We start from the raw sequence: 53453 nt of genomic DNA on the forward strand, positions 1-53453 counted from the left end.
ATTTAATAATCAAAAAGCTTAAACAAAAATGCATGCAGTGCTTTAGCACAATTGCATGCCACCTCTAACGTGCGAGGGGATTGGGGGATTTAAAAAGGGGGATAAGGGGACGGCTTCGTAATTCAAGTCCCCTTGTATCCCTTTAGAATAATTTGAATAAAAAAGAAATTTACAAATTTAATCAAGCTATTTTACAAATTTTAAAATTTCATGAGCGAGTAATTTCGGCTCTAAAATTTGAGCTAAGCGATAAGTGAAGTCAAATTTTAATAGTCAATTCTTAGAGGTAAATCGGATTTTAAAATTTACAAAACAACGCATGCAACAGCGCCAACACGCCACATATCTAAATTTTCTAGCAAAATTTAAGAGCCCATCAACTTTTCAGCCATACTTTTGAGCTTAAATTCATACAAAAGGTTTGAAATTTTATCTGCTGAGCTTAAATTTAGTCCAAGATCACTTGCTAGCATTTTGTAGTAAATTTGAGGATTTTGGCTTAGATCTATTGGCGGTGATTTCGAGCTTTTAGAAAGCTTTTTAGCTCCGTATAAAAGTAGCTTGTGATGGATAAATTTAGCATTTAAAAAGCTAAAATTTAGCCTTTTTGCAAGGTATCTTTGAGCTAGCGTGCAAGGCAGCAAGTCCTCACCTCTAACGACCAAATTTACCCCCATATCCTCATCGTCAATGACGCTTGCAAAGTTGTAAGCTGGGGTAAAGTCCTTTTTATAAATGACAAAATCGCCCATCTGCACTGCCACGATCCTGCCAAGTTCGTCGTTTTCATCCACGCTTAGTCTGATAGCGGTTTTATCTTTTATAAATTTTAGCTTTTTATCTTTGCAAATTTTAGTGTAAATGCCGTTTTCATAGGCATCTTTGGTAGCTCTTGTGCATTCACATATGTAAATTTTATCTAGCTTTTCAAGTGCGTTTTCATATCTTTTAGTTCTTGTTTTAAAGCTAAAATTACGCTCAAAGTCGCCAACACTTGTAGCACCTTTGTCATAGCAAAGCCCCAGAAATTCTAAAACGTCAAAGATATTTTGAACAAATTCGCGCCGGTATCTGCCAAGGTCATAATCATCAATCCTTAAGTGCAAAACGCCACCCAATGAGCGCGTCAAAAGATAAGTCAAGATGAAGTTGTAGGCGTTGCCAGCGTGTAGATAGCCGCTTGGCGTCGGAGCTATGCGAGAGACTATGCCACCAGATGGTGGCAAATAGTCATCAATCTCTTGGTCTAGCCTCATTTACTCTTAAAGTGCGTCCGCCGAGTTCTTTTTCATTTAGTGCGTCGATCGCCTTTTGGCCCTCGTTCGCGTCGTCCATTTCAACAAAGCCAAAGCCCTTTGAGCGGTCTGTCTCTCTATCTTTTACGATTTTTGCGCGCCTTACTTCACCAAATTGTGCAAAAGCTTCCTTCAACTCTGCCTCTGTCGTTCTATACGACAAATTTCCTACATAAATGTTCACAGGAGTGTTCCTTAAAAAAATTACCGATTTATTCGGTTAGTGTGATAATAGCTAATTTTCGTCAAAATAACGTTAAAAACCAAAAAATTATTACAAATTTTAAAAAAATATCCTTAAAAGCCACAAATCACAATACCACGGCATTTTAATATCTATCACCAAACAAAATTTATCCTTAAGTTTAAGTAGAATAATTAAATAAAAAATTACAATTTTTTTATAAACTATTTATAAAGTAAATTATTTTTTACTTTAAGGTAAGCCTCATCACCAAGTAAATTTTTCACTATAAAAAGTGCAAATTCCATAGAAAAAGCAGGTCCCTTGCCAGTAATGATATTTTGATCTTTTAGCACGTTTTTATCGCTCACATAGCCTATTTTGTCGCTTCTTACATTCTCTTCAAAGCCAGGATAGCAAACAAAATGCTCTTTTAGCACACGAGCTCGCTCAAGCACCATAGGAGCGGCACAAATGGCACAAATTAGCTTACCTTTTTTGTCAAATTCTTGCAAAATTTCTCTTAGCTTGGTGTCATTTGCGAGATTTTCTGCACCAGGCAGACCCCCTGGAAGCACGATCGCATCATAGCCTAGCTCCTCCACCTCACGAAGTGTGACATCAGCTTTTACATTTATATTGTGAGCACCCCTGATCTGCGCGTCCTTCAAGCTAGCGATAGATGCTATAGCTCCAGCTCTACGCAAAACATCGACGGAGGTTAGCGCCTCGATCTCCTCAAAACCATCAGCTAGGATTACGGCTACTTTTTTCATAAAATCGTCCTTTCTCGTGTTATCTGTTTGTTAGGATAAATTTTATATAATCAAAGCTTATTTCACAAGAAAGGACAGAGCATGCAAGTAAAAATTATTTACTGCAACTCTTGAAACTATCGTCCGGTAGCTTCTCGTGTAGAAGATGAAATAAAAGCGAACTTTAGTGATGCAAGAGTCGAGTTGGTTGTAGGAGATGGTGGAAATTTCATCGTCGAGGTTGATGGAAACGTTATCTTTTCTAAAAAGGATCGCATCGGAAACGATGAGTCAAGGTTCCCACACGGCGAAGAGATCACAACTCTTATAAACAAATATCTCAAAGAAAAGTCGGCTTAATGCTAACTAGCGGGGCAGGCAACTGCCTCGTTTTGCTCCAAATTTACTCTTTAAATTTTATCTCATCTTTTTTATATTTTTTAAGTAGCTCATTTATCTGGTTTTGAAATTTCCCCCATCTTGCTTCACTGCCATGCTTTGCGAAGAGCCTTTTAGCATGAGAGATCAAAATTTCACTTTTGTCTTTTATTAAAAGATATTCATAGAGCTGATTTATCGCTGCAAGGCCGTTTTCTTCAAGCATTAGCTCTATTAAATTTTCTTCAGAGCTATTTTGCTCAAAAAATTTAAAAACAAAACCAAGATCATTTGCTACATTTTCATAAATTTTAGCCATGTCACTATCTGGCTCTAACTCGTAGTGTGAAGCAGATGTGCGAGTGATTTCATGTACTCTAGCTCTAAAATGACACTCATACTCTTTTGGCTTGCTAAGCGCTTCTTTGCCAAGGGTAGCCTCTATAAAAGGGGCGTAAATACCGCAATTTATATAAAATCTCGTGCGCTCTGAGCTATTGCCGCTGCTTTTTTGAAAATTTACAACATAGATAAAATTTGGAGTATTTTTGTAGAAATTTAAAGCGCTCTTGCTAAAGCCATTATACTTAAATAGTGGCTTTAGTAGAGCGATAAGCTCGTCAAATTTCTCTTTCATAAATTTAACGTGCCAGATGTATGGTTATTTATTTGCGCGCTCGATGTACTCGCCACGAACGGTATCGACACGGATGACCTCGCCTTCTAATACGTGAAATGGTATCTGAACTACCGCGCCACTCTCAAGGGTAGCTGGCTTTTTGCCACCTTGTGTATCACCCTTGAAATTTGGTGGAGTTTCAACTATCTTGAGCTCGACTACTTGTGGCACTTCTACGCCGATAGCATTGCCGTTGTGAAATAAAATTTCAACCATCATGCCATCGATCATCCATTTTTTAACATCGCCCACGTCCTCGTCGCTGATCGCAACTTGCTCGTAAGTAGTCGTATCCATAAACTGGCAAAACTCACCATCATCATAGAGGTACTGCATCTCTTTTTCTTCAAGATGCGGTTGCTCGCACTTGTCACCTGCGTGAAAAGTCTTTTCAAGAACCTTTCCATCGACAAAAGATTTGATCTTTGCACGAACAAAAGCTGCACCCTTGCCCGGTTTAACATGTTGATATTCTACGATTTTATAAGGAACGCCATCGATCTCGATCTTTAGTCCCTTTTTTAGATCGCCCATTGAATATGAAGCCATTTTTTATCCTTTCGTAATTTGTTATATAACTGCGTATTGAGCCCAAACACAAGCTTCAAGTGCGTTTAATCTCTCTAGCGTTTCTGTTTTTATATGTTCATCAACCAAGATGACCGCAAGCGCCATGCCGTGCTCATCTCTACCAAGACGGAAGTCTGCGATGTTTATCTTCTCGTCAGCTAAAATTTTACTGATCCGAGCGATAACGCCCGGTACGTCATGGTTTTTAAAGATGATCATCTTGCCTTTTGGCTTGAAGTCAGTCTTAAAGCCATTTACGGTTACGATGCGTTGTTGATTTTCACCAAAGACCGTGCCGCCAACGCTTACGATGCCGTTTTCAGTCGTGAGACGAACTGTGATCTTGTTTTTAAAGATACTATCTCCACCTGTGCTAGTTTCGGTAGTTATGCCTTTTTCGTCGCATAAAAATTTAGCGTTTACGTAGTTTATCGCATCGCCAAGACTCTCTTTTAAAGCGCCCACGATCGCAAAAGTTAGCATTGAATTTGCATATTCGCCAATCTGCCCATGAGTCTCTATACGGACAGCTTTGATCGCGCTTTTGTTTATCTGAGCTGCAAGAAATGCCATCTTGCTTGTAAGATCGATATAAGGCTCAACAAACGGCGGTAGATCTTCTGTTTTTATAGGTAAATTTAAAGCGTTTGGATAGCTTATACCGCGTGCTGCCAAGATAGCCTGCTCGACTGCCTCTACTGCGATGTTGCGCTGCGACTCAAGGGTATTTGCCCCAAGATGCGGTGTGACGCTTACATTATTTAGATCAAGAAGCGGATGGCTTGTCGCTGGCTCTTTTGTAAAAACATCAATACCAGCAAATGCTATCTTGCCGCTTTTTAGCCCTTCATAAAGTGCCTCTTCATTATAAAGGCCGCCTCTAGCGCAGTTTATAAGCCTTACGCCATCTTTCATCTTTGCTATCTCTTTAGCGCCGATCATATCGGTTGTCTCTTTGGTCTTTGGAGTGTGGATCGTGATGAAGTCGCATGCCAAGATGTCATCAAAATTTTTAGTATAAGTGCCACCCATATCGATGACTTTAGATGGATCGATATATGGATCGTATGCGATGATATCCATGCCAAAAGCTTTTGCGCGAGCTGCTACTCTTGAGCCGATGTTACCAAAGCCGATCACGCCTAGCTTTTTCTTAAAAAGCTCAACTCCGTACCACTTCTCGCGTTTCCAAATTCTATCTAGCTTTAGGTCGTTGTGAGCGTATTCAAGTGATCTTGCAGCTGCTAGCATGTGTGCCATAGTTAGCTCAACTGCTGCGATAGTATTTGCAGTTGGGACGTTCATAGCGATGATGCCTCTTCTCGAACAGCCATCTATATCAACGTTATCCACGCCAACACCAGCTCTAACAATAGCTTTTAGTTTTTTACCAGCTTCTAAAAACGCCTCATTCACCTCAGTCGAGCTTCTAGTGATCGCCACATCGGCCTCGCCTAAAATTTTTAAAAGCTCGTCTTTTGGGGTATTAACTGCGTCTATTACATTTATATCTTGTTCTTTTTTTAAAAGTTCAAAACCTACTGGGTGTATCGCATCGCAAACAATGATAGTTTTCATAATTTTACCTCTCTCACACTTGAGTGGATATCGTAAACTCTTAGCTGCAAAATGATATTTTGCAAAAGCCTTGAGTCTTGGGTATTTAAAAAGATCTGGCTTTTGGCGCCGTCCTTTACAACAGTAAAATCAACCTCGCTATTTCTTAAAGTCTGCATCAAGCAGAACATAGAGTAGATGTCGTTTTTATCTATCAAAAGTTCATATGCTGTGATCTTTGGCTTTTCTATCTTAGGTCGGTTGTATTCTATAAAAATTTCATTTACGGGCAATACGTAATCTTTTTTCTTAATAGTTGCCAGCTCATTGATCCAGTTTTCACTGCCGGCTGTGTTTTTGGTTATATTTTGCTCACTTGTAATATTTTTTTCAGTAGTTTGGCTGAAATTTACGCTTGCAAATTTAACAAGATAAACTCCAACCAAACCTAACATCACAAAGAGCAGAACAACAACTGATAAAAGCGTGCGTCTGCCCATTTATACTAGCGTAATTGTTCTTTTATGATGTCGCCAAGTGTTACTTTGTCGTCGTTGTCATTGATCTCATTTAACACTTCACGCTCTTTTTGTTTTGCTAGACGGCGTATGCTTAGGCGAATTCTATTTTTCTTCTCATCGATAAATGCGATAGCAGCTTCGATCTCATCGCCGATTTTAAGCGTGCTTGCATCTACGCTACCTAGATCTTCTTTGCGGATTAACGCATCGACATTATCGCCAAGCTCAACAAATACGCCGAAGTCTTTAATGTCACGGATCGTTCCTTTTACGATGTCGCCTACACTAAATTTATTAGCAAATGCTTGAACTGGACTTTGTTTTAGATCTTTTAGACTTAGAGAAATTTTTTGCTCAGCGCTGTCGATTTTGATGATCTTTACTTCAAGCTCGTCGCCAGCTTTGAACATATCTTTGCACTTGTCATTTCTATCCCAAGATGCATCTTCGTTGTGTAGCAAACCCTCAACGCAGCCTACTCTAACAAATGCACCAAAATTTGTGATAGTTGTCACAACGCCTTTTACTACGTCGCCCTCTTTAAATTTAGCTTTAAATTCATCAAATGGCTTTGGAAGTAAATTTTTAAGGCTCACTCTTAAGCGGTGTCCTTTTGCGTCTATTTCGATAACCTCAACATCGATCTCTTGACCTTCGCTGATGTGATCTTTTGGATTTTTGATATTTTTATCCCATGAAATTTCAGATATGTGCAAAAATCCTTCAATATCATTTCCAAGATCAACAAATGCGCCATAAGGCTCGATATTGCTAACTGTTACTTTGATAGTATCGCCAACTTCTAGACCATCATTTATGATCTCTTCCCAAGGATCTGGAGTAGCAGCCTTGATAGATAGAGATAGGTGGCGTTTTTCGTTGTCATAGCTGATAACTTTAACTAAAACTTTATCGCCTTCTTTGTATAAAGAGCTAGGATTTACTGGGCCTTTGTAGCTTATCTCGCTGTAATGCACAAGTCCGTCTACACCGCCAACATCAACAAACATACCATAAGTTGTGATTTTCTTAACTGTGCCCTCTATAACGCTATCGTTTTCTACTATGTTTGATAGAGCTTCTTTGCGTTTTTTGCGGTCGTCATCTAAAATTTTCTTTCTTGAGACAACGATACTGTTCTCTTCTTTATCAACTTTTATAACTCTTACTTTGTATGATTTTCCAACTACGCCCTCAGCGTTTTTAAATCCGCTGTGCGTTCTTGGTAAGAAAAATTCTACGCCATTTGCGTCTTGAGTGATAAAACCACCTTTATTTTTTCCAACTACTTTTACGTCGATTTCGCCAGAATTTTCAGGATCGTAAGCTTCGATGAAAGCTTTAACTTTCTCTTTTCTAAGTGCTTTTTTGTGCGACACTATAGGTCTTCCATTTCTTGATCCAGTTATTACAACTTTAATCGTATCGCCAACTTTATGCGTCAGGTTACCGTTTGCGTCAGTGATCTCAGAAACATTTAAAATGCCTTCTGACTTCTTGCCAACGTCGATTAAAACCTCATCGCCATTGATACTGACGATCTTTGCGTCACTATCTTCTTCAGTCTTTTTAAAAGACTCCTCTAACATCGCAGCAAAATCGATATCTTCGATATCTTCGTCTTTTGCTTTTCCTAATTGAACACTTTTGTTCACAGCCATCTTGATCCTTTAAATTTTATTATGCCAGTAGAGGCAAATTGGCTTATTATAGTTAATTGTGGCTTTAGCTAGGATAAATTTTATACTTTTTTGATTCTGTCAACGACTTTTTGTATGATCCAGTCAGGCGTGCTAGCACCCGCACTTATGCCACACAAATTTTTGCCCTCAAACCATGATCCCTCAAGTTCTTCTTCGCTTTCTATTAGATAGCTATCTTCGCAAAAATTTTTAGATATTAGGTAGAGTTGTTTTGTGTTTGAGCTGTTTTTTCCGCCGATTATTATCATCACGTCAGCTCTTTTTGCTAAATTTTTAGCAGCCTCTTGATTTTCAAATGTCGCGTTGCAGATCGTGTTAAAAACGCGCAGCTCTTTTACATGAAGCATGAGATAGTTTGCGATCTGCATAAATTTCTCAACTTTTCTAGTCGTTTGACTAACAAGCGCGACCTTTTGCTTAAATTTGATGCCCTCTAGCTCGCTCTCTTCAAGCACGACATAGACGTTGCCCTTAGCATATGACTTCACCCCTTTTACCTCTGGGTGGTGCATGTCGCCAAAGATCACCACATCATAGCCCTCTTCGCTCATTTTTTCGCAAATTTGCTGTGGCTTTGTCACAAATGGACAAGTTGCGTCGATCACTTTTATATCGGTCTTTTTTAGCTCTGCAAGGTCGTTTTTAGTGATGCCATGAGTGCGGATGATCGCCTTTTTCTCATCTTTTAGCTCATCTATGCCCTCAAGCGTCTTTACATTGTAGTTTTTCTCAAGCCTGTTTATCTCTTCATTATTATGTATAAGCGGACCGATAGTTGCGGCATCTCCAGCGTTTTCAGCTATCTTTATCGCCCTTTTTACGCCAAAGCAAAATCCATAACTACTAGCAAGCTCGATCTTCAACCCTAGCTCCCATTTTATTTAAAATTTCAGCAAAATTTGGAAACGAAGTGGCGATAAATTCGCTCTTTTCTATCTGCATGCCACATTTTAGTCCAAGTATGGCAAAGCTCATGGCGATCCTGTGATCTCCGTGGCTGTCTATCGTGGCAGATTTCGCCTCAGAGCCATTTACGATAAAGCCATCTTCAAGCTCGCTAGCATCGACACCGCACTGCTTTAGCGCATTTATCGTGACGGCTATCCTGTCGCTCTCTTTTACGCGAAGCTCTTTTGCATTTGTTAGCTTGCTTTGACCCTTGGCGCAGGCAAATGCGATGGCTAAAGCTGGGGCTTCGTCGATGAGCCACGAGATATTTTCGCTAACCTCTACACCTTTTAAATTTGGCGAGTATCTAACTTCAATATCGCCGATATCTTCGTATTTGCTTGAGGTTTTGTGAAATTTTATCTCAGCGTCCATTTTTTCTAAAACCCTGTAAGCTTCGATGCGAGTTTTATTTAGCAAGATATTTTTTAAAATGATATGCGAATTTGGGATAATTAAAGCTGCGACCGCAAAGAAAAATGCCGAGCTTGGGTCATTTGGCACGTCTATATCAAGTGGCGCAAGTGGGCCTTTCATCGGCTCCAGAGTGATCTCTAGCTCGTCACGCTTTATATCAGCTCCCATGCCTGCAAGCATACGCTCAGTGTGGTCTCTGCTTAGCTCTGGCTCGCTAAATTTGCAGCCATTTGAGTAAAGAGCCGCCAGTAAAAGCGCACTTTTTACCTGAGCTGAGGCGATCTTGCTCTCAAAACTAAATCTTTCAAATTTAGTCCCTCTTATGCAAAGAGGAGCGTTGTTTGCGTTGTTTGCACCATCTATCTTTGCACCCATATCATTTAGAGGCTTTGCTATCCTTGCCATCGGGCGAGAATTTAAGTATTTATCGCCACTTAATACAAAAAGGCCCTCCTGTGCGGCTAGTAGCCCCATAAAAAGCCTCATCGCCGTGCCCGAGTTGCCACACTCTAAAATTTCATTTGGCTCTTTTATCTTTTGTGGCGGAGTGATCGTTATCTCAGCTCCGTTATCTTCGATCTTTGCGCCAAGGAGCTCGACGATCTTTAAGGTATTTAGCGTATCGCCTGCTCTTAGATAGTTTCTAACGCGAGATGGTTTGTCGCTTAAAAGCGAAAACATTGCACATCTATGCGAGATAGACTTGTCAGCTGCGATGTCATAGATGGTTAAATTTAGACTTTTTTCTAATGGATAAATTCTCATCTTATTCCGATATTTAGTTTCTCTTTTAGCTCACTTAAAATTTTATCCATAAGTGCGTTTATATCGTCATCTTCGAGCGTTTTTTCCATATCTTGAAATGTAAATTTAAGGCTAAGGCTGATCGCACCGTTTAGTTTCGCATCTTTATAGATATCAACCGGCAAGAACTCTTTTAGCTCTTTTAAATTTAGCCCTCTTATGCACTCATAAATTCGTCCTGCCTCGAAATTTTCAGGCACAATGAAACTAAGATCTCTTGTAGTGCTTTGGAATTTTGAGTAAGGCACTGCTAAGATTGGTTCAAATTTAAGCTTTGAAAAATCAATCTCACAGACATAAGTTTTAGGCAGATCTCTTTTTGCCTCTACTCTTGCATCTACTCTGCCAATATAGCCGATCTTTTCGCCATTTTGATAGATGTGCGCCTGCTCGTATGGGCTAAGATAAGATATTTCGCGGCAAGGTTTTAGCTCAAATTTACCTATTACATTTTGCACCATCGCTGCAAATGCGTAGAAATTTGCCTCTTCGCCCTTTGCGCCGTTTATAAGTGTTGGCTCTTTTAAGAGACCTGATACGACAAAGCCTAAATTTAAGCCTTGGTTTGCATTTTCATCAAAAACTTCGCCAAGCTCAAAAAGTCTAACTGAACGTTTTGAGTTTTTGATGTTTTTCTCGCTTGAGCTTAGAAGGTGATTAACAAGTGCTGGTCTAAGCGTGTTTAGCTCGTTGTTTATAGGATTTAGTATCTTGATCTTGCAAGGTTTGAAATTTAGCTCACCTAGCTCATCAAAGCTGTCAAATACGTAGTGCACGCTTTCAAAAAAGCCATTGTCGGCTGCACGGTGTCTTAAATTTAAAGCATTTTTATAGTCAAAATATGTCTTATTTAGCCTATTTTTCTCAGAAAAATTTAGCGGCGTTGAGGCGATATTGTCGATGCCTATTATCCTTACGATCTCCTCGCAGATATCATGAGAATTTACGATGTCATGGCGAAATAACGGCACTTTTACGTTAAAGCTCTCTTGCTCGACATTTACCGCGATCTCAAAGCCAAGTTTCTTTAAAATTTTAACGACATCGTTTCTTGCAACCTCTTGACCGATCATATTTTTAAGCTCACCAAGTGAGATGCTAAGCGTGATAGGCTCGGTGTTTAGAAGCGATTGTTGTGAGCCAGCAAAAAGGCTTAGGCTATCTTTAAAGCTAGCTAGCCTTTTAAAAAGATAGTCCGCCCCGTAAGCTAAATTTGGCTCGCTACCACGGCTTGAGCGATACACTTGATCGCCTTTTGGTAAATTTTTATTTTCAAAAATGGCCTTTGAGACAACATCTGGTTTTACGTAGCTAGCCTCTACCAAGATCACCTTTGAGCCCTCATCGACCCTAGCTTCATCGCTTTGGTAAATTCCAGCAACGCCTAAATTTCTATCCTCACAAAAGACCACGCACTCGCCATTTTCGCCATTTTTGATGTCAAAAACTGCCTTTTCGCCCTCGCCTACAAGCTTAGCGTGATCATAAGCTCTAAACAAGACGCCCGTGCAAAATGTCGCGTATTCAAGCAGTCTTTCTACTAAATTTGTCTTTTGGCAATCAATTAGAGCTAACCTCAACCTAGTTAATAAATTTTCACTTAACGCATTTTTTAGCTCAAATGCTTTATACAAAAACGAGCCATTTACCTTATCTTCGGTTCGCACAGACGCGATCCTGCCGATGCCTAGTAAATTTTCGCTATCTTCATTTTCGTGGCTATCTTTCATATTTAGATCAAGCGCAGTGCAAATTTCTCTTGCGATGCCGTGTAAATTTTGGCAGTCGCCTCTGTTGGCTGTGACATCAACCTCGATGATCACATCTTTAAACGCTTCAAATTCGCCAAGACTTGTGCCAAGTTTTAGCTTGCCGATACTCTCATCAAGTGGCAAGATGCCGTCATTTGTCTTAGGTAGTCCTAGCTCAGTTGAAGAGCAGATCATGCCGCATGACTCGATGCCTCTTAGCTTTGCCTTTTTGATCTCAAGACCATTTGGCATCGTCGTGCCAATGAGCGCGACTGGCACAAACTGACCAGCCTCGACGTTTTTAGCCCCGCACACGATCTGAAGCGTTTCGCTGCCAACATCAACCTGACAAACGCTTAGCTTATCGGCATCTGGGTGCTTTTCTCTACTTTTTACGTAGCCAACTACGATGCTTTTTGGTAAATTTATCTCTTTATAGCTATCAACTTCTAAACCGATTGAATTTAATGTCTTTGAAAGTGTCTCACCGCTAACCTCGCTAAGGTCGATCCACTCGTTTAACCAATGCTTTGAAATTATCATTTAAACTGCTCCAACAATCTTAAATCTCCCTCAAAAAGTGACCTTAGATCAGGCACTCTATGAAGCAACATCGCAAATCTCTCAACGCCAAGGCCAAAGGCATATCCACTTACATTTTTATAGCCAACCGCCTTAAATACATTTGGATCAACGACGCCGCATCCAAGCACCTCAAGCCAAGTAGTCTGCTTGCACACCCTGCAGCCCTTGCCATGGCAGAATATACAACTAATATCAACCTCTGCACTAGGCTCCGTAAATGGGAAAAAGCTAGGGCGAAAACGCACTTCAACGTCGCCAAACATGTGCTTTAAAAAGCCCTCTAACATTGATTTTAAATTTGCAAAGCTAACTTTCTCAGCATCCTCCACCACAAGGCCCTCGACCTGGTGAAACATCGGTGTATGCGTTAAGTCCATATCACGTCTAAAGACCGTGCCTGGCGCTATCATGCGAATAGGTGGCTTTTGATTTAGCATAGTTCGCACCTGAACTGGGCTCGTATGCGTCCTTAAAAGTCTAAAATCATCTAGGTAAAATGTATCTTGCATATCCCTTGCTGGGTGGTATTTTGGTAAATTTAGCGCCTCAAAGTTGTGAAAATCATCTTCTATAAGCGGCCCAGTCTCGAGCGAGAAATTTAGAGCTAAAAAGTACTCGATTATCTTATCCATCGTAGCCATCACAGGGTGCAGCGCCCCGCTAGCAACAGGCTCGTTAAAGAGCGTGATATCAGCGGCCTCTTTTTTCATCTTGTTATCTATCTCTTGCTCGCTAAGCTCAGCCTTTTTAGCTTCTATAAGCGCGCTTAGCTCATCTCTTTGCTTGTTTAAATTTGCTGCAAATTCCTTTTTCTCATTCTCGCCAAGCTCTTTTAGCTTTGCAAAGCCTTGCGCCAAGATGCCCTTTTTGCCAAAAATTTCTACCCTGACCTTCTCCAGATCATCAAGAGTTGAAATTTCATTTTTGATTTTGTTAATGAAATCTTGCAATTTTTTACCTTTATGAATTTTTGCATCGATTTTATAGAAAAAGAGTTAAAATCAAGATAAAAAGCGCGAAATTTAAGCACACTTTGATATAATTTCTCAAACTTTCAAAGGAGCTAAAATGACCATATTTGAAAAGATCGTTGCTGGTGAAATTCCTTGTAACAAAGTGCTTGAAAGCGAGAAATTTCTAGCTTTTAACGACATCAACCCAAAAGCGCCGATCCACATCCTCATCATCCCTAAAAAACACTACAAAAACTTCCAAGAGATGGATCCAGTTTTGATGGGTGAGATGACTAAATTTATCCAAGAAGTGGCGAGCTTAATGGGCGTTGATAAGAGCGGATACCGCCTCATAACAAACTGCGGTGAAAACGGCGGTCAAGAGGTTATGCACCTGCACTTTCACTTACTTGCTGGCGCAAAACTTGGCTGGAGTGAAGGTGTAGCTGATCCACAAAGCACATTTTAAAAATAAAATTTAGACTCTTTTTGAGTCTAAATTTCACTTCAAATTTTTACTTTTTAAAACATCATAAATTTAAATAAATTTATTTCCTAGCGGCTTTTACCGCTTCAAGTAGCTCTTCAAAGCCTGCCTTACTTGAGTGCTCGACGTCCTTTAGTATCTCGACACCTGCTAAATGTCCCTTATCTTTGTCAGCAAAAATCGCCATAGCCTTATCTAGTCCGTGATGGACATTTTCGTGGTGCGCAGCTATGCTTGAGAGGGTTCTTGGATCTTTTATGATGGTATTTTTCACATCCTTTTCATACCACTTGCCAAATCTACACTCATGCACGTCTTGAATTTTATTTATCTCGCCAAGCAAGACGCCTCGGTAGCCATTTAGCTTCATGTTGATGTGATCTATCTTGCCGTTACTTACATTTACTTCGTTTGTTACGTTTAGGGCTTGATTTAGGATGTTTTGCGTGTTGGCATTTACGCTTGAGATGTTGCCCTCAAAGCCACCTAAAATTTGCATCGCATTTGCTGAAATTTTAGAGAAACTCTCGCTCATTTCTATCATCGTGTTCGCACTTTGCTTAAGGCCATTTATATTTACTTCAACCTCAAGCGTAGCCTTTTGCGTGCGCTCTGCAAGCTTTCTAACCTCATCTGCAACGACTGCAAAGCCTCGTCCATGCTCGCCCGCACGAGCCGCCTCGATAGCAGCATTTAGTGCTAGCAAATTTGTCTGATCTGAGATGTCTTTTATGAGATTTATGATCTCAACAATAGAATTTACACTTCCATCAAGCGAAGAGGCGTCGTTTGAGAGATCGCCACTCATCTGGCTTACTTGCTCGATCGAGCTTAAAATTTCAGCCGTTTGAGACTTGAGCTCGCCTGTTTCTTTGAAGGTTTTTTCATTTAAATGGTTTATATTTTCAAGCATTTTTAGGTTTTCTTCGATGGTTGATTGTAAGAAATTCATACCATCTTGATAGCTAGTAAGCAGCAAATTTACAGCCTCTTGCTTATCCTTAGCTTGCTCTTTTGGCTCGCAAGTTTTGGCATTTTTTAGCTCATTTTTAAGTGCTAAAATCTCAACCTTTAAAGCTTCATTTTCTCTCTCTAAAGCTTCATTTTTACTACCAAGCTCTTTGCTTTTGCTGTCAAAAAACATTTTTCATCCTTTAAAATTTGTAAATTTTGCGTAATTATAACTCTTTTTACTTAAGCCAGTCGTCTAAAATTTGAATTTGCTCTTCAACACTTTTATTTGACGTGCCGCCTTTTGAGTAACGTGCCTCTTTTGAAGCATACAAATCAAGAAATTTAACGGCTTTTGTATCTAAATTATCATCAACGCTTTTTAGCTGCTCTTCGTTTAATTCACTTAAATCAAGTCCCAAGCTTTCAGCCTTTGCAACAGCTTTACCCACTATAAAGTGAGCTGTCCTAAATGGGATATTTTTCTCACGCACTAGATAGTCCGCCAGATCAGTGGCACTTAGATGCCCTGTTTTTGTCGCTTTTAGCATATTTTTTTCATTAAATTTAGCCGTTTTTATCATCTCATTTAGAATGGTAGCCGAGCTTAAAATGGTCGCAACGCTATCAAAAACACCCTCTTTATCTTCTTGCATATCTTTATTGTAAGCAAGTGGCAAGCCCTTCATCGTAGTTAGCAGCGCTACTAAATTTCCATTTACACGCCCAGTTTTGCCGCGTATGAGCTCGGCGACGTCTGGATTTTTCTTTTGAGGCATGATGGAGCTACCTGTGCTGTAAGCGTCGCTAATGCTTACAAAGCCAAATTCCTGCGAGCTCCAAAGTATGAGCTCCTCACAAAGCCTAGAAGCGTGCGTCATAAAAACGCTAATGTTAAATAAAATTTCAAGCGCAAAGTCGCGGTCGCTCACACTATCCATCGCATTTTGCGTGCAGCCTGCAAAGCCAAGCTCGCTTGCAACGATGCTCCTATCTATCTTGTGCGGCGTGCCTGCAAGGGCTGCTGAGCCAAGCGGACTTAGGTTGTTTCGCTCATACGAGCTGACAAATCGCTCAAAATCCCTTTTAAACATAAAAGCGTATGCTAGTAAATGATAGCTAAGGCTTACTGGCTGGGCATGCTGAAGGTGTGTGTAGCCTGGCATTAGCGTATCTTTGTGGTTTTTGGCTAAATTTGCAAGCGTGGCGATGAGCTCTTTGATGAGAGATGAAATTTCTAAATTTTTCTTCAAAACATAAAATTTAAAATCAAGCGCAACTTGGTCATTTCTGCTTCTAGCTGTGTGTAGTCTGCCGCCAAGCTCAGCTCCTATGATCTCGCTAAGGCGCTTTTCAACGGCCATGTGGATATCCTCATCCTCTATCTTAAAAGCAAATTTACCAGCTCTTATCTCAGCCAAAACCTCATCAAGCCCTTTTATGATCGCCTCTGACTCGTCTTTTTTCAAAATTCCGCAAATTCCTAGCATTTTAGCGTGCGCTTTACTGCCAGCGATGTCCTCTTCAAAAAGATTTTTATCAAAATTTATAGAAGCGTTAAATTCTTCAAGCAACTTCGAGCTAGCCTCGCTAAATCTGCCCTCCCACATCTTTTTATGTGCGTTTTCATTTTTTTTCATAGCTTTGCCTTTGATTAATTTTGCGTGATTTTAACAAAATGGTACTTAACTAGGCTTTTACGAGCATTTTAAAAAATAAAATTTTTGGTCAAAAAGGTGAAATGTAATATAAAAATTATGTTAGAGTAGTAAAAAAGTTATATATATAATTTACATTTAAGGTTATTAAAATATAATTCGCCCAGCAACTTTTTAAAAACTATTTCAAGTTTTTTGATTTATTGCCGATATAGTTATAAATGAAGAAATAAACTAAAAAGGAAGGACGATATGCAAATAGATGCAAATATGAACTCAAATGTTTTCTATCACAACGGCTACACATCTATATCATCAAGTAGCGCTAAAACCAGCATATTAGTATCTTCTGGCTATGGTACAAAAGATATCGTTAGAAGTAATGATGTGCATGTCGAACAAAGAGAAGAAGTTAGACAAAAACCTACAATTATTAGAAAAGAAGATGTCACAGAGTTACAAAAAAATTTAGAAAAATTACAAGATCAAAGAAGCGATATAGCTGATCAAATTTCAAGCATCCAGCACCTGAAAGATCGTGATTCTATGCAGATGCTTCATCATCTAAATTTAGAACAATCAAGCATTCAAAATAACATTTTAAGTATTAAAACTCAGATGACTGAAATGGTATAGGCTTGAGACTAAGCCTTACCGATAATAGTTTTTAAAACCAAACAAAAATCCTCTAAAAAGTATCCCATTGACTTATAGAAGTTACTGTTAGCATTTTGTTCAAGCTCTTTTGCAAGTTGCTCGGCATATGGCAAGAAAAAAGAGAGGCTAAAAGCAGCAAGAAGTTGCATAGACTCTTTAGTCGCCTCTTTTTTTAAGATATTTGCTATCAAAATGAGCTGATTTGAGATGCTATCAACCTCGCCCATTTTTGGCTCAAAATTTATAGCTTTGTAAAACTGCGCCAAATCATCTTTTGCACTTGAAAAATAATAACTTGCTTCAAACTTTTGTTTCAAAATTACATAATCATCACACAAGACAGCACTACTCTCATCTTTGATAAATTTAGCGTAAAGTTCGTTTCCTTTTACGTTCGCATCACTCTTTGTCTGTGTTATCCACGCACTTGTCTTTTTGATACGCATAAAAGATGAGATACCCAAGATGCCATTAAAATTTGTAGCAAGTGCAGCTGCTACGACGCTGTAAAGCTCTCCAAGTCTCAAATTTAATCCTTAAGCTTCAAATATCTAAGTCTAAGCGCATTTAGCACGACAGTGACCGAGCTTAAGCACATCGCCATAGAGCCATAAACTGGGCTTAGAAGCAGTCCAAATACCGGATATAGCACGCCAGCGGCCACTGGTATGCAAATGGCGTTATACATAAATGCCCAAAACAAATTCTCTTTTATGTTAGCAATAGTCGCATTTGCAAGCTTTACAAGCCCGCTAACGCCGCGCAGATCGTTTTTAACGAGCACGATATCACCAGCGCCTTTAGCGATGTCTGAGCCTGAGTTCATAGCGATGCCAACACTTGCTTCTTTAAGCGATGGTGAGTCGTTTATGCCGTCCCCTACAAAGATCACGCCACCTCGGCTCATGAGCTCTTTTACCTTGTTAAATTTATCCTCAGGCAGCATATTTGCATAATATTCGCTCACATTTAGCTTGCTAGCGATATTTGCCACTACTTTTTTATCATCACCTGAGAGGATCACGCTTTGTAAATTTAGCCTTGAAAGCTCGTTTATAACGTCATTTGCTTCATTTTTTAGCTCATCACTTAGCGTTAAAAAGCCGCTAAATTTTTGATTTAGCGCACAAAGTATGACGCCGCTTCCATCATTTGCAGCCTCTTTTATTGCTTCACTATCTGCTTCATTTAGCAAGATATCGTTTGCTGCGAGCAGCTTTTCGTTACCTATTATTATCTTGTTACTCTCGTCTTCATAGACAATGCCTTGACCAACTACGTTTTGAAATTTGCCATTTAGCTTTTGTAAATTTATGTAATTTTGTTTTGCGTATCTTACGATCGCTTTTGAGATCGGATGCTCGCTTAAATTTTCAGCAGATGCCACTAGCTCTAGCTCTTTTTCGCTCAAATTTGAACTTTTGACGCTAATTAGCCCCTTACTTAGCGTGCCAGTTTTGTCAAATGCTACAAATTTAGCATCTTTTATAAGCTCCAAAACCTCTGGATTTTTCACCAAAATCCCAGCTTTTGCACCACGCGAGAGGGAGCTTACGATTGCTATTGGCGTGGCAAGTCCTAGTGCGCATGGGCATGAGATGATAAGCACGCAGATCGCGCTAGAGATCGCATAGGCGAAATTTCCACCAAAAATTATCCATATAAAAAATGTAAGAACTGAGATCGCCACGACGCTTGGCACAAAGATGTTTGCTATCTTGTCAGCCAGCCGTCCGATAGGCATCTTTTTAGAGCTAGCGTCGCTTAACAAGCTTAAAATTTGAGATAGCAAGCTTTCAAAAGAACTCTTTGTTACCTTGACGCTTATATAGCCATTTGTGTTTAGAGTGCCGGCAAATACGCTATCTCCCACCTCTTTATAAACTGGCAAGCTCTCTCCTGTAAGCATAGAAGCATCTATCTCAGCGCCACCTTGAACTATCACGCCATCACTTGGGATGTTGTAGCCATTTTTTACGATGACGATGTCGCCTACTTTTAGCTCATTTACATTTACCTCTTTGCTCTGTCCATCTGGCATGACCAAAAAGGCGGTCTTTGGTGAAATTTTAAGTAGCGTCTTTAGGTAGTCGCCTGCCTTTGCCTTTGAGCGCTCTTCAAGATACTTGCCAAGCAAAACAAAGGCTATTATCATCGCTGCGCCCGAGACATAGACGTTTTTTAGATCATCTGGGATGAAATCTGAAAAGATCACAACAAAAAGCGAGTATAAAAACGCACTGCCGCTTCCAAGAGCTACAAGCACGTTCATATCGTAGTTTTTGTTTTTAACAGCCTCTATGGCGTGAGCAAAGAAGTCTTTGCCACTAAAAGCTAGCACCAAAAACGCTAAAACTAGCATGAGTAAATTTACTAGCAAGTTATGAGGCGCGAACATCTCAAGCGCCATTATCACGATGCTTGTGATAAATGCAAATATAAATTTATTTCTTATCGAGGTTATATGCTCGTCTCTTTTGGCTTCAAATTCATCAATATTTGTCGCCACAAAGTAGCCAAGCTTCTTTATCTTTTGCTCTAAAACTTCACGCACGCTAGCGTCTTTTAGGACAAACTCACCGCTTGCGTTTGCAAAATTTACATTTGCTTCAAGCACCCCATCTATCTTTTTGGAAACTTTCTCGATAGCGTTTGAGCAATTTACGCAGCTCATTCCCGCTATATTTAGCTTGACTTTTAAAGGCATATCAAAGCTCCTTTATAACGTCAAATCCCAGATCAGCCATTTCTGATTTAAATTTCTCTACATCGCCATCTTTTATATCAAGGCTTACTTGCCTTGGCACCTTGCTAAGATCGACTTTTATCTCGCCAAAGTCATCCTCAAGTGCGTTTTTTATGGTATTTGCGCAGTTTTGGCAATGCACATTATTTACCTCAAATGTTTTCATATTATCTCCTTTATCATGTGGTCGTATTCGTGTAAATTTATGATCTTTTTGGTGTTAAATTTAAAGCCAAGGCTCTCGTAAAATTTACGAACTTTTGGCTTATTTACATCAACTATCAACGAGACTTTTTTATGTCCTAGTTCTTTTGCTTTGGCAAATGAGTGCAAGATAAGCTCTTTTGCAAGCCCTTGACCTCTAAATTTCTCATCCACAGCGATGCTATCTATATAAAACTCATCATCAAAGCACTCTTTTTCTATCTGGGCATCTTTGCCAAGAGCCTTTAGATGCTGTGAAATTTCTCTATCAAGCTGCCATGCGTCGCCGCCAAAGTAAGCACACATCGCAGCGATGATCACGTCGTCGCATTTATAGACATAAACATTTTTATAGCTAAGTCTGTTTGTCTCGCTTTTAAAAAATTTCTCTAAAATTTCGTCGCTTCTTACAGGATCGTCGTAGCCACTTAGCTTGTAGGCGATATCCTCCATCGCTAAATTTAGTAGTTTTATGCAGATTTTTGCATCTTGTTTTTGAGCATTTTTTATCATGAGTATGATTATATGCCTTTAGCTTAAATTTTTACCAAATATTATTTTCAAATTTGCAAATTATGCACTTTAGCAGGCAAACTAAAAATGTTTTAAAAAAGTATAAAATTTTTTTAGTTATAATCCGTAAAAAATTTATTTAAGGATATTTATGGGACGAGCATTTGAGTACCGAAGAGCAGCAAAAGAAGCTAGATGGGATAAGATGAGCAAGGTATTTCCAAAACTTGCAAAGGCTATAACAGTAGCGGCAAAAGATGGCGGATGTGATCCAGATATGAACCCAAAACTTCGTGCAGCCATCGCAGCAGCAAAGGCTGAAAATATGCCAAAAGATAACATTGATGCGGCTATAAAAAGAGCAAATGGCAAAGATAGCGCAGATATCAAGACTATCTTTTATGACGGCAAAGCAGCTCACGGCGTGCAAATAATCGTCGAGTGCGCTACTGACAACCCAACAAGAACAGTTGCAAATGTAAAAGCGATATTTAGCAAAAATGGCGGAGAAATTTTGCCAAGTGGCAGCCTTAGCTTTATGTTTACAAGAAAGAGCGTTTTTGAGCTTGAAAAACCAAGCGCAGATATCGAAGAGATCGAGCTTGAGCTGATTGATTATGGTCTAAGTGACATCGAAGAAGATGAAAACGCACTATTTGTTTATGGTGATTACGCAAATTTTGGCACACTGCATGAAGGGATAGAGAAGTTAAATTTAGTAGTTAAAAAAGCTTCACTTCAGTACTTGCCAAATCAAACCGTGAGCCTAGATGAAGAGCAAATGCTTGAGATTGAAAGGCTTCTTGACAAGCTAGAAGACGACGATGATGTCCAAGCAGTTTATACAAATATCGAGTAAAAAGGAGCAACATGCGTTTTGATGAGTTAAAAGTTTATGATATAAATTTAGACGAGCTAAAAAAAGATAAATTTGCGGTTTTAAAGACAGAAAAAGGTGAGATAGGACTTGAGCTTTTTGCCGAGGATGCACCGCAAGCTGTTGCAAATTTTGTCCATTTGATAAAGTCAGGCTTTTATAATGGCCTAAATTTTCACAGAGTTATACCAAATTTCGTCATCCAAGGTGGTTGCCCAAATGGCACAGGCACAGGCGGTCCTGGCTGGAGGATAAAATGCGAATGCGATAATCAAAAGGTAAAGCACGAGCGTGGCAGCCTTAGCATGGCTCACGCAGGTCGCGACACTGGCGGATCACAGTTTTTCATCTGCCACAGCAAGCAACCTCATCTTGACGGCGTGCATACAGTCTTTGGAAAGTGCGCTGACGATGAGAGCTTAAAGGTGCTTGACGCTATCAGGCAAGGCGACAAGATCCTCTCAGCAGAGATCAAGCAGAGCCTATAAAAGGGGAATTTATGGAGAGTGCAAAAACGCAAAAAAGTCTCTTTGTGAGGCTATTTACCAATCTCGCCATTTGGGTTGTGATAGGTATAGTTGGCGGTGTTATCGTCGGTATGGTCGCACCTGAGCTTGGCATAGCGAGCAAGCCAGGCATTGATTATTTTATAAAAGCCCTTAAAATTTTAATCGGCCCTATCATCTTTTTAACAATCGTCTCAGGCATCGTCGGACTTGAGAGCTTAAAAGATCTTGGCACCATCGGACTTAAGGCATTTATCTACTTTGAGATAGTTAGCACGCTCGCTCTTGCTGTTGGTATCATCTTTGGCGAGACACTTCGTCCAGGACACGGCATGAACCTTGACTACACTCAGCTTGACGCCTCAAGTGTGGCTAAATTTACATCTCAAGCTGGAAATATGGACGCAAATAGCGGCTTTTTAGCACACACGCTTCATCTTTTAAGAGGCGCTGTGCCAGTAGATGACATCTTCCCTTACGTGCATATACTTGATCCATTTATAAAGTCAAACACACTTCAAGTGCTTTTCATGGCGATAGTCGTTGCCATCGTGCTTTCACTACTTGCTCATGATAAAAAGCAAGCTTGTCTAAAACCGCTTGAATTTATCCAGCACTACGTCTTAAAATTACTTACTTGGCTTATGCTATTTAGCCCAGTGGCTGCCTTTTCGGCGATGGCTTATTTGATCGGTAAATTTGGCATCGGAACGCTTCTTGGTATGATGGAGCTTCTTGTTGTTATGGCACTTGCAAGCTGCTTTTTCATCTTTGTCGTGCTTGGCGTCATTTGCTACTTTGCCAAGGTCAATGTTTTTAAATTTATGCGCTTTATCTCAAAAGAGGTCTTGGTCGTTTTTGCGACAAGCTCGAGCGAGACAGCCCTTGCGCCACTTATGCAAAAGCTAGAAGCAGCTGGCATAAATAGAGGCGCAGTTGGCCTTATCATCCCAACTGGCTACTCATTTAACCTTGACTGCACCAACATCTACCTAAGCCTAAGCGTTATCTTTTTAGCTCAAGCATTTAATATCCCGCTAAGTTTTGAGCATCTAATAAGCATACTAATCGTGCTAATGATCACAAGTAAAGGCGCGGTTGGCGTTACAGGATCTGGCTTTGTCGTCCTTGCTGGCACACTAAGCGCACTTCCAAGCACTGGCATACCAGTCGTCACCGTAGCTGTGCTACTTGGCGTTGATAAATTTATGTCAGAGATGCGTGCTGTTGGTAACCTTTGCGGTAATGCCGTTGGCTGCATGATCGTATCTATCTGGGACAAAAAGGTCGATATGGAGAAATTTAGATACGCGCTAGATCATCCGGACGAATTTCACTTCCACTCATAATAGAATTTTTTAAGGGGCAAATCGCCCCTTTTTATCTTAAAATTTACTTCAAAACTTAAAGTGCTTATCCCCTATTTTTACAATACCAAATGAAAATTTAGAAATTTTATTTTTAAATATAGAAACTAATATTATAATTATTGAAAATTTTAATTTGGAGGAGTTATGAAGACATTAGGCATCATAGGCGGCATGGGACCACTTGCCACGGCTGATTTATACAAGAAGATCATCGATATAACCCCAGCAACTTGCGATCAAGAGCACCTACACATCGTTATCGACTCATACGCTCAGATAGAAGATAGGACAAAATTTATCATGGGTGAGGGAGAAAGCCCGCTTCCAAAGCTAATTCAAAGTGCTAAACTTTTAAAAAATGCAGGATGCGAGGCGATGCTAATGGCTTGTAATACAGCTCACTACTTTGCCCCAAGCATCGAAAAAGAGGCTGGAGTGAAAATTTTGCACATTGCAAAAGTTACAGTAGATGCCTTGCAAAAAAAATATCCGCACGCTAAAAATATCGCTGTCATCGCAACAAGTGGCACAAAAAAGGCTGGCGTTTATGATCAAATTTTAAAAGAGCGCGGGCTAAAAAGCGTGGATTTTAGCAAAGAGACGCAAGATGTCATCATGGAGTGCATCTACAAAGGTGTCAAAGCTGGTAAGCTAGAAGAGTATGTGCCGGTATTTTATGAAGTGCTTTCAAACATTGAAGCTGACGTTTATATCGCAGGCTGCACCGAGATACCGATGTTTTTGCCATTTATCAGTAGCGAGTATAAATTTATAGATGCGACATTTGAGCTAGCAAAAGCTGGCGTAGAATTTGGACTAGAAAAGAGAGTATTTTGATTAAATTTAGCCAGATACCTGGCTAAATTTACATTTTAACTACAAAAATCCTACAACTTATACTAAATACAACAGCGACTTTTATAGTAGAAATTTGATATCAAATTTAGCTGGAGTGTTCTGGCTAAATTTTAGCTCTAACTACAAAGATCGTTTGTATTAAATTTTTTGATATCTGATGGGTGATTTTTAGAGCTTAATAAGTGTGGTTTTATAGCGAGAAGCTTTAGAAAGTCTAGTGAAATAGATTATTTTGCATTAAATTTAACTGGTGCATTTTGGCTAAATTTTAGCTCTAGCTACAAAGGACCACTTGTATTAAAATTTCTGATGTCAGGCGATTAAATTTTTCAGGCTTATAAAGAGTAATTTTTTTGATGAAAAAGTTTTAGAAAGTCTCGTTAAATTTGACCGAGCTATTTTGCAAAATGTTTTAAATTTTATATTAGAAATTTGAAAAAGAGCTATATTTTATAGCTCTAAAATTTTTACTATTTGATAGTTTAAATTTAAAAAGCCTTGCAGGCAAGTTCCCGCAAGGCTATAAATTAAGCTGTTGGGCCAGCTTTTGCGTACTCAACGCCCTCTTTTACATCTTCATAGCGTTTGAAATTTTCAACAAACATTTTAGCAAGCTTGTCGCGTGAAATATTGTACTCAGCTGGATGTGTCCATGTATTTATTGGATTTAGCAGTTTTGTCTCTACACCATCAAGCTCTTTTGGGATAGCGAAGTTAAATTTATCAAAATTTTCAAATTCGCATTTTGTGATGCTGCCATCAAGGATCGCATTTATGCAAGCACGTGTTGCTTTTATGCTCATACGCTTGCCAACGCCGTAAGCACCGCCGCTCCAGCCTGTATTTACAAGATAGACATTAACGCCGTGTTTATCGATCTTCTCGCCAAGCAGTTTTGCATAGACGGTTGGGTGAAGTGGCATAAATGGCTCGCCAAAGCAAGCGCTAAAAGTAGCGACTGGCTCGGTGATACCGCGCTCTGTGCCAGCAACTTTTGCTGTGTAGCCACTTAAGAAATAATACATCGCCTGCTCTTTTGTTAGCTTTGCAACTGGAGGAAGCACGCCAAAAGCGTCAGCGCTTAAAAAGATGATATTTTTTGGATGGCCAGCACTTGAGCTTGGCTCGTAGTTGTCGATGTGATAGATCGGATAGCTCACGCGTGTGTTTTCAGTCTTTGAGCCATCTTTATAATCAACCACGCCGTTTTCGTCAGCCACGACATTTTCAAGTAGTGCATCACGCCTGATCGCTGCGTAAATTTCTGGCTCGCTGCTTGGATCAAGATTGATACATTTTGCATAGCAGCCACCCTCAAAGTTAAACACCCCATCATCGTCCCAGCCGTGCTCGTCATCGCCTATTAGTTTGCGTTTTGGATCGGTTGAAAGTGTCGTTTTACCAGTGCCAGATAGGCCGAAAAATAGCGCCGTATCGCCCTTCTCGCCTACGTTTGCAGAGCAGTGCATGCTTAGCTTGCCCTCAAGTGGCAACCAGTAGTTCATCATAGAAAAAATGCCCTTTTTCATCTCGCCGCCATACCATGTGCCACCGATCACTGCGACATTTTCCTCGACATTAAAGATGACAAAGACCTCTGAATGTAGCCCATCAGCCTTGTAGTCCTCGTTTTTTGTCTTGCAAGCGTTATATACTACAAAATCAGGCTCAAATTTAGCCAGCTCCGCTTCACTTGGGCGGATGAACATATTTTTTACAAAGTGCGCTTGCCACGCTACTTCGGTGACGAAGCGGACTGATTTTTGGCTCTTTTTGCTAGCTCCACAAAATGCATCTTGGATAAAAATTTCTTTACCACTTAGCTGCTCTTTTGCTTTTTTAAGAAGCTTGTCAAAAAGCTCTTTTGTGATAGGCTGATTTATCTTGCCCCAAGCGATGTATTTTTGGCTTGGATCTTGCTTGACAAAATACTTATCTTTTGGGCTTCTGCCTGTAAAAATTCCAGTATCAACCATAAATGTGCCGTTACTTGAGACTCTGCCCTCATTGTTTGCCTTTTCAAGCTCAAAAAGCTCGTCGTAGCTTAGATTGTGATTTATCTTTTTGATCTCTTTTAGACCTAGCTCGTCTAGCTTATTTATCATGTTGTTTCCTTTTAAATTTTCGTTTCTTTATAAATTTGACCTAAAAGTCATCAAAATGTTAATCAAATTTCGCTTAACACTATCTTTTTAAAATGGGCAAATTTATTTAAATTTAGCCACCACTTGATTGTTCGCGACACTTTGACCTTTGCTAACCTCGATAGAGCCTATGACGCCATCTTTTGGGGCTTTGACCTCTATCTCCATCTTCATCGCTTCAAGCACGACTATGGCCTGACCTTTTTTGACATGATCTCCTACGCTAACTAAAATTTTATGCACAGCGCCTGGCAAACTTGCGACGATGTCATTTTCTGTTGCGCTTGCTACTGCACTTTTGGCACTTTTTACGCTCTTACCTTCAACTTCAGTGATTGATTTTACTTGGATGCTGTCGTTAAAGCCTTCGCTTACTTCGACATTGTAGCGACTACCATTTACGACGACGCTATATCTGCCGCTTTGAGTTTGTCTGCCTTCATTTGCTTTAGCACTTGGATCGATCTTTCTTACATTTACTTTGGCTTCGCCTTTTAAGAACGCTATGCCTTTTTCTTTACAAGCTGCTGCTATAAAGACGTTTTCTTCGGTAACTTTGATCTTATTTTGTTTTAAAATTTCTTTTACATGTGCAAGTGACTTGCTCTCATCTTTATCGGCTATATCAACTGCGTGTTTTGTAGTTGGTTTTAGTCCTAGCTGCTCGCTAGCAAGCTTAATGATCTCTTTATCAGGTGTAACTGGGGTCTTGCCAAAATAGCCAAGCACCATTTTGCCGTATCCCTCAGCGATCTTTTTCCACTTGCCAAACATCACGTTGTTAAATGCTTGTTGGAAGTAAAACTGGCTAACAGGGGTCACTGAAGTGCCGTATCCGCCCTTTTGCACCACTTCGCGCATAGCAAGGATAACCTCTGGGAATTTATCTAAGATGTTGTTATCTCTCATCATCTGGGTATTTGCAGTGAGCGCGCCACCAGGCATTGGTGAAAATGGTATTAGAGGGCTTACTTGCACAGCTTCAGGCGGTAAGAAATACTCTTTTAAACAATCATTCAAAACGCTTTCGTATTTTAAAATTTTCTCCACATCAAGGCCGCCAAGATCGTAGTTTTTGCCTTTTACTGCGTGAAGCATGGTTAGGATATCTGGCTGACTTGTGCCGCCACTTACTGGACTTGCGGCTAGATCTATACCATCGACACCAGCTTCAAGCGCTGCAAGATAGCAAGCCACGCTTACGCCTGCTGTTTCATGCGTGTGAAGTCTGATATGAGTTTTTTCTGGTAACAATTTTCTAGCCATTTTTATGGTTTCATAGACCTTTTGTGGGCTGCTTGTGCCACTTGCATCTTTAAAGCAAACGCTGTGATAAGGGATATTTGCATCTAAAATTTCTCGTAAAATTTTCTCATAAAATTTAACATCATGGGCTCCCACACAGCCACTAGGCAGATCCATCATAGTAACAACGACTTCGTGTTTTAGCCCGTGATGAGCGATCCTTTCGCCTGAATATTTTAAATTTTCAACATCATTTAATGCGTCAAAATTTCTAATGGTAGTGGTTCCATGTTTTTTGAAAAGTTTTGCGTGAAGGTCGATTAGCTCGCGGCTACCAGTATCAAGTGTGACGGTATTTACGCCCCTGCTTAGGGTTTGAAGGTTTGCTTTTGGTCCTACGATGCTTCTAAATTTATCCATCATCGCAAAAGCGTCTTCATTTAGGTAAAAATAAAGGCTTTGAAATCTCGCTCCTCCGCCAAATTCAAAATGCTCTATGCCAGCCTCTTTAGCTGCTTCAAGCGCGGGCAAAAAGTCGTTCATAAGCACTCTAGCGCCATAAACCGACTGAAAGCCATCTCTAAAGGTCGTATCCATAACATCGATAAATTTCTTTGCCATATTTCACCTCATTAAATTTATAAATTTACTAAAAAGCGGTCATAAAAAATGGCTAAATTGGGCAGAAACTCAAATTAGCCATTTTGCTTGCTTTTGGTATTTTACAACCAAAAACTTTTATATCATTTAAAAAGTGAGAGTAAGAAGTTAAATAATCCGCCGTGGCTCGCATCAAGCATCGGCTTTATCTCCATCAAAAAGACACAGAAAAAGACTAAAACTGCCACTTGGATAATGATGTAAGGCACCACGCCTTTATAAATAGCAGCTGTTTTTATCTCAGCAGGTGCGACTGATCTTAAGAAAAATAGACTAAATCCAAATGGCGGCGTCAAGAATGAAGTTTGTAAATTCATAGCAACTAAGATCGCTAGATAGACTGGGTTTATGCCTAGTTTTGCGGCGATTGGCACCAAGATAGGAAGCACGATATATGAAATTTCAACAAAATCGATAAAAAAGCCAAGCACAAAGATAACAGCCATACTAAAGATGATAAAGCCCCACTTCTCGCCTGGTAAATTTGTCATGAAATTTTCAACTATCTCATCGCCTCCAGTGTAGCTAAAGACCATAGAAAAGGCAGTCGCACCAACAAGTATGGCAAAGACTAGAGCCGTAGTTTTTACGCTCTCAGCCAAAGCCTCTTTCATCATAGAAAATGAAAATGTCCTATAAAATATTGCCAAGATGATAGCGCCAACGCAGCCAAATGCTGAGCTTTCAGTCGGTGTAGCGATACCTGCAAAAATGGATCCTAGCACACAAATAACTAGCAAAAGTGGCGGAAAGATCGCAATTAGCGCTCTAACAATCTGCTTAAATTTACTAACGCCACTCTCATCTTTTACGATAGGAGCGACCTCTGGCTTAAGATAAGCAGTTATCAAAATATAAACTATATAAACTCCAACTAGCGTGAATCCTGGCACAATGGCTTGATGAAAAAGCTCGCCAACTGGCACTGAAAAGATGTCGCCCAAGATGATAAGCACGATAGAAGGCGGGATGATCTGACCAAGCGTACCAGCAGCGCATATCGTGCCACATCCTAGGGATTGGTCGTATTTATATTTTAGCATTACAGGCAAGCTTATAACGCCCATAGCAACAACACTTGCACCTACGACGCCAGTTGATGCAGCAAGAAGCGCTCCAACTAAGATAGTGCTTATCGCGATACCGCCTCTGATTTCTCCAAAGAGCATACCCATGCTCTCAAGTAGTCTCTCGGCTAACTTTGACTTTTGAAGCACGACACCCATAAAGACGAAGAGTGGAACTGCTATGAAAATTCTACTCTCCATGATAGAAAAAATCCTATATGGCATGAAGTTAAACATATCTTTAAACACTTCTATACTGCCAAGTAGCCCATCGCCATCACTAAGACTCTCTACAACACTACCAACCATGCCAAATATCATCGCAACCGCGCCAAAGGTAAATGCCACTGGAAAGCCAATGCCAAGCATCAATAGCGCGGCTATAAACATTATTAATCCCGCCATATTTTCTCCTTACTAGCTTTCTTATAGCGATTTAAATTTTTTATAAAAAAGCCGATCGCAAAAAATACAAGCACATAAAATGAAAAAGGGATCATCGCTTTTATGACCCATCTATGGGTAAGACCGCCTGGATCTGCGCTAGCCTCTGCCGAGCTGTAAGCATCTCCTACAAATCCAAATGATAAATTTGAAACCAAAAGCGCAAATGGTATGATAAAAAATACAGTGCCAAGCATATTTACAAGGGCTTTATTTCTTTCTGAAAATTTAGCATAAAAGATATCAACTCTAACATGTGCGTCCTCTTTTAGAGCATAGCTCATGCCAAGTAGAAATATCACAGCAAAAAAGTGCCACTCAAGCTCCTGAAATGCAACGTTGCCGTAAGAGAAAAAGTATCTTGCCACAACGTTAAAAAAAACGTCTATTATCATCAAAGCCATAATAAACATACAAATATAGCCGACTATATCACCAGCTTTGTCAAAAAATCTCTCAATCTTATCCATTAAAAACCTTTAATAGTTCATTTATCATGATGATGAGCACACAAACTGGTGCTACATATCTTAGTAAAAAATACCATGTATTAAATACAAAATCACTCATATATGGGCTAAATAGCACATATAAAGCATCTTTTTTCATAAAATATCCTACAAATATCGCTCCGCCGATACCGCTAATTGGTAGCAAGATATTTGAAGCGGTAAAGTCTAGGAAGTCAAAGAAATTTTTGCCAAATATCATAAATTTATCGCCAACATTTTCTATATTTGATAAAAGACATAAAAATCCAACTATGAAAATCCCAGCACAAACTATGCAAAGCGCTTTTTTCCTACTCATGCCATATTCTCTGATCAAGAAAAATACAAATGGCTCAACGATGGAGATGGCTGAAGTGATACCAGCAAAGATAAGTGCAGCAAAAAATGCCACCGCTAAAATTTGACCGATCGTGCCAAGCTTAGCAAATAGCGTTGGTAGCGAAATAAAGACAAGACCTGGTCCTTGAGACGGAGTAGCGCCAAATTCAAATATAAAGGTAAAAATAACAAGACCTATCATAATAGCAAGCGCGATATTTATGAAGACGATGCTAAGTGTTGAAGTGGCTAAATTTGTATCATCGCTTAGGCTAGCTGAATAGGTGATGATCGCTGCCATACCAAGAGATAGTGTCCAAAATGCAAGTCCAAGAGCAAGTAAGAGTGAGTTAAACGAAATTTTACTAAAGTCAGGGATGAGTAAAAACTCGGCTGATTTTACAAAGCCATCCATCGTTATAGAGTAAAAAAGCATGATCAAAACCATGATAAATAGGCTTGGCATCATCCAAACATTTAGCTTCTCTATACCGCTTTTTACGCCTTTTGACAGGATGAAAAAGCAAGCTGCAAATGCTATAACAAAGTAAAGTGTCTGCTCGCCAAGACCATGCGTCAAAAGATCGTTAAATATCACTTTTGAGCTATCTATATCGCTTGGGAGGCCAGTAAATGAGAGCGTGAAATATTTAAAGACCCAGCCGATTATCACGATATAGTATGATGAGATGATGGCCGCTGTCACCATGGCTAAAATTCCAACCAGTTGCCATAAATTTTTATTTTTAGCTGCTAGCTTTCTAAAAGCATTTACACTGTCGCTCTCGCTAAGCTTGCCGATACTAAGCTCTGCCATAAAGATAGGCACGCCGACTAGAAAAGTTATCAAAAGATATAGGATAATAAACGCCGAACCGCCGTTTTCACCAACCATGTATGGAAATTTCCATGCATTGCCAAGTCCGACAGCCGATCCAGCGACTGCTAGGACATAGCCTATTTTAGAAAATTGTTCTTTTGCCATATTATGAGATCTCCCTTATTAACACCACCAGAACTAAAAGTGGAGCCACAAATCTAATTAAAAAATACCAAATGTTAAATACAACCTTGCCCATATAAGGCACAAATAGCTCTTTTAAAAGCTCAAATTTCATAAAGTATCCAACAAAGACAGCAAACAAGATACCACCAAGCGGGAGCATGATGTTTGAGCTGAGATAATCAAGCAGGTCAAAAAAGCTCTTACCAAAAAATGTAAGTGCATCTTTAAATTCGTTTGTGCCACTTAACGCACATAAAATTCCTAAAATATAAACCACGCAAGCGACAATTAGGATCGATTTGTTTCTACTAAAATTTAGGCTTTTGCTTAAGAAAAATATAAACGGTTCAACCATCGATATAACCGAGGTGATGCCAGCAAAAAATAGCGATATAAAAAATGTAAATGCCAAGAAATTTCCAAGCAAGCCAAGCTTAGCAAATAGCGTTGGTAGCGATATGAAAGCAAGCCCTGCGCCTTTTGATGGCTCTGAGCCAAACTCAAATGTAAATGTAAAGACGATAAGGCCGATGATGACGCTTATTATGATATTTGCAAAGACGACATAGAGCGAAGAGGTAAATAAATTTGTATCATCGCTTAGACTTGATGAGTAAGTAAGTATGCAGCCAATGCCAACGCACATCGTAAAAAAAGCAAGTCCAAGAGCGTTTAAAACAGCTGCTTGATCTATCTTTGAAAAGTCAGGCACCAGTAGAAATTTAGCCGCTTTGTCAAAGCCCTCCATGCCAAAAGAGTAGCCAAGCATCAAAAGTAGCAGCACAAAAAGCGCTGGTATGAGATAGACATTTATGCGCTCTATGCCGCTTTTTACGCCCTTTGTAAGGATGAAAAAGTAGGCAAAAAATGCGATACTAAAGTATAAAATTTGCTCAACTATGCCATTTGAGGTGAAATTTACAAAAAGTGTCTCTGAACTTGCGATATCTTTAGGTAGCTCGCTAAGACTTAAAATGACGTATTTTAAAACCCAGCCAATGATGAGCGTGTAAAAAGATGCGATAAATAGCCCAGTCACCATGATAATACCGGCAAATTTCCAAGAGCTTGCCCCTTTTGTAGCTAGAGATTTAAACGCTCCAACCGTATCAAGGCGTGAAATTTTACCCATCGCCATCTCAGCAAAAAATATACTAAGACCAACAGCAAAGGCAAAAAATAGATATATGAGGATAAATGCCGAACCGCCGTTACTGCCAACCATGTATGGAAATTTCCACGCGTTACCAAGGCCGATAGCCGCTCCAATTATCGATAAGACAAAGCCAATTTTACTAAATCTCTCTGCCATTATTTACCTGCCATCTGGTAGATCATTATCGCACAAATGGCAACTGGCACGACATATCTTAAGAAAAAGTACCAAATTTCAAAAAATGCTCTTCCCATAAAATCGCCAAAGAGCAGATATAAACTCTCTTTTTTAAGTTTATAGCCAACAAAAAAGCTAAATACGATAGCGCCTATTGGCATCATGATATTTGATGTGAGAAAGTCAAGCGCGTCAAAAAATGGCTTACCACAAACGCTAAAAGCACTTGAAGTGTCTGAATAATATGAAAGTATGCAAAAGATGCCCAAGATATAGACAAAGGCACCTATGTAAAGAAGCGCCATCTTTCTTGAAATTTCAAATTTCCTAACCAAATAATAAGCAAAAGGCTCGATCATCGAAACCGCGCTCGTGATACCAGCAAACAAGAGCGATACGAAAAATGCTACCGCCATGACATTGCCAACGATGCCAAGCTTTGCAAAAAGCGTGACAAGCGAGATAAAGATAAGGCCTGGGCCACTTGCCGTGCTATCAGCCCCATAAGCAAATATAAAGGTAAATACGACAAGCCCCATCATAATGCCTATTAAGATGTTTATAAAGATGATAGAGAGCGTTGATTTTATTAAATTTGTGCGCTCTGGTAAATTTGCAGCGTATGTTGGTATGACTCCAACGCCCATAGATAGCGAGAAAAACGCAAGGCCTAGAGCCTGTAAGACAACATCTGGCGTGATCGCACTAAAATTTGGTACAAATAAAAATTTAGCCGCCTTCACAAAGCCATCACCCATGCTAAGCGCGTAAAAAAGCATGCAAACTAGCAAGACAAAAAGGCTTGGCATCATCCATATATTTAGCTTTTCTATGCCACTTTTTACGCCTTTTGAAACGGCAAAAAAGACCATCAAAAAAACTAAGCTAAAACAAAGCACGGCACTGCTTAGATCATTTGATAAAAGCGTGTTAAACTGCGCTGCAGCCTCTTTTGAGTCGGCTAAAAGTGGCGAAAAACTAAGATAGATATACTTTAAAATCCAGCCAATAACAACCATATAAAATGAAGCTATAAGTATCGCGCCGATCATGAAAAAGCCAGAGAGTGACCAAGCTTTTTTATTTTTTGGAGCGAGTTTGTAAAGTGAGCTTACGATGTCGCTTTCGCCAAGTTTGCCAATGCTAAGCTCCGCTAAAAACGCCACAAATGCGATAGCAAATGTAAGAAGCAAATATAAAATAATAAATGCTGAACCGCCGTTATTTCCCACCATTGTAGGAAATTTCCAGGCATTGCCAAGACCAACAGCAGAACCAGCCATAGCAAGGACAAAGCCTATCTTTGAAAATTTCTCGTTTATCATTGAAAACCTAAGATTAAGAATAAATTAAATTCTTTCAAAGATAGCATAAAAAAACTTTCATTTTTCTAAGCCAAGAATTTTTTATAGGCAATTTAAATTTTTAGTGTTTTTATTTGAAACAAAGTTTTGTTTTTGTAATATTACGGCTCATAAAGTTTAAGTAGGGGACAGATCCGAAAGAGCTTTAAAATTTTAAAGGAGCAACGATGAAAAAGATCGTGTTTTTAATTCTTGGTCTTGCTGCATTTGCATTTGGCGCTGACGGCGAGATGATCAGATCATATTCAGTTATCGCTGGCGGTATCGGCCTTGGCCTTGCAGCTCTTGGTGGTGCTATAGGTATGGGTAACACAGCTGCTGCAACTATCAGCGGAACAGCTAGAAACCCAGGTGTAGGCAGCAAACTTATGACTACAATGTTTATCGCTCTTGCGATGATCGAAGCACAAGTTATCTACGCACTTGTTATTACACTTATCGTTCTTTACGCAAACCCAATGCTTGGCTAAGCGTAAAGCTTAAATTTAGCCCCTTTTTTGGGGCTTTTGTTCTTTTTGCGATCATGGTGGAATTGGTAGACACGCTATCTTGAGGGGGTAGTGCCGTTAGGTGTGCGAGTTCGAGTCTCGCTGATCGCACCATCTTATCTCTCTTTCTAAATCAAAATCTTAAATTTCTAAGCTATAAAAAAGGAAAAATTTTATGTTAGATAAAAAACGTGCCTTAAAACAATTACAAAACGAAGCAGACGATGTTGCTATATACTCACTTCTAGAAGCTAGCGAAAAAGACAATGAGAATAAAAAAATACTTCGAAAATTAATCACCGAAGAGAGGCGTCACTATGCTTTTTGTCAAAAGATAACTGGCGAAAGCAGAAGTGCAAATTTATTCAAAGTCATCTTCTATACGATACTTGTTAAAATTTTTGGCACATCTTTTACTCTAAAATTTATGGAGTCACGCGAAGAAAATGCAGAGAAATTTTATCTTGACATCGTAGATGAATATCCTGAAGCTCGTGATATTTACGAAGAGGAGATGAACCACGAAAATAGTCTAATCTCCATGCTAAAAGACACAAAGCTCGTAAATGCTGGTGGTATCGTGCTTGGCATGAATGATGCGTTAGTTGAGCTAACAGGCACACTTAGCGGCATCGCGCTTGCCTTTTCAAATACAAAATCAGTTAGCGCAACAGGCCTTATCATGGGCGTGGCAGCTGCACTCTCTATGGCTGGCTCAGCGTATCTCGAGTCAAAAGAAAATCCAAGTGATGAGATCAAACCGCTTACCTACTCACTCTACACAGGCGGTTCATACATCATAACAACGGCATTTTTGATACTTCCATTTTTCATCTTTACAAGCGGTCTTTACGCCGTCTTGTCGATGTTTTTCTTTGCACTAGTTGCCATCATCACTTACAACTTTTATATAAGCGTGGCAAAGGAGCTTAAATTTTTACCAAGAGTGATTGAGATGTGCGTGATAACTTTTGGCGTTGCGATCATATCTTTTGGCATCGGCTTTTTGGTTAAACACTATTTTGGACTAGATGTTTAATCCAAAATTTCATACCAAGTGTAACTATCATCCCCAAAATTCCCATTAAAAAGTGGTTTTAAAATTAAATCAAGACTCAAATTTTCACCAATTTTGAAATTTGAGCTTTGATAGATAAGTAGCCACTTTATATTTGCTAGCTTGCCCTCTTTTGCAAGTTTTAAAAACTCGTCAGCTCCTTCAAACATGCAAAGTCCTTTTAGATTTAGCTCTTTTTGAATGCTGACTTTGCGATATGGCACGCTAAAAAGTGGCAATGTTTCATCAAATTTATCGCCTCTTGAGTAGATTATGACGTCTGGGTTTTTGCCATTTTTTATAAGTCTGGTATCGAGCCTTGGTCGGTCTATCCGCACTGTATTCCCACCGATCACCAACGTATCTATGACGCTTCTAAGTTTATGCACATGCCTGCGGCTAAGCTCATTTGTGATGATACCACCACTTGCCACGCCGTTTTTACTAAGAGCTATTTTTAAAAAGCTAAATCCACCATTTTGATATGCCAAAAATGGCTCAAGTAGCTTATCACAGCGCTCTTTTAAAACGCTAAATTTAACTTTCACTCCAGCACTTTGAAGTAAATTCCCGCCGCCATTTGCTATCTTATTTTCATCGTGGCTACCAATTATCACCTCGCTAAAACCAAGCTCTTTTAGTAAATTTGCACAAGGTGGCGTTTTACCATGATGTGAGCAAGGCTCAAGTGTGACATAAGCTTTTGCATTTTTTAGTAAATTTGAGTGGTTTTTTAGTATAAATTCATAGGTAAATTCTGGCTCTAAAAGGCCAAATTCGCCCTCTTTTATCTTAGAGCTAAATTTAGCGTTATACGCTTTTATAAAATCATCTTTAAATTTTTCGCTTTTTTTGCAAAGCGCAAAAAGTATCGCTGTCGGCTCAGCGTGTAAATATCCAGCCTTTTCATGAGCCTTGCAAGATAAAATTTGCCCATTTTCATCAAGGACAAGACATCCAACTGCTGGATTTGGATAGGTCAGGATCTGAAATTTCCAAGCCTCGCTTAAAGCAAGATCCATGTAAAATTCGTCGTTCATCCATGCCTCTTAGTAAAACACACCAGCCTTTGCCAGTGTGTTTTCATAAATTTACGACAAGCCGTCGATTTTACCGTCTGCGTCTATCTTCATATTGACCGCAGCTGGCACTTTTGGAAGGCCTGGCATTAGCATGATCTTACCGCAAACCGCGACGATAAAGCCGGCTCCCGTTCTAATGTCAAGGTCTTTTACACTAAATGTAAAGCCCTTTGCTCTACCCAAAAGCTTCGCATCGTCGCTAAATGAGTACTGAGTTTTTGCGATACAAACTGGCAAATGGCTCAAATTTAGCTCTTTTATCATCTCGATCTTTTTAAGAGCGGCCTCTTCAAAGACCACCTCGCCGGCTCCATAAATTTCCTTAGCGACCTTTTCTATTTTAGTTTTTGTATCGTCACTCATCTCGTATGTGAAATTTATCTTACTTGGCTTATCGCACGCCTTTAAAACTAGCTCGGCAAGCCCAAGCGCACCTTTGCCACCTTTTAAGAAATTCTCACAAACTGCCACTTCTACGCCAAGCTCACGGCAGTACTCTTTTACGAAATTTATCTCTTCATCAGTGTCAAAGCCAAATTTATTAAGCGCCACAACTACGTTTTGACCAAATTTGACTTTTAAATTTTCGATGTGGCCGCCAAGATTTTCTATGCCTTTTTTAAGGGCGTTCATATCTGGTTTTGTGATCTCGTCTTTGTTTGCTTCACCGTTATATTTTAGCGATCTGATCGTGCTTACAAGTACCACAGCGCTTGGTTTAATCTCAGCAACCCTGCACTTTATATCTAAAAATTTCTCAGCGCCAAGCTCCGAGCCAAAGCCAGCTTCAGTGATGACGTAGTCGGCTAAATTTAGAGCCGTTTTTGTTGCGATGACGGAGTTGCAGCCGTGTGCGATGTTTGCAAATGGGCCACCATGCACGAGCGTAGGTGTGTGCTCTAGTGTTTGAAATAAATTTGGTTTGATCGCATCTTTTAAGAGTATGCAAACAGCGTCTTGGCAGCCTAGATCACGCACGTAGATAGGCTTTTTATCGCTATCATAAGCAACCATAATGTTTGCTACGCGCTCTTTTAGATCTGATAAGCTTGTTGCTAGACAAAGCACAGCCATGATCTCGCTTGCGGCGGTAATATTAAAGCCATCTTCTCTTGGCACGCCGTCCGTTCTGCCACCTTGACCCACAGTGATAAATCTAAGCGCGCGGTCGTTCATATCCATACAGCGCTTCCATAAAATTTTCTCGATTTTTAGTGGGTTTTCTTGATAGAGGCTATTATCTATCATCGCTGAAATGAGGTTATTTGCCGATGTTATCGCGTGAAAATCGCCGGTGAAGTGTAAATTTAGATCCTCCATAGGCGCAAGCTGCGAGTAGCCACCACCTGCTGCTCCACCCTTTATGCCAAAAACTGGTCCAAGAGATGGCTCGCGAAGTGCTAGGCAGACCTTTTTACCAAGTGAATTTAGTGCGTCAGCTAGACCGATCGACATAGTCGTTTTGCCCTCGCCGTATGGGGTTGGATTAGTCGCGGTAACTAAGATGAGCTTTGAGTTTGATGGCTCAAGTCTAGGGGAAATTTTAGCCTTAAATTTGCCGTAAAGCTCAAGCTCGTCTTCGTTTAAGCCTAGTTTTGCGGCAACTTTACTGATGTGTTCAAGTTTCGTTTGGTGAGTTATCTCGATGTCGCTTAGCATTTTACCACTCCAAATATGTTTTTGCTTTTTTTATCTCACTGATGTTGATCTCAAAAATTCCCTCTTCGTTTTCTACTGCGATGCTCTCTTCGTCCGCTTTTACAAGCCTTCCAGTAAATTTCTCAGCCTCGGTTTGAACTTTGACTAGCTCACCAACGCTCGCTTTAAAGTGTGAAGGCTTGCTAAGCTTTCTCTCAAGGCCAGGCGAGCTAACCTCAAGGTTATAATCTCCGCTAACTGGCGGTGTTACGTCAAAGATAGGCGAGAGCAGACGGCTCACTTTTTCGCAATCATCAAGGCTCACTCCGCCATCTTTTGTGATATAAACTCTAAAAATAGCCCTGCCATTTTCATTTGCGATCTCGCTGTCGTAAAGCTCAACGCCGCATTCACGTACTAGTTTGTCTAAATTATCCATTTTTGTTTAAATCCTTTGAAATTTTATCAAACAACTTATCCATATGGTTTTGATACTCTAATCTATCGTCAAATTTAAAGTGAAAATTTGGACATCTATACCAGCCCTCAGCCGCCATGCAGTGGTTTTGCAAATGCCTACAAACGCGCTTTAGATGCCCCAAAATATACTCTTGCTCGCGCTCATCAAACATCATCTTGTCAAGATAGACAAAGGCGTCGTATCTGCCCTTTTTGCACTCGACATCAGTGACGCAAAGTCCCTTTAAAATGCTATCTTCAAGAGTGGCTAGAGCCTCTGGTATGAGCTCTTTTAGCACACTCTCTGTTCTCATACGCTTTATTTCGTTAGCGTTCATAGAGTAGCTTTCTCCTTGACTTCTTTGAAGCTTTCGATGTAGTCATTTTCTCTGATGTCGTTGAAATTCTCGATACCAACGCCACACTCGTAGCCTTTAGCAACCTCTTTTACGTCATCTTTAAAGCGTTTTAGTGAGCTTACCGAGCCCTCATAAACGACCACACCTTCTCTAATAAGACGAATTTTTGCCCCTCTGTTTATCGTGCCCTCAGTGACGATACATCCAGCGATTGCGCCAACTTTTGGCACATGGATCACTTGGCGAACCTGAGCTTGACCAAGTTGCTCTTCTCTGATGATAGGTGACATTAGTCCGCCCAAAATCGCCTTCACATCGTCGATTAGATTATAAATAACATTATAAGTTTTTATTTCAACACCGCTCTCTTTTGCCTTCTCTTTTATCTCGCCAGTTGGCCTTATATTAAAGCCAAGGATGATGCAGTCGTTACTTGCACCTGCAAGCGCAACGTCGCTTTGCGTGATACCGCCTACGCCTGAGTGGATGACATTTACTCTGATCTCGTCATTTGCTAGTTTTTCTAGGCTCGCTTTTAGCGCCTCGAGTGATCCGCCAACATCAGCTTTGATGATGACTGGAAGTGTTTTTAGCTCGCCCTCAGCGATCTTAGCACTAAGCTCATCGATACTAACCTTTGTGCTCTTACTAAGCTCTTTTTGGCGGATATATTCAGCCTTTTTCTGTGCGTACTCGCGAGCTTCTTTGTCGGTTTTGACACCTATTAATGTCTCGCCAGCCTCTGCTATCTCGCTAAGACCAACTATCACGCCACATTCGCCTGGTTTTATCTCTTTTAATGGCCTACCCTGATCATCAAGCAAGCTTCTTATCTTACCGTATGCAACGCCAGCTACGACAGTGTCTCCGACATGAAGCGTGCCGTTTTCAACAATGATGGTAGCTACTGGACCACGGCCTTTTTGAAGTGAGCTCTCGATGACAGTAGCCTTTGCGTTTGCCTTTGGATTTGCCTTTAGCTCCAAAAGATCAGCCTGCAAAAGCACGATCTCAAGTAGATCATCTATGCCCATGCCTGTTTTTGCAGAGATTGGCACAAATTCATACTTGCCACCCCACTCTGTTGGCATGATGTCAAGCTCAGCAAGACCGGTTTTTACTAGATCAGGATTTGCTGACTCTTTATCCATTTTATTTATTGCGATGATTATTGGCACGCCAGCGGCTTTTGCGTGGCTAACTGCCTCTTTTGTCTGTGGTTTTACGCCGTCATCTGCTGCAACAACGATGATAACTATATCAGTTACGCCAGCGCCCCTTGCACGCATAGCCGTAAATGCCTCGTGGCCTGGAGTGTCGATAAATGTGATATTTTTGCCGTTTTTATTTACCATATAAGCACCCACGTGCTGAGTGATGCCACCAGCCTCGCCTGCTGCTACGCGAGACTTTCTTATGTAGTCAAGTAGCGAGGTTTTGCCGTGGTCAACGTGACCCATAATGGTTATAACTGGCGCTCTTGGCTGGAGATTTTCATCATCTTTTATCTCCTCTTCATAGGCTGCAACGTAGTCAAATTCTTTTTGATCATCGATGATATTTACCTCGACATTAAACTCATCAGCCAAAATTTCTATCGCATCTTCATCCAAAAAGTCGTTTTTAGTTGTCATCATACCGAGCATAAATAGCTTGCCTATGACCTCGCTAGGCTGCTTGTTTAGCTTTTCAGCAAATTCGTAAACGCGAATTTCTTTTGGGATATTTATCGAAGTTACAGCTTCGCTGTTTTGTTTATTTTCAGGCTTTTTGTGTTTTTTTCTAGCTCTTCTTTGTATGCCGCCTTCGCCAAATGAATTTATCGTGTTATTGACGGTTGTTTTCATCGCATTTGGCTGTTTTGTCCTTTGCATAGGAGCTGGCGCTGGTGTTTTGAAGCTAAAATCAGGCAATACAACCACGTCTTCATCTTCAAGCACGATGTCGCCAAAGTCGCTTCCGCCAAGCAAGTCCATCTTCTCGGCACTATCTTTTTTGCTTACAACTGTTACTTTTTTCTCTTTTTTCTTTTTTCTAGCCAAATTTTCATCGCTAGCAGAGAACATACTCTTAAAATCGCTGATGTTAGCCACTGCTGCCTCAGCCTTTTTCTCCTCTTTTACTGGAGCTGGCGCCTCGAAATCTTTTTTCTTTTTAACTATCACAAGGCCACGTCTTTTTTGAGTCACGTCAGCCAAGCTCTCTTTTGGTTTTGGTGCTTCAGCTGGCTTTTGCTCAACTTTTACAGGCTCTTCTTTTTTGGGCTCAGTTTTAGGCTTTTCTTCTGAAATTTGCGCCTCTTTTTTAGGCTCAGTCTTTGCCTTTTCGGGTTTTGGCACAGACTTAGCAGCTGCCTTTTTAGGCTCGGCTTTAGGTTTTTCTTCTTTTTTAACTGGCTCTTTTTCTGCCTCTTTTTTAGGCTCTTTTTTTGCTTTTGGCTCGCTCTTTTTCTTTTTAAATTTATCTGGTATTACGCCAGTTTGAACGTATTCATATATTGCTTCAGCCTCTTCAAGGCTCACAGCATTTGAGTGAGTTTTGACCTTTAGGCCTAGTTCTTGAGCTTTTTCGACTATCTCTTTACTTGGGTAGCCAAGCTCATTTGCGATCTCTGAAATCCTAACATTGCTCATTTAAGAGTATCTCCTTTAACTTCGGTGCGTCAAGTCCGAGGGCACCTTTAGTTTGTTTATCAATTATTTTTTTTAAAATTTTGTCGTCTTTTTGCAAACAGCCATCACACAGATAGAAACTGCGACCATTTCCTTTGCCGCACTCCAAATTCTTGCCTACCAAGCGGTATCTTTTTAGCAAGTTTTGAGAAAATTTGACTTTGCAAGCGACGCATGTCCTTACTGGATTATTTTTATTCATTATACCTTTTTAAACTTGTTTCTAGCTTTGCGTGATTTCGTATCCATCGTTATCAAATGAAAAAATTTCCACTCTAAAATCACCAAATTTACTCTTTAAAGCATCTTGTAAATTTTTAGCGTCGTCTTTATAAGCGATATTTAAAAAGCTTGAACCTGAGCCTGAAAGCGTACTCATAAGCGCTCCATTTTCATAGGCTACCTTTCGCACCTCAAAAAGCTCCTCTAAAGCGCTCATTCTACGCTCTTCGTGCATCATATCTTCACTTGCTATCTTCAAAAGATCATACCTTTTTTCATAAAAACAAGATGTTAAAAATGCAGCGTGAGAGAGGTTATTTATGCACTCTTTCATGGTGTAGTTTTTTGGTAAAATTTGCCTTGATGATGTCGTGCTCATCGGCTTATTTGGGATGACAACAACTGCTTTTATCTCGTCGCTTAAATTTATTTTATTTGCATAGACACTGCCATTTTTTACGATCGCGCTGATAAATCCGCCGTGAACTGCTGGCGAGATATTGTCCGGGTGGGTTTCATAGATGATCGCTTTATTTAAAACGACGCTTTTGCTGGCCTTAAACCCAGCCATCTCGTAAGCTGAAGCTATAGCTCCAACGATCACTGCAGAGCTACTGCCAAGTCCTCTTGAAAATGGGATATTGTTTTCAAAAACTACTCTAAAATTTTCATTTTTTCCAGTTAGCTCGAGAAAAATTTCATTAAAAATACTTAGAAAAATGTTGTTTCTTTTTAAATTTACACTATCGCTTCCCTCGCCATTTATCGAGACCGAGCTAAATTTAGATGGTTCGATCTTTACGCTATTAAAAAACTTTAAACTAAGCCCCAAAGCGTCAAAACCAGGTCCTAAATTTGCACTCGTAGCAGGGATTAAGATATTCAAATTTTCTCCTAAACAGCTTGGATGATATAATCTGGAAGTGTATCTGAATTTAGTTTTAATTCATCTAAATTTAAAGGCAACACAAATCTCACAGGCTCAACTTTTTCAAGTGAAATTTCACCATTTTTTAGAACAAAACTTAAATTTTTATTTGCCCTGATCGCTTGACCGCCATTTAGACTAAAGCCACTAACCGCGTAAAATTCACAGCCCTTTGCCAAAGAAAAAGTCTTTAAAATGACGTAGGCCACCTTTAGCCCCATGAAGCTGCCTGGCGTGTTTGCGTAGATGATCTTTGTGATGTTAAATTTAGAGGATAAATTTTCTAGGATTTTTATCAGAGCTTCGCTGACATGCTCGTCAGTTGTGATCTCATCAAATTTTACGCCATCTTTATAGACTCCAACCAAAAGCGGAGTCGATAAAGAGACTACTAAAATTTCAATATTTTTTATGCAAATACCTTTTGATACTCTTTTAAAAGCTCGCCACTAAGCGTTGCGATCTCATAATTTTTCTCGTCTGCCATTAAAGCAAGTGTTAGTTTGTGGTTTAGGTCGTGGCTACCCGCAAATGCTGTGTAATCACCTAGTAAAGGTGCTCCAAGCAAGCTCAAATCGCCAACCGCATCTAAAATTTTATGTCTTACAAACTCATTTTCAAATCTCAAACCCTCTGGATTTAAAATATGCGTATCATCGATAGCCACGGCGTTATCAAGCGATGCACCAAGGGCTAAATTTTGAGCTTGCAAGCGTTGCAAATCTTTTAAAAAGCCAAAAGTTCTAGCACGAGCGATATTTTTCACAAATGAGCTCTTGCTAAATTCAAAAACATATCTTTGCTCGCCGATAACTGGGTGGTCAAATTTGATCGTATAGTCAAATTTTGGATTTCTTGAAGGCGAAGTTCGCACAAATTTTGACCCCTCAACCACCTCGACCTCGCGGCGGACAAGGATGACTTTTTTACCAGCGTCAAGATGTCTTATACCAGCCTCATCAAGCAACATACAAAAGCTTATCGCACTGCCGTCCATGACAGGAATTTCATTTGCATCAACTGAAATTCTAATATTATCAATGCCGTATCCATTTACAGCTGCCATTAGGTGCTCTATCGTGCTGATAAAGCCCTTTTCGTTGCCAACAACGGTTGCCATTTGCGTATTTATAACGTTTTTAGGCTCAGCTTTAAAACTAATACCAAGATCTTCACGGTGCAAAATAATACCTGAATTTGCATCAAGAGGTTCTAGTATAAGTCTTATCGGCTCACCCTTATGAAGCCCTATACCAACGGTCTCAACGCGTCTTGCGATAGTAGTTTGTTTCAAAAATTTTCCTTATATTTTTTTGTTCGCTTATGATAGCACTAAAAAATCAAATTTGCAAATTTAATTCTTATCTATCATCGCCTTTGCGGCATCTAAGACACTTGTCACATTGTCTTTTATCCACTTTTTATCCATCCATTGTTGAGGTCTTACCTCTTCGCCTTGGACCAAAATTCCAAAGTGAAGGTGATCTCCAAGCGCAAGACCGCTCGTTCCAGTTGTACCTATTTGATCGCCAGCAGCAACCATGTCACCCTCTTTTACCTTCGCACTTGAGCAGTGACCATAGAGCGAATAAAGTCCAAATCCATGATCTATCACAATGTTTAAACCATAAATTCCATTCTCAGATGCTAGCACAACGCGACCTGCATTGCTGGCTATTATCGGAGCTGATGCCACGCTTGCAAAGTCTATACCCATGTGCCATGACTCACTTACTTGCTCGTTATTATATGTATAGAAGCGGTGGTCGGCAAAATCAGCTACTTTCTTGCCATTTCTAAGTGGGTAAAATGGGATGATATTAAAGCCGTTTGTGATGTCAGTATCGACGTTTGAAGTAAGTGCTGTTATCTTCTCTTCGTTTGAATTTCTTAGTGTTTCATTGACAAATTTCATCTTCTCAAGCCTTGAAAGAGCGTTTGGGTCTTTGGCGTATTGATCTGTTAGATCAACGATCTTTCCGTCTAAAAATCTATCATTTAAAGCAATAGTTGAAGTTTTGTATTTTACATTTTCATAAAAATATCTCACGTGTGATTTGCTCTCATTGCCCGCAAAGTCTCTTGCGATGACCTCAGCGCTAAAGTTTTCAACCTGCACTGGCCAAGCAACGAGTGCTGCGTAAAAGCCCTCTTTGTAAAATGGTACGGCCTTAAATTTCTTACCAAAATTTGTCTGGACATAGACCTCTTTTAGCTGATTGTCAGTCGCTCTAAAGACAACAACTGCGCTACCGCCTTTTGAGATAGAGTAAGACTGAGAAAGCACGTAAAGATCAGGCTTAGAGGTATCAAGTACGACTTCAACTTTTTTGCTTGCTTTATTTCCTGTAAAAAAGCCCCATTTGCTAGTATCGACTGCTTCTATGCTCATCTCATAAGTATCTTTTTGAGCGAAAAAGCCAGTTTTTGGGAAGGTTAAATTTACATCAAGCTCAGTGCTTGGATTTTGTATGATTTGATTTAGTAAATTTAGATCATTTTTGCCGTCATTTATGCTAATGCGCACAAATTTTATGCCGCTGTCATCTTTAAATTTGATATTCATAGGCGAGCGAAGGTTCCAATAAACCTTATCAGCAACGCCGATAATTGGCTCGTTTCGTTCAAAGTCTTTCGACATCAAAGCATATCCAAAGCCACCAGCTAATATCAAAACAAGTAAAACTACAACAATGCCAAAACCACCTATTCCACGTCTATACATATATTATTACCTTAAATTTTATTTGCGAAATTTTACATTTAATCAATAAATTTTTAGTTAATTACAAAATTTCTCTTACAGCTCTAGCTTCGCTCATCCAATCAAAAAGCTCGTCCCAGCGCTCATCTTTTATGAGATCTTTGCATAAATTTAGCTCTTTTTCAAACATATTTATCGCGGCAACGACGTTATTTTTATTTTGCTTAAAGATATCACTCCACATAAATGGCGAACTCTTTGCAACGCGTATCATGCCCTTAAATGTCGGCCCTCCAAGTGCAACGATATGCCTTTTATCCTCTTCTTTTAATATCCCGCTAGCAAGCGAAAATGCAATAGCGTGAGGCAGATGCGAGATGAGACCCACATGATGATCATGCTCTTTTGCACTCATGAAAATGATCTTCATGCCAAGGCAAGAAAATAGCTCAACGCTTCTTTTTACATGTTTTTCCGCACTCTCAGCAAAGTCACAAACAATAACAGTTGCCCCTGTGTAAAGTGACTTAAATGCAGCCTCAGGACCAGAGTACTCGGTACCTGCCATCGGGTGAGCCGGGATGAAATTTTTACGAATTTTTTCTGGCACGGCTTCTATTATCTTTTGCTTTGTCGAGCCAAAATCAATGATCGTCGTATCTTCGCTAATGTCGGTTAAATTTTGCACGATGCTTACGATAGCCTCAACTGGAACAGCCAAAAAGATGATGTCACACTTCTTTTTCATCTCATCGATGCTTAAAATTTCATGCACCAAGCCAAGTTCGAGCGCTTTTTTGCTGTGATTTTCATCTTTATCATATCCGCTGACACACGAGATCAATTTTTCATCTTTTAGCGCAAGACCAAGCGAGCCACCCATAAGACCAAGTCCAATGATACCTATTTTCATAAAAAACCTTTAAAATTATAAAATTTAAATTTTTTAAAAATAAAATATGATATTATACGCACTTATACTAAAACTCTAGGTTAAATTTAATGAAAAAGAAATTATTTTTACTAGCACTAGCTTTAAGCGGTCTAAATGCACAAACAATTCAGTCAATAAATTTCAAAGGTCTAATCCACCTTTCGCCTGATGTAGCCACGCAGATAATGGGGCTAAAAGTCGGTCAAGAGCTAACACCAAAGCTTAGCGACAAGGCTATCACAAATTTATACAAGCAAAATTATTTTGATGATATCTACATAGAAGATACAGGTAATGGCAATCTTTTAGTAAAAGTAAAAGAGAAGCCAAGCGTGGCTAGAGTCGATCTAAAGGGCGTTGTGACAAATGACAAAACTGCGATCGAGTCGCTAATCAACATCAAACCTGGCAATATGTATGATGAGCTAACTATCGAAAAAACAAAAGAGAGAATTCGCCAGTATTATGAGTCAAAGGGCTACTTTGACACAGTTGTAGATGTAGAAAAGCAGCCAGTTGCCGACAACGACAGCTCGCTTTTCATCACTCTAAACATAAACCGCGGCGAAAATATGATAATCAAAAAGGTAAATTTAGTCGGTGCAAAAGAGTTTGACTATGATGATATCGAGCCAGTAGTTGCAAACAAAAGTAGAGAATTTATGGGCTGGCTTTGGGGCAGAAACGACGGTAAAGTTAAACTTTTTGAGCTTGAAAATGACCCAGCAAGGATTCAAGATAAATATTTTCAGAAAGGCTATTTAGACGCGACTGTTTCGTCACCTTACCTAAATGCGTCATTTGATAACTACACAGCCGATCTTACATACTATATCCACGAGGGCGAGCCTTATAAGGTTTCAAATGTAAGCATCACAGCACCTGAAGAGCTAGGACTTGATACTAAAAAGATCATAGATGACTTTAGACTTGAAGCTGGCGATACGATGAACTCAGCAAGACTTCGCCAAGATATGAAAAAGCTTGACGATATGGTCGCTGATAAGGGTTATGCATTTGTCAAAGTCTATCCAAAGACTGACAAATTTGATGAAAATAAAACAGTTGATATCGACTACGAAGTTGATCCTGGCGAAAAAGTATATATAAGAAACGTTCAAATTTCAGGAAACGATAGAACAGTTGATCGTGTCGTAAGACGTGAGCTATATCTAACTGAGGGAAATTTATATAGTAGAACCGACCTTCAAGACTCAAAAGATGCATTAAAAAGAACAAGCTACTTTGATGATGTAGAGATAGAAGAGGATCCAGTTGATAAAAACACAGTCGATCTAAAAGTAAAGGTAAAAGAGGCTTCAACTGGCTCGATAAGCGGTGGTATCGGATACGGAAGTAGCGATGGCTTGCTACTTAACGCTGCACTTTCTGACACAAACATCTTTGGCTCTGGTCTTCAAGGACAAGTAAGCGTAGATAAGAGTGATAGAGAACTTTCAGGTCAGATAAGTCTTACAAATCCAAGAATTTTTGACTCAGAGTATAGCCTTGGCGGAACACTCTATGCAAACGACTACGACTGGAGAACATATAAAGAGAGAAGCTATGGCTTTAGCACAACACTAGGTAGAAAATTAACCAGAAATTTAAGTGCATCACTTACTTATAATATCGAGCAAAGTAAAGTTACTCTAAAAGATGATGAACTAAGAAATATAAATAAAGACACAGGAAAAGAAATTTATAGAGAAGGCAAGGCCATAAAAAGTGCTATAACTCCAGCTTTGACATACAATAGCACTGATGATTATTACTTGCCAAGACGTGGTATCATAGCTAGTACATCATTTGAGATAGCAGGACTTGGTGGTGATATGGATTTTGTTAAAAACCGCACAAATTTCAACTACTATCTAGGTCTTAGAGAGTACATCGACTACGATCTTATCTTAAGGTATAAAGCAAGCTTTGGCAAAATTTGGGAGAGAGGCTATACTCCGATCAACGAAAGACTTTACCTTGGCGGTATAAGAAGCTTACGTGGTTATGAGAGCAGAACCGTATCTCCAAAAGTAAAATACAAAGGCGACTACTATGAATACGGCGGCGAAACATCATTTAACAACTCAGTTGAGATGAGCTTCCCTATAATAGAGCGTGTCAAAATGCGTGGCGTTGTATTTTATGATTACGGTATGATCGGTGAAAATAGCCTAAATGAGATAAAAAGATCATCAGTTGGCACTGGTATCGAGTGGATAACACCGATCGGACCACTTCAACTAATCTTCGCAAAAGCTCTTAAACCTAAAGAGGGCGATGATACAAATACATTTGAATTTACTATCGGAAGACGCTTCTAGTAAAATACTTTTAAGGGGCTAGTTTGCCCCTTAAATCCCCCGCAAACACACAAACTTTAAGTCATATAAGAAAAAGCAAGGCTAACATTAGATATAATCCCACAATTTTTAATATAAGTGGGTAAAAAGATGAATTTCTCAGATATTTTTTCAAAGATAAGAAAAGCTCAACCTCGTCCAGAAGAAGCACCTACACACTGGGTAAAATGCGACAACTGCCACTCACTGATGTATTACAAAGAAGTTGAAGCTTGTTTTAATGTATGCCCAAAATGCGGCTACCACATGAGATTAAAAGCTGATGATCGCATAAATTTGATCTGCGATGAAGGTAGCTTTGTAGAATTTGACGCAAATTTAAAACCAGTAGATCCTTTAAATTTTGTCGATAAAAAATCATACAAAAAAAGAATTACAGAAAATAAAGAAAAAACAGGACACACAAGCTCAGTGATATGCGGCGAAGGCAAATGCAACGGACAAGAAATTCAGCTAGTTGTTTTTGACTTTGGCTTTATGGGCGGCTCACTAGCTTCAGTTGAGGGCGAAAAGATCGTAAGAGCGATAAAACGCGCGATCGAAAAACGCCAAGCCTTGATCATCGTAAGCGCATCTGGTGGCGCTAGGATGCAAGAGAGCACATTTTCTTTGATGCAGATGTCAAAGACTTCAGCAGCCCTAAAACTTCTTGATGAAGCAAGATTACCATATATTTCTATCCTTACAGATCCTACGATGGGCGGCGTTAGTGCATCATTTGCATGGCTTGGAGATCTAATAATCGCTGAACCTGGCGCGCTAATAGGCTTTGCAGGGCAAAGGGTTATTAAACAAACCATAGGCGCTGATCTTCCAGAGGGCTTTCAAAGGGCTGAGTTTTTGCTTGAACATGGTCTTATAGATGACATCGTGCCAAGAAGCGAGCACAAAAAATATATAAGCGATATGGTTAAATTTCTTACAAATAGCAAAGCTATGATCTCTAAAAGCGAAGTGACTACTGGAAACGAAGCTGGCTTTGAACTAAAACTAAAAACCAAAGGGTAAGTTTGGAAATTTCGGTTTTTAGCATTCAAAAATCATCGCGTGACAACTTTGAAAACGAGATACAAGAATATATAAAAATGAGTGCAAAATTTGCCAAGATAAACGACAAAATAATATTTAATGAAAAGATAGCAAAGGCTCAAAGCAGTGGCAGAAGCGATGCGCTAAGAGCTTATGATGAAATTTACGAGCCAAATTTAAAAGGCTTTTGCGTGATGCTTGATGAAAATGGCTCACAGCTTGACAGCCAAGAATTTGCTCAAATTTTAAACTCAAATTCACAGATCAATTTTTTCATAGGTGGAGCTTATGGGCTTAGCCAAAATTTAAAAAACAAGGCACAAAAAGTCGTAAGCTTAAGCAAGATGACTATGGCGCACAAAGTCGCCAAGCTCGTACTTTTTGAGCAAATTTTTAGAGGGCTTTGTATCAATGCAAACCACCCATATCACAAATAAAGGAATATAAAATGACTCAAAACGAGCTAAATTTTTTCAAAAAACTACTTGAAGATAGAAAGCTACAAATCAAAAAAAATATTTATGACTCATCAGTTGAAGTAAGCGGCCTAAGAGATAGTGGCGTAAGCGATGAATTTGACATCGCTTCAGTAAATACCGACCAGCTTATAGAGCAGTCTATATCAACCCAGCAAAGAGCCGAGCTTCACGAGATCGACGAGGCGCTTGAGAAGATAGCAAACAAGACTTATGGAATTTGTGACATGTGTGAAGAGGAGATCGGCGTCCCTCGCCTAAAAGTAAAACCGCATGCAAAATACTGCATAGCTTGTCGTGAGATAATAGAAAAAACAGCAAAAAACTAAGGAGAAAATATGAAAACCAGAAAATTTCTCGTCTACTGCATCATCTACACAGCAGTTGTTGCAGGACTTACCTATTCTCTTAATAGTTCAGACTTCACCTTTGAGCTCTTAGGTCAAGCCATAACCTTGCCAGTAGCTGTCTGGGTGGCACTTCCAGTAGCCCTTCTAGCGCTCCTTGCCCTACTTCACATCGCATATCACGGATACGCCTTTTATAGATATAAAAAATGGATAAAAAAAGATAGCCAACTCTACAAAGACCTTGCAAAAGAGACGCTTCTTGGCTTTGAGAGCAACAAAGACTTCAAAACCGATACTTACAAGATCGCCTCACAGCTCACACGTTCTATCTCACCAGTAGGCGAGCTTAAAGACGTTGGCGTTGATGACGGCGAGATAAACAATATCTTACAAACCATAAAAAGCATAAAAAACAAAGAGATCGTCGATCTAAAGAAATTTAGACTAGCAAAAGATAGCAAGCTAAACATCCTAAACGAGCTAAACAAGATCGAGCAGCTGCCGACTTACTATCTTGACGTGCTTAAAAACCAAGAGCAAAACGAGAGCCTTAAAAAAGCAGCCTTTAACAAGCTCATAAAAACAGCTTCATTTAGCGAGATTAAAAAAATCGATCCAGAGCTAGCAAGCGAAGATATAATGACTATTATCACGCGTTTTGTAAATGATGAGATCGACCTAAGTAGCGATGAAATTTTCGATCTTTTAAATAATGCAAAAGTAACAAAAGCACAATACGACAAAGCAGCTATAATGCTTAAAAATAAACTAAAACCAGACGCATTTATCGGCATCTTTGAGAAGCTAAAAAGCATCCATGCTGACGCTGATGAAGCCTACGTATATGCGCTATTTGAGCTTCAGATGCTTGATAAAGTAAGAGAAGCTATCGAGGGCAGCGATCCTGATGAGTTTAAAGAGATAAAGGTTTTACTATTTTTGCGAGATAACGGCAAAATGGTGCCTAGCTCGCTATTTTTTAAATGATAGACTTTAGTAAAAAGCCACTTTTCTTAGCGCCACTTGCTGGCTTTTCTGACCTGCCGTTACGAAGCGTCGTCAAGAGATTTGGCTGCGACGTCACTGTTAGCGAGATGATCAGTGCAAATGCTCTGGTCTATGAGAGCAGTGACAAAACCCTTGAAATGCTTAAAAAATCCCCAAATGAAGAGCCCTACGTCGTCCAGATAGCTGGTAGCGATATAGAAAATCTAAAAAAAGCCGTGCTGATAATCAATAAATTTGATGGGATTTACGGGCTCGATCTAAACTGCGGCTGCCCTGTGCCAAAGGTCGTTAAACAAGGCGCAGGATCTGCTCTGCTAAACGATCTAGACAAACTTCAAAGCATAATCGAAGCCATAAAAAGCGTCTCAAACAAAGAGAGCCTAAGCGTTAAATTTAGACTTGGCTTTAACGACAAAAACGAAGAGCGGATAGCAAAAGCCTGCGAAGAAGCCGGCGCAAACTACATCGCAGTGCATGGTCGCACCAGAGCTGGTGGATATACGGCGAAGGTTGATTATGAAGCGATAGCTAGAGTAAAGGCGAGCGTGAAAATCCCAGTCGTTGCAAATGGCGATATAAACGCGCAAAATGCAGATGAAATTTTAAATCTCACAAAATGTGACGCCCTAATGATCGGCAGAGCAAGCATCGGCAACCCTTGGATATTTCACGAGATAAAGACCAAAAGTAGCGTTGATAAGGCGCTAAAACAAGAGATCATCCTAGCTCACTTCGACGCTATGATCGAGCACTACGGCGAGCATGGACTTTGCATATTTAGAAAGCACCTCCACCAATACAGCAAGGGCATAGACGGCGCTACAAGCTTTAGAAATGAGGTAAATTTCATCAAAGATGCCCGCGTGATGAGAGAGCGCATAAGGGAGTTTTTTGCCTAGATGCAAGGCTATATCCTGCGCGTGCAAAAGGTCAGAGACGAGGACCTTTTAGTCTTTGTGCTAACGCCAAATTTGCTCGTAAAGTCATATAGATTTTTTGGCGCACGCCACTCAAACATCATGACTGGCTACAAGATCGACTTTGAGCTCGAGCAAGAGGCGAAATTTCTACCAAAGCTTAGAAGCATACTTCACCTTGGCTTTAAGTGGTTGCTAGAGCGCGACAAACTCATCATTTGGCAGCAGTTTATGCGCCTACTTTATGATCATCTAAAAGAGGTCGAGCAGCTTGATGAAATTTATTTTAACGAGCTTGATCGCTGTGCCAAACAGATGCAGCTGCAAAATCCAAAACGCCTTATCATCGAAAGCTACGTCAAAATTTTAGAGTATGAGGGCAGGCTTCACAGCGAGCTTGAGTGCTTTATCTGCGACGAGGAGATAGAAAGCGAGCTTTGCTTAACTCGTGGCTTTTTGCCATCTCACAAGCACTGCCTTGATAGGAGCGAATTTGACGCTAGCAAGATCAAAAATTTGTTTGATACAAAAAGCACGATCGAGCTAAACGACGATGAGATAAACCGCCTTTATAAAATTTTACTTGACGGACTTTAGGCTTTTACTTTCGTCCTCTCATCAAATTCTTTTAAAACATCCATTATCTTACTTGCTAGTCCCTCAAGCGTGTGATCTTTTTTAAGCTCTAAATTTCTAAGCTTTAAAATCCTAGCTAGTATATCTTTTAGATCTTTCTTACCAGATAGT

The 53453-nt window shown here is 39.8% G+C and carries 51 protein-coding genes, 1 tRNA gene and 1 pseudogene; 17 read left to right on the plus strand and 36 right to left on the minus strand.

Going from position 1 to position 53453, the window contains the following annotated elements; translation table 11 throughout:
• Positions 1 to 365: 365 nt before the first annotated feature.
• The 3 genes from UNSWCS_RS04825 to UNSWCS_RS04835 form a co-directional block, all read right to left on the minus strand.
• Entirely contained in the window at positions 366 to 1256 is an 891-nt protein-coding gene (locus UNSWCS_RS04825; RefSeq protein WP_021087593.1) for a glutamate--tRNA ligase family protein, read from the minus strand.
• Entirely contained in the window at positions 1234 to 1479 is a 246-nt protein-coding gene (locus tag UNSWCS_RS04830) for an RNA recognition motif domain-containing protein (RefSeq protein WP_009294719.1), read from the minus strand. Before UNSWCS_RS04830 ends, UNSWCS_RS04825 begins: the two co-directional genes overlap by 23 nt.
• Before the next feature lie 224 nt (positions 1480 to 1703).
• On the minus strand, positions 1704 to 2255 hold the full coding sequence (locus tag UNSWCS_RS04835; RefSeq protein ID WP_021087569.1) for a DJ-1 family glyoxalase III: 552 nt from the start codon (positions 2253 to 2255) through the stop codon (positions 1704 to 1706).
• 81 nt (positions 2256 to 2336) lie between these two features.
• Here UNSWCS_RS04835 and UNSWCS_RS11665 point away from each other — a divergent pair, with 81 nt between their 5' ends.
• Positions 2337 to 2594 carry a SelT/SelW/SelH family (seleno)protein gene (locus tag UNSWCS_RS11665; RefSeq protein ID WP_257639680.1) on the plus strand — a complete coding sequence of 86 codons (258 nt, stop codon included), beginning with the start codon at positions 2337 to 2339 and terminating at the stop codon, positions 2592 to 2594.
• Between the two features lie 43 nt (positions 2595 to 2637).
• Here UNSWCS_RS11665 and UNSWCS_RS04840 read toward each other — a convergent pair whose 3' ends face one another.
• The 9 genes from UNSWCS_RS04840 to pheS form a co-directional block, all read right to left on the minus strand.
• Entirely contained in the window at positions 2638 to 3249 is a 612-nt protein-coding gene (locus UNSWCS_RS04840) for a DUF4304 domain-containing protein (protein WP_021087568.1), read from the minus strand.
• Positions 3250 to 3273: 24 nt separating this feature from the next.
• Positions 3274 to 3840, minus strand: a complete 567-nt coding sequence (gene efp / locus UNSWCS_RS04845) for an elongation factor P (protein ID WP_004317246.1) — start codon at positions 3838 to 3840, stop codon at positions 3274 to 3276.
• Between the two features lie 21 nt (positions 3841 to 3861).
• A complete protein-coding gene (gene serA / locus UNSWCS_RS04850; protein WP_235044385.1) occupies positions 3862 to 5442 on the minus strand; it encodes a phosphoglycerate dehydrogenase in 1581 nt (526 codons plus the stop codon).
• Positions 5436 to 5873, minus strand: a complete 438-nt coding sequence (locus tag UNSWCS_RS04855; protein WP_235044384.1) for a hypothetical protein — start codon at positions 5871 to 5873, stop codon at positions 5436 to 5438. Before UNSWCS_RS04855 ends, serA begins: the two co-directional genes overlap by 7 nt.
• 50 nt (positions 5874 to 5923) lie before the next feature.
• Positions 5924 to 7600 carry a 30S ribosomal protein S1 gene (locus tag UNSWCS_RS04860; protein ID WP_004317168.1) on the minus strand — a complete coding sequence of 559 codons (1677 nt, stop codon included), beginning with the start codon at positions 7598 to 7600 and terminating at the stop codon, positions 5924 to 5926.
• A gap of 80 nt (positions 7601 to 7680) precedes the next feature.
• On the minus strand, positions 7681 to 8505 hold the full coding sequence (locus UNSWCS_RS04865) for a 4-hydroxy-3-methylbut-2-enyl diphosphate reductase (RefSeq protein WP_021087582.1): 825 nt from the start codon (positions 8503 to 8505) through the stop codon (positions 7681 to 7683).
• The gene (gene aroA, locus UNSWCS_RS04870) at positions 8486 to 9772 is read right to left on the minus strand and encodes a 3-phosphoshikimate 1-carboxyvinyltransferase (protein ID WP_021087579.1); all 1287 of its coding nucleotides are present in this window, start codon (positions 9770 to 9772) and stop codon (positions 8486 to 8488) included. The genes UNSWCS_RS04865 and aroA overlap by 20 nt, the downstream gene beginning before the upstream one ends.
• A complete protein-coding gene (gene pheT, locus UNSWCS_RS04875) occupies positions 9769 to 12105 on the minus strand; it encodes a phenylalanine--tRNA ligase subunit beta (protein ID WP_021087587.1) in 2337 nt (778 codons plus the stop codon). Before pheT ends, aroA begins: the two co-directional genes overlap by 4 nt.
• The gene (gene pheS, locus UNSWCS_RS04880; RefSeq protein ID WP_021087567.1) at positions 12102 to 13097 is read right to left on the minus strand and encodes a phenylalanine--tRNA ligase subunit alpha; all 996 of its coding nucleotides are present in this window, start codon (positions 13095 to 13097) and stop codon (positions 12102 to 12104) included. The genes pheT and pheS overlap by 4 nt, the downstream gene beginning before the upstream one ends.
• Before the next feature lie 118 nt (positions 13098 to 13215).
• Between pheS and UNSWCS_RS04885 the strand changes: the two genes are divergently transcribed.
• Positions 13216 to 13569 (plus strand): histidine triad nucleotide-binding protein, encoded by a 354-nt coding sequence (locus UNSWCS_RS04885; protein WP_004317216.1) that lies wholly within the window; start codon positions 13216 to 13218, stop codon positions 13567 to 13569.
• 79 nt (positions 13570 to 13648) lie between these two features.
• Here UNSWCS_RS04885 and UNSWCS_RS12745 read toward each other — a convergent pair whose 3' ends face one another.
• From UNSWCS_RS12745 to argH, 3 genes and pseudogenes are all read right to left on the minus strand, one after another.
• Complete coding sequence (locus tag UNSWCS_RS12745) at positions 13649 to 13957, minus strand: CZB domain-containing protein (protein WP_375338548.1); 309 nt, start codon at positions 13955 to 13957, stop codon at positions 13649 to 13651.
• Positions 13958 to 14014: 57 nt separating this feature from the next.
• Positions 14015 to 14320 (minus strand): annotated as a pseudogene (locus tag UNSWCS_RS12750) (methyl-accepting chemotaxis protein); the annotation flags it as partial.
• 457 nt (positions 14321 to 14777) lie between these two features.
• The gene (gene argH / locus UNSWCS_RS04895) at positions 14778 to 16178 is read right to left on the minus strand and encodes an argininosuccinate lyase (protein WP_021087576.1); all 1401 of its coding nucleotides are present in this window, start codon (positions 16176 to 16178) and stop codon (positions 14778 to 14780) included.
• 270 nt (positions 16179 to 16448) lie between these two features.
• Here argH and UNSWCS_RS04900 point away from each other — a divergent pair, with 270 nt between their 5' ends.
• Entirely contained in the window at positions 16449 to 16832 is a 384-nt protein-coding gene (locus tag UNSWCS_RS04900) for a hypothetical protein (protein ID WP_021087597.1), read from the plus strand.
• A gap of 8 nt (positions 16833 to 16840) precedes the next feature.
• Here the strand turns inward: UNSWCS_RS04900 and UNSWCS_RS04905 are convergent, their stop codons facing one another.
• From UNSWCS_RS04905 to UNSWCS_RS04920, 4 genes are read right to left on the minus strand one after another with little or no spacing between them, the layout of a single operon-like run.
• On the minus strand, positions 16841 to 17380 hold the full coding sequence (locus UNSWCS_RS04905; RefSeq protein WP_021087584.1) for a hypothetical protein: 540 nt from the start codon (positions 17378 to 17380) through the stop codon (positions 16841 to 16843).
• A gap of 2 nt (positions 17381 to 17382) precedes the next feature.
• Positions 17383 to 19560 carry a heavy metal translocating P-type ATPase gene (locus UNSWCS_RS04910; protein WP_021087580.1) on the minus strand — a complete coding sequence of 726 codons (2178 nt, stop codon included), beginning with the start codon at positions 19558 to 19560 and terminating at the stop codon, positions 17383 to 17385.
• Position 19561: 1 nt separating this feature from the next.
• Positions 19562 to 19765, minus strand: a complete 204-nt coding sequence (locus tag UNSWCS_RS04915; protein ID WP_021087594.1) for a heavy-metal-associated domain-containing protein — start codon at positions 19763 to 19765, stop codon at positions 19562 to 19564.
• Positions 19762 to 20316, minus strand: coding sequence for a GNAT family N-acetyltransferase (locus tag UNSWCS_RS04920; RefSeq protein WP_021087586.1), 555 nt, complete (start codon positions 20314 to 20316; stop codon positions 19762 to 19764). The genes UNSWCS_RS04915 and UNSWCS_RS04920 overlap by 4 nt, the downstream gene beginning before the upstream one ends.
• A 151-nt stretch (positions 20317 to 20467) precedes the next feature.
• Between UNSWCS_RS04920 and UNSWCS_RS04925 the strand changes: the two genes are divergently transcribed.
• The 4 genes from UNSWCS_RS04925 to UNSWCS_RS04940 all read left to right on the plus strand — a co-directional run bounded on the left by UNSWCS_RS04925 (position 20468) and on the right by UNSWCS_RS04940 (position 23906).
• Entirely contained in the window at positions 20468 to 21175 is a 708-nt protein-coding gene (locus UNSWCS_RS04925; protein ID WP_021087573.1) for a YebC/PmpR family DNA-binding transcriptional regulator, read from the plus strand.
• Between the two features lie 11 nt (positions 21176 to 21186).
• Positions 21187 to 21681: a peptidylprolyl isomerase gene (locus tag UNSWCS_RS04930; protein WP_021087564.1), complete on the plus strand. Its 495-nt coding sequence runs from the start codon at positions 21187 to 21189 to the stop codon at positions 21679 to 21681.
• Positions 21682 to 21692: 11 nt separating this feature from the next.
• The gene (locus UNSWCS_RS04935; RefSeq protein ID WP_021084182.1) at positions 21693 to 23048 is read left to right on the plus strand and encodes a cation:dicarboxylate symporter family transporter; all 1356 of its coding nucleotides are present in this window, start codon (positions 21693 to 21695) and stop codon (positions 23046 to 23048) included.
• Positions 23049 to 23213: 165 nt separating this feature from the next.
• Complete coding sequence (locus UNSWCS_RS04940) at positions 23214 to 23906, plus strand: aspartate/glutamate racemase family protein (RefSeq protein WP_009294309.1); 693 nt, start codon at positions 23214 to 23216, stop codon at positions 23904 to 23906.
• A 548-nt stretch (positions 23907 to 24454) separates the two neighbouring features.
• On the opposite strand, the gene pckA is transcribed toward UNSWCS_RS04940, so the two are convergent.
• From pckA to UNSWCS_RS04975, 7 genes are all read right to left on the minus strand, one after another.
• On the minus strand, positions 24455 to 26029 hold the full coding sequence (pckA, locus tag UNSWCS_RS04945; protein WP_187424612.1) for a phosphoenolpyruvate carboxykinase (ATP): 1575 nt from the start codon (positions 26027 to 26029) through the stop codon (positions 24455 to 24457).
• Positions 26030 to 26134: 105 nt separating this feature from the next.
• On the minus strand, positions 26135 to 27937 hold the full coding sequence (locus UNSWCS_RS04950; protein WP_021087583.1) for a biotin/lipoyl-containing protein: 1803 nt from the start codon (positions 27935 to 27937) through the stop codon (positions 26135 to 26137).
• Between the two features lie 122 nt (positions 27938 to 28059).
• On the minus strand, positions 28060 to 29448 hold the full coding sequence (locus tag UNSWCS_RS04955) for a TRAP transporter large permease (protein ID WP_021087591.1): 1389 nt from the start codon (positions 29446 to 29448) through the stop codon (positions 28060 to 28062).
• Complete coding sequence (locus UNSWCS_RS04960; RefSeq protein ID WP_021087577.1) at positions 29436 to 29957, minus strand: TRAP transporter small permease subunit; 522 nt, start codon at positions 29955 to 29957, stop codon at positions 29436 to 29438. The genes UNSWCS_RS04955 and UNSWCS_RS04960 overlap by 13 nt, the downstream gene beginning before the upstream one ends.
• Complete coding sequence (locus UNSWCS_RS04965) at positions 29950 to 31302, minus strand: sodium-dependent transporter (protein ID WP_021087572.1); 1353 nt, start codon at positions 31300 to 31302, stop codon at positions 29950 to 29952. The genes UNSWCS_RS04960 and UNSWCS_RS04965 overlap by 8 nt, the downstream gene beginning before the upstream one ends.
• Before the next feature lies 1 nt (position 31303).
• A complete protein-coding gene (locus UNSWCS_RS04970; protein ID WP_021087585.1) occupies positions 31304 to 32635 on the minus strand; it encodes a sodium-dependent transporter in 1332 nt (443 codons plus the stop codon).
• A complete protein-coding gene (locus UNSWCS_RS04975; protein WP_021087595.1) occupies positions 32635 to 33981 on the minus strand; it encodes a sodium-dependent transporter in 1347 nt (448 codons plus the stop codon). The genes UNSWCS_RS04970 and UNSWCS_RS04975 overlap by 1 nt, the downstream gene beginning before the upstream one ends.
• A 206-nt stretch (positions 33982 to 34187) precedes the next feature.
• Between UNSWCS_RS04975 and UNSWCS_RS04980 the strand changes: the two genes are divergently transcribed.
• From UNSWCS_RS04980 to UNSWCS_RS04990, 3 genes are all read left to right on the plus strand, one after another.
• On the plus strand, positions 34188 to 34490 hold the full coding sequence (locus UNSWCS_RS04980) for a F0F1 ATP synthase subunit C (protein ID WP_004317263.1): 303 nt from the start codon (positions 34188 to 34190) through the stop codon (positions 34488 to 34490).
• 47 nt (positions 34491 to 34537) lie between these two features.
• Positions 34538 to 34622: transfer RNA gene (locus tag UNSWCS_RS04985), tRNA-Leu, on the plus strand.
• 61 nt (positions 34623 to 34683) lie between these two features.
• A complete protein-coding gene (locus UNSWCS_RS04990) occupies positions 34684 to 35547 on the plus strand; it encodes a VIT1/CCC1 transporter family protein (RefSeq protein ID WP_021087588.1) in 864 nt (287 codons plus the stop codon).
• Here UNSWCS_RS04990 and ribD read toward each other — a convergent pair.
• From ribD to UNSWCS_RS05045, 10 genes are all read right to left on the minus strand, one after another.
• Positions 35544 to 36605: a bifunctional diaminohydroxyphosphoribosylaminopyrimidine deaminase/5-amino-6-(5-phosphoribosylamino)uracil reductase RibD gene (ribD, locus tag UNSWCS_RS04995; RefSeq protein WP_035143539.1), complete on the minus strand. Its 1062-nt coding sequence runs from the start codon at positions 36603 to 36605 to the stop codon at positions 35544 to 35546. The genes UNSWCS_RS04990 and ribD overlap by 4 nt on opposite strands.
• Before the next feature lie 51 nt (positions 36606 to 36656).
• The gene (locus UNSWCS_RS05000) at positions 36657 to 38306 is read right to left on the minus strand and encodes a formate--tetrahydrofolate ligase (protein ID WP_021087590.1); all 1650 of its coding nucleotides are present in this window, start codon (positions 38304 to 38306) and stop codon (positions 36657 to 36659) included.
• Between the two features lies 1 nt (position 38307).
• Positions 38308 to 38724 (minus strand): ribosome maturation factor RimP, encoded by a 417-nt coding sequence (gene rimP / locus UNSWCS_RS05005; RefSeq protein WP_021087596.1) that lies wholly within the window; start codon positions 38722 to 38724, stop codon positions 38308 to 38310.
• The gene (gene rbfA, locus UNSWCS_RS05010; protein WP_004317240.1) at positions 38717 to 39082 is read right to left on the minus strand and encodes a 30S ribosome-binding factor RbfA; all 366 of its coding nucleotides are present in this window, start codon (positions 39080 to 39082) and stop codon (positions 38717 to 38719) included. Before rbfA ends, rimP begins: the two co-directional genes overlap by 8 nt.
• A complete protein-coding gene (gene infB, locus UNSWCS_RS05015; RefSeq protein WP_021087563.1) occupies positions 39079 to 41736 on the minus strand; it encodes a translation initiation factor IF-2 in 2658 nt (885 codons plus the stop codon). The genes rbfA and infB overlap by 4 nt, the downstream gene beginning before the upstream one ends.
• Positions 41737 to 41998: 262 nt before the next feature.
• Positions 41999 to 42883, minus strand: a complete 885-nt coding sequence (gene thrB / locus UNSWCS_RS05025; protein ID WP_021087565.1) for a homoserine kinase — start codon at positions 42881 to 42883, stop codon at positions 41999 to 42001.
• An 8-nt stretch (positions 42884 to 42891) separates the two neighbouring features.
• Positions 42892 to 43293: an Inactive of metal-dependent protease molecular chaperone gene (locus UNSWCS_RS05030; RefSeq protein WP_021087575.1), complete on the minus strand. Its 402-nt coding sequence runs from the start codon at positions 43291 to 43293 to the stop codon at positions 42892 to 42894.
• 41 nt (positions 43294 to 43334) lie between these two features.
• A complete protein-coding gene (lpxC, locus tag UNSWCS_RS05035) occupies positions 43335 to 44219 on the minus strand; it encodes a UDP-3-O-acyl-N-acetylglucosamine deacetylase (RefSeq protein WP_004317248.1) in 885 nt (294 codons plus the stop codon).
• A gap of 60 nt (positions 44220 to 44279) precedes the next feature.
• Positions 44280 to 45650 (minus strand): M23 family metallopeptidase, encoded by a 1371-nt coding sequence (locus tag UNSWCS_RS05040; protein ID WP_004317224.1) that lies wholly within the window; start codon positions 45648 to 45650, stop codon positions 44280 to 44282.
• Between the two features lie 61 nt (positions 45651 to 45711).
• Entirely contained in the window at positions 45712 to 46542 is an 831-nt protein-coding gene (locus UNSWCS_RS05045; RefSeq protein ID WP_009294324.1) for a prephenate dehydrogenase, read from the minus strand.
• 89 nt (positions 46543 to 46631) lie between these two features.
• Between UNSWCS_RS05045 and bamA the strand changes: the two genes are divergently transcribed.
• The 7 genes from bamA (at position 46632) to recO (ending at position 53303) form a co-directional block, all read left to right on the plus strand.
• Positions 46632 to 48887, plus strand: a complete 2256-nt coding sequence (gene bamA, locus UNSWCS_RS05050; protein ID WP_021087566.1) for an outer membrane protein assembly factor BamA — start codon at positions 46632 to 46634, stop codon at positions 48885 to 48887.
• 129 nt (positions 48888 to 49016) lie between these two features.
• On the plus strand, positions 49017 to 49934 hold the full coding sequence (gene accD / locus UNSWCS_RS05055) for an acetyl-CoA carboxylase, carboxyltransferase subunit beta (protein WP_021087589.1): 918 nt from the start codon (positions 49017 to 49019) through the stop codon (positions 49932 to 49934).
• 2 nt (positions 49935 to 49936) lie between these two features.
• The gene (locus UNSWCS_RS05060) at positions 49937 to 50392 is read left to right on the plus strand and encodes a 23S rRNA (pseudouridine(1915)-N(3))-methyltransferase RlmH (protein WP_009294328.1); all 456 of its coding nucleotides are present in this window, start codon (positions 49937 to 49939) and stop codon (positions 50390 to 50392) included.
• Positions 50393 to 50403: 11 nt separating this feature from the next.
• A complete protein-coding gene (dksA, locus tag UNSWCS_RS05065) occupies positions 50404 to 50760 on the plus strand; it encodes an RNA polymerase-binding protein DksA (protein ID WP_021085778.1) in 357 nt (118 codons plus the stop codon).
• Positions 50761 to 50769: 9 nt separating this feature from the next.
• Positions 50770 to 51768 carry a hypothetical protein gene (locus tag UNSWCS_RS05070; protein WP_021087570.1) on the plus strand — a complete coding sequence of 333 codons (999 nt, stop codon included), beginning with the start codon at positions 50770 to 50772 and terminating at the stop codon, positions 51766 to 51768.
• A complete protein-coding gene (locus UNSWCS_RS05075) occupies positions 51765 to 52688 on the plus strand; it encodes a tRNA dihydrouridine synthase (protein WP_021087571.1) in 924 nt (307 codons plus the stop codon). Before UNSWCS_RS05070 ends, UNSWCS_RS05075 begins: the two co-directional genes overlap by 4 nt.
• Entirely contained in the window at positions 52689 to 53303 is a 615-nt protein-coding gene (gene recO / locus UNSWCS_RS05080; RefSeq protein WP_021087592.1) for a recombination protein RecO, read from the plus strand.
• Positions 53304 to 53453: the final 150 nt, after the last annotated feature.

Source organism: Campylobacter concisus UNSWCS (assembly GCF_000466685.1).
Classification (GTDB): Bacteria; Campylobacterota; Campylobacteria; order Campylobacterales; family Campylobacteraceae; genus Campylobacter_A; species Campylobacter_A concisus_A.

Coding starts and splice junctions, on each gene's coding strand:
- UNSWCS_RS04920 (WP_021087586.1), bottom strand. CDS start 20,316: ATGATAAAAAATGCTCAAAAACAAGATGCAAAAATCTGCATAAAACTA.
- UNSWCS_RS04975 (WP_021087595.1), bottom strand. CDS start 33,981: ATGATAAACGAGAAATTTTCAAAGATAGGCTTTGTCCTTGCTATGGCT.
- UNSWCS_RS12745 (WP_375338548.1), bottom strand. CDS start 13,957: ATGAAGCTAAATGGCTACCGAGGCGTCTTGCTTGGCGAGATAAATAAA.
- aroA (WP_021087579.1), bottom strand. CDS start 9,772: ATGAGAATTTATCCATTAGAAAAAAGTCTAAATTTAACCATCTATGAC.
- infB (WP_021087563.1), bottom strand. CDS start 41,736: ATGAGCAATGTTAGGATTTCAGAGATCGCAAATGAGCTTGGCTACCCA.
- UNSWCS_RS04965 (WP_021087572.1), bottom strand. CDS start 31,302: ATGGCAAAAGAACAATTTTCTAAAATAGGCTATGTCCTAGCAGTCGCT.
- UNSWCS_RS05000 (WP_021087590.1), bottom strand. CDS start 38,306: ATGCTAAGCGACATCGAGATAACTCACCAAACGAAACTTGAACACATC.
- argH (WP_021087576.1), bottom strand. CDS start 16,178: ATGAAAAAAAATGAAAACGCACATAAAAAGATGTGGGAGGGCAGATTT.
- UNSWCS_RS04860 (WP_004317168.1), bottom strand. CDS start 7,600: ATGGCTGTGAACAAAAGTGTTCAATTAGGAAAAGCAAAAGACGAAGAT.
- UNSWCS_RS04835 (WP_021087569.1), bottom strand. CDS start 2,255: ATGAAAAAAGTAGCCGTAATCCTAGCTGATGGTTTTGAGGAGATCGAG.
- UNSWCS_RS05075 (WP_021087571.1), top strand. CDS start 51,765: ATGATAGACTTTAGTAAAAAGCCACTTTTCTTAGCGCCACTTGCTGGC.
- efp (WP_004317246.1), bottom strand. CDS start 3,840: ATGGCTTCATATTCAATGGGCGATCTAAAAAAGGGACTAAAGATCGAG.
- UNSWCS_RS04980 (WP_004317263.1), top strand. CDS start 34,188: ATGAAAAAGATCGTGTTTTTAATTCTTGGTCTTGCTGCATTTGCATTT.
- rimP (WP_021087596.1), bottom strand. CDS start 38,724: ATGGATAATTTAGACAAACTAGTACGTGAATGCGGCGTTGAGCTTTAC.
- rbfA (WP_004317240.1), bottom strand. CDS start 39,082: ATGAACGCTAACGAAATAAAGCGTATGAGAACAGAGAGTGTGCTAAAA.
- UNSWCS_RS04900 (WP_021087597.1), top strand. CDS start 16,449: ATGCAAATAGATGCAAATATGAACTCAAATGTTTTCTATCACAACGGC.
- UNSWCS_RS05045 (WP_009294324.1), bottom strand. CDS start 46,542: ATGAAAATAGGTATCATTGGACTTGGTCTTATGGGTGGCTCGCTTGGT.
- UNSWCS_RS04825 (WP_021087593.1), bottom strand. CDS start 1,256: ATGAGGCTAGACCAAGAGATTGATGACTATTTGCCACCATCTGGTGGC.
- UNSWCS_RS04960 (WP_021087577.1), bottom strand. CDS start 29,957: ATGGATAAGATTGAGAGATTTTTTGACAAAGCTGGTGATATAGTCGGC.
- dksA (WP_021085778.1), top strand. CDS start 50,404: ATGACTCAAAACGAGCTAAATTTTTTCAAAAAACTACTTGAAGATAGA.
- UNSWCS_RS05070 (WP_021087570.1), top strand. CDS start 50,770: ATGAAAACCAGAAAATTTCTCGTCTACTGCATCATCTACACAGCAGTT.
- UNSWCS_RS04955 (WP_021087591.1), bottom strand. CDS start 29,448: ATGGCGGGATTAATAATGTTTATAGCCGCGCTATTGATGCTTGGCATT.
- UNSWCS_RS04915 (WP_021087594.1), bottom strand. CDS start 19,765: ATGAAAACATTTGAGGTAAATAATGTGCATTGCCAAAACTGCGCAAAT.
- UNSWCS_RS04910 (WP_021087580.1), bottom strand. CDS start 19,560: ATGCCTTTAAAAGTCAAGCTAAATATAGCGGGAATGAGCTGCGTAAAT.
- UNSWCS_RS04885 (WP_004317216.1), top strand. CDS start 13,216: ATGACCATATTTGAAAAGATCGTTGCTGGTGAAATTCCTTGTAACAAA.
- ribD (WP_035143539.1), bottom strand. CDS start 36,605: ATGAACGACGAATTTTACATGGATCTTGCTTTAAGCGAGGCTTGGAAA.
- bamA (WP_021087566.1), top strand. CDS start 46,632: ATGAAAAAGAAATTATTTTTACTAGCACTAGCTTTAAGCGGTCTAAAT.
- UNSWCS_RS05040 (WP_004317224.1), bottom strand. CDS start 45,650: ATGTATAGACGTGGAATAGGTGGTTTTGGCATTGTTGTAGTTTTACTT.
- pheT (WP_021087587.1), bottom strand. CDS start 12,105: ATGATAATTTCAAAGCATTGGTTAAACGAGTGGATCGACCTTAGCGAG.
- UNSWCS_RS04855 (WP_235044384.1), bottom strand. CDS start 5,873: ATGTTAGGTTTGGTTGGAGTTTATCTTGTTAAATTTGCAAGCGTAAAT.
- recO (WP_021087592.1), top strand. CDS start 52,689: ATGCAAGGCTATATCCTGCGCGTGCAAAAGGTCAGAGACGAGGACCTT.
- UNSWCS_RS04840 (WP_021087568.1), bottom strand. CDS start 3,249: ATGAAAGAGAAATTTGACGAGCTTATCGCTCTACTAAAGCCACTATTT.
- UNSWCS_RS04970 (WP_021087585.1), bottom strand. CDS start 32,635: ATGGCAGAGAGATTTAGTAAAATTGGCTTTGTCTTATCGATAATTGGA.
- UNSWCS_RS04925 (WP_021087573.1), top strand. CDS start 20,468: ATGGGACGAGCATTTGAGTACCGAAGAGCAGCAAAAGAAGCTAGATGG.
- accD (WP_021087589.1), top strand. CDS start 49,017: ATGAATTTCTCAGATATTTTTTCAAAGATAAGAAAAGCTCAACCTCGT.
- UNSWCS_RS04990 (WP_021087588.1), top strand. CDS start 34,684: ATGTTAGATAAAAAACGTGCCTTAAAACAATTACAAAACGAAGCAGAC.
- UNSWCS_RS04935 (WP_021084182.1), top strand. CDS start 21,693: ATGGAGAGTGCAAAAACGCAAAAAAGTCTCTTTGTGAGGCTATTTACC.
- UNSWCS_RS04940 (WP_009294309.1), top strand. CDS start 23,214: ATGAAGACATTAGGCATCATAGGCGGCATGGGACCACTTGCCACGGCT.
- UNSWCS_RS04930 (WP_021087564.1), top strand. CDS start 21,187: ATGCGTTTTGATGAGTTAAAAGTTTATGATATAAATTTAGACGAGCTA.
- UNSWCS_RS04950 (WP_021087583.1), bottom strand. CDS start 27,937: ATGGCAAAGAAATTTATCGATGTTATGGATACGACCTTTAGAGATGGC.